Raw genomic sequence first — 57,671 nt, 5'->3', positions numbered from 1 at the left:
AATATTCAACTTCCTCTTCACTCACACTAAAAAATTTCTGTATCCTTTCCTTGCACGCAGCAATTTCCTCTGGAAGAAATGCTGTGGAACGCAATTCTGTCCTAAATAGATTCCTATCTAATATTTTTTGACAAAGCGTACTGAGTATAAAATCTTCATGATCCACCCAACATTTCAATGCGGATAAGATATCTGTATCATCTAATTTTGTGAACCAAATCAAATGTTGTTCGTCTGCAATAAAATTTTCAGCATTTATTCTATTTTGTAAAAAATGCTGAAGAGCTGGTGTAGAAAACAATTTCACTCCTAGATTACTCAATTCCTTGGCTCTTTTGAGTGCCTTTATAAGCATTTGTTCCGCACCAATAACCGTCTTGTGTAAGTAAACCTGCCAATACATTAGACGTCGTGCAATCAAAAATTTTTCAACTGAATAAATTCCTTTCGCCTCAACTACCAGCTCATCATTTACTACAGTCAGCATCTTTATGATACGATCAAAGGAAATTACTCCTTCAGACACTCCCGTAAAAAAGCTATCTCTATTCAAATAATCCATTCTGTCCGTATCCAATTGACCAGATACTAGTTGATGAAAAAAATGTCTAGAATAATTATCATTAAAAATCGTAATTGCTAAAGATAATCTACCACCAAACTCATCGTTCAGTCGATCCATTAACATCGAAGAAATCACTTCATGAGATACTCCCTCTATTAACGTATGCTCTAAAGAATGGCTGAAAGGGCCATGACCTATATCATGTAAAAGAATAGCAACCAAAACTGCCTCTTCCTCAGCATCAGAAATAATAACATCTTTACTGCGCAATGTATCAATAGCCAATTGCATTAGATGCATAGCACCAATCACATGCTGAAATCTTGTATGCAACGCTCCTGGATAAACCATATGCGTCATACTCACCTGCTTGATATAACGCAGTCTCTGAAAATAGGGATGCTGAATGAGATCGAATATAAAACCAGACGGGATTGAAACAAAACCGTACACAGGGTCATTAATGATTTTTTTCTTATTCAACAGTTTTATACCTTATGAAGTTTGTTATCTTTACTTATGCTACGGTTTTCTTTCGAAAAAACACCTAATCTAAGATAAATGCAAAGATACCAAGATTACCGTTAATTAATGTTAAAAAAAGGCAGTTATTTAGATTGTAGACATTATTCTGACTATAATACATGATAATTTAGATTCAGAATAATCATTTTCATCGAATTTTTGTTCTGATAATATAAAACTTGTAGATTCAAATGGCAAAAACACATATATTGTGGGCGGATGATGAAATTGAATTCCTTAAACCACATATCTTACTTCTAGAAGATAAAGGATATAAAGTTAAAACTGTCAATAATGGAACCGATGCTGTCGAAGCTTTTCGCAACGAACCTTTTGATTTAGTTTTCTTAGATGAAAATATGCCTGGGCTTACAGGTTTAGAAACACTTAGTATTTTAAAATCAATCAATCCTACCATTCCAAACGTATTGGTCACCAAAAATGAAGAAGAGCATCTAATGGAAGAAGCTATTGGTGCCAAAATCGATGATTATCTGATAAAACCTGTTAACCCTCGACAAATACTACTCACCATAAAAAAATTCACCGAGAATAAGCGTATCGTTAATGAAAAAACATCGATGGCTTACCAGCAAGAATTTCAAAATCTAGGTTTACTAATCAATGATGGATTAGATTTTAGAGGTTGGGTAGAAGCTTATAAAAAACTAATTTATTGGGAACTCTCCTTAGAAAAATTAGAGGACGAAAGTATGCATGAAATTTTGCGTACACAGAAGTCGGAAGCCAACAACATTTTCTTCAAATACATTGAAAAGAATTACTTAAGCTGGATGAAAAATCCGGAAAATGGACCTATTCTTTCGCACCAGCTATTCCGAAAGAAAGTATTACCATCATTATCAGATGAAAGACCAACATTTTTTTTCCTTATTGACAATTTACGTTACGACCAATGGAAGCAGATTAATGACGTCATAACTGATTATTATCGCTTAGAAGAAGAAGATAATTACTATAGTATCTTACCTACCGCAACGCAATATGCCCGTAATTCGATTTTTAGTGGTCTCACTCCATTAGAAATGTCAAAAAGATTTCCAGATTTATGGCAAAATGATGAAGATGAAGGCGGCAAAAATTTGAATGAAGACAAATTCCTAGCTGATCAAATAAAAAGATTGTATCGCAAAGAAATCAAGCACAGCTATACCAAGGTTTTGACATTGGATCAAGGTCGTGATGTTGTTGAGAATTTGAGCAATTTAATGAACAACAACCTCAACGTGCTCGTATACAATTTTGTTGATATGTTGTCTCATGCACGTACGGATATGGCAATGATTAGAGAGCTAGCGAATGATGAAGCGGCTTATAGATCGCTTACACTTTCCTGGTTTGAACATTCACCGTTGCTTGATGCACTCAAGTGGCTCTCACAGAGAAATGTTCGCATAGTAATCACCACAGATCACGGAACCATTCGTGTGAAAAAACCAAGTAAAATCGTTGGATATAAAAATACAAATACGAATCTTCGCTACAAGCAAGGCAAAAACTTAAATTTCATAGGTAAAGACGTTTTTACAGTAAAAAATCCATTAGATGCTCAGCTCCCTCTTTTACATATGAGTTCGATTTACGTTTTTGCCAAAGACGATGTATACTTTGTTTATCCTAATAACTACAATCAATTTGTTAATTATTTTCTTGGCACATTCCAACACGGAGGCATTTCTCTCGAAGAAATGATTATTCCTTATGCCACTTACATTCCAAAATGATAATTTTGCACCATGAAAATAGAGGTAAAAGATTTAAGTGAATTAAAAGAAGCTGCGCATCAAGTTATAAGCACATATCCTGAGGAACGAATTTTCTTGTTTTATGGAAATATGGGTGCAGGTAAAACTACTTTTATTAATGCACTTTGCATTGAGCTTGGCGTAACCGAACATACTTCTAGCCCTACATTTTCAATAGTAAATGAATATAGCATTCCGCAAGGCAGTATTTATCATTTTGATTTTTATAGATTAAAAAATGAAATGGAAGCTTTGGATATGGGCTATGAAGAATATTTTTATTCAGGAGATTACTGTTTTGTAGAATGGTCTGAAAAAATCCCTAACCTATTGCCACTTAATTATATAAAAGTAGCTATAGAGGTACTAGAAAATCAAAACCGATTAATTACTATAGAAAAAATATAATTTTTTCTAACCACATGCAACCTTTCTCCAATTCCTTGCGTCTTCCTATTAAACTAACATCAATTGGAGAATTTTAACTTAGATAGAATATGGCAAGGTTGCTGTACGCACGACAAGAAGGCTCAAGCGCAACTCTATAATTATTTCTCCAAAAAGATGTACGTAGTTTGTTTGCGTTATGCGCAGACAACACTTGAAGCTGAAGACATTCTTCAAAATGGTTTCATAAAAGTTTTTTCGAAGCACCATTTATTCGATGGCAAAGGTTCTTTGGAAGGTTGGATAAAACGCATCATGGTCAATACAGCTATTGAATGCTATCGTCAAAGCAAAGATAAAATTACAGACAGTATTAAAGAGCACCATGAGAATACGTTTCACAGCTATTTTCCAAGTGACAACACTTCGTACAAAGACTTATTGAAATTGATTAAAGAATTGCCTCTTGGATACAGAACTGTCTTTAACTTGTATGCTATTGAAGGTTATAGCCACAAAGAAATAGCAGAAATGTTGCATATATCAGAAGGGAATTCGAAATCTCAGCTATCAAGAGCAAGACAGGTATTACAACAAAGATTAATTAAAGAAAACACTATATAAGATGGAGTCAAAAGATTTAGACAAATTATTTCGCGAAGCTTTTGAGCAAGCGGAAGAGACACCAAGTAACCGTGTTTGGGAAGGTATTGAAAAAGAACTTAAGCAAGATAAAAAGGTAATTCCTTTCTACCTTAAATACAGAACACAACTTTCAATTGCCGCAATGTTTTTATTGTGCTTTGGTATCGGATTAACATTTTACAAAAAACCGATTCCTTCAGGAAAAGAAAAAATCGAAAAAGTTTTGAGCTCTATTGAACAAAAAGCGGTACCGAATTCAAACCCACAAGCACCTGTTGATAAAATCCTAGCAGAATCTTCAATGAATACAGTATCTAAACATATTGACGAAGAAATGCTAGCGTTTACTACAGAAGAAATACAAGAAAAGGAAGCAACCACTGGCAGATCGGAATATAACATGAATTATCCTGACGAAATTAATCCAATAAATGAGGTCGTGGACATTGAAGATAGGCTAGCTTATGTGGATGCAAATGTTGAAATTTCAAAACCGCACAAAGATGAAGTTATAACAATAGAGCCATTAGATAATATAAGAAGCAACTATGCATATAGTGTCCCCCAAGAAGAAATAAAATCGTCAATAGTAACTCGCGTACTGAATGGCATTACAAAAAACATTATCACAAAAAGCATTGATATTCAAGATAATAAAGAAATAGAATTCAAAAACGACGAAGAAGGATCTATTTCATTAAACATATTCAATTCATTAGCAAGAAAATAACAATAATTAAATTTAAATAGATATGAAAACTTTTTACAAAATAGTAAGTGCAGTAGGTTTATCCATTTTAATACTTAATAATTCAAATGCACAGGTAAAGACAACCACCACGACCACAAAACTGAATGATTCTACAATAATTACTACCAAAATTACAGATTCTACTGTAGTGAAAAAGAAAACAGAAATTGATTTGTCAATAGGTTCAAAAGACAAAGAAGATTCTAAATACCCCCGTGCATTTGGAGGAATTACATTTTCACGTATAGATTGGGGATTTTCAAGAATAATGGATGATGGTGCTTTTTCACTTTCGGATGAGAATCAATTTTTGAAGTACAAAAAAGCTTCAAACTTCGGATTCGATGTGGCTCAATTTGGTGTCCGTGCGAGTGATAATTTCAAAACATACATTTCAGCTGGCTTCGAATGGAACTACCTCCGTTTAGAAAATAACATTTTGCTAAATGAGAATACTTCGCCAATTTCTTACGAAGATGGGGATATAGAATATAAGAAGAATGTTTTTACAACTACTTACCTGCGTATGCCGTTGACATTCGAATGGAGAAGTGATAAAAACAGAAAGGGAGAACGTGTCAAAGTAGCTTTCGGTGCTATGACGGGGGTTTTATTAAAAGGTACACAGCGTTTGAAAAGTAAAGAAAATGGCAAGCAAAAATTTAAAGACAATTACAGTTTAGCCTCATTTCAATATGGTCCATTCATTAGATTTGGCTACGATGATTTTGGAATATTTGCTAAATATTATGTGAATGATTTCTTCGAGAAGAGTCCAGCGCAGAAAAACCTTAACAACTTAGCTTTTGGTCTTACATTAGGATTTTAATCCAAATAATTCATTTTTAAACCCTATTTTTATGCCGAAAGAAAATTTCGGCATTTTTATTATATGGCTACTACTTCATCTTGCAAATATATTCCTACAGACACTCAAAAATTGGACGTTGCTGCTATTCACGGCGAAAATTTAACTTCTATTTTTACAGGTAAAAAAGAAGTTATTGCGGTAGACAATATCTCTTTTGATATAGAAGAAAAAAAAATAACAGCCATAATCGGCGAATCAGGAAGTGGTAAAAGCACATTATTGAAGCTTATTTATGGTTTGTTAGAACCTAATGATGGTGAAGTGCGCTATAAAGGTTGGTTAGTCCCAACACGCAAGGACAAACTCATTCCAGGACATGATGCCATGAAAATGGTTTCGCAAGGCTTTGATGACCTCAATTTGTACGCTAAAGTATGGGATAATATAGCTTCTCAATTGCCTAACACCAATATAGAATATAAAAAGGAACGCACTGAAAAAACTTTAAAGAAGTTAAAAATTGACCATCTTACTCAGCAGCGGGTAGCCGATTTGAGCGGAGGTGAGCGTCAACGTGTGGCTATAGCGCGTGCTTTAATCAATGATCCTGAGGTATTGTTGATGGACGAACCCTTCAATCAGGTAGATGCTGCTTTTCGTGATGGCTTGCAACAAGATATAAAGCAGATCGTAGTAGAAACTGGATTGACAGTAGTGTTAATTTCTCACGATCCAGCAGAAGTTTTAGCTATGGCGGATACTTTGATAGTAATGCGAAATGGAAAAATTGTTGATGCCGGGAATCCAAAAAATCTGTATTACAAACCTAAACATCCTTATACAGCGATTTTATTAGCAAAAAGCAACATTCTAACTCCACCCCAAGCTAGTAAATTAAATATTCATCAAAACAATACTATTGCCATTCATCAAGAATGGATAGATGTAATCGCAAATCAAAACTCAAATTTTAGTATTCTTGATATTAAGTTTCGCGGTTTTTATAGTGAATATGTAGTTGGTAATAAAGAAATAGCTTTGCATGCTATTGTTAAAACAGAAACTCCTATTCCAATAGGAACAGGAGTTGATATTAAGATTTTGAATTTTATTTCTTTTGAAGCTCAGCTTTTATAAGTTTAACCATTTTTGAGAATTCTTCATTTTCAAATCCAATAGATTGGTAAATGATCTTTCCTGTTCTATCTAAAATTACATTACGAGGAATAGACTGATCAGCAAACAATCCGAAAACTTCTCTTTTCAAATCTGGGAAAATTGGAAAAGTATAATTATGCTTTTCCATAAATGGGTCCAATTTATCCCAACCTTCTTCTCTTCCTAATACAAAGACGGCTAAATCTTTCTCAGTTTTTAATTCATCCCAAATTTCCCTTTGCAACCTTGGAAGCTCTTCTCTACAAGGAGGACACCAAGTTGCAAAAAAATTTAAAAGGACCACTTTCCCTTTCAGGCTTTCTGATGAAAAAACTTTATCCTTTTTGCCTTTAACTACAAATTTTGGAGTTTGTTCCCCAACTTCGACTTTCCATTCTTGGGCGTAACTAGGCAATGTAATACTCAACAATAACACTAGCATCCAAAAAATATTCTTCATACTTACAATTTAATACTTTCTAACCATTCTAACATAGACTCGAACCATTCACGTGGTTCTTGCTTGTTGTTCATACCAAAACCGTGCCCCCCCAATTCATATGTAAATAAATAATTAGGGATATTATATTTTATTAGCTCTCGCTGATAGCGAAGACTATTTTCAATCGGTACAACTTTGTCATCTTTGGCATGTATTAGATATGCAGGAGGTGTCTTCTTATTAATATTCTTCTCATTCGAGAATCTAATTAAATCTTCTTCACTGACATCTGGACCTAATAAATTATTTTTAGAACCATTATGCGTAACCCCATCTTCCATTGAAATTACTGGATATATTAACACAGAAAAATCTGGTCTTAAAATCTTTGCACTAATATTTTTATTGTGATAATCCATATCGTAGTGAGTAGACAATGTAGAAGCCAAATGTCCTCCAGCCGATGATCCCATTACGCCTACCTTAGGATTTTTCAATTTCAGATCTTTCACCTTTTCTCTAACTAAATATAAAGCCCTTTGTGCATCTTGTATTGGTGCTATCTTTTTTTCCAATTGCTGTTTTGAAGTTGGTAATCGATATTTCAATACAAACGCATAATAGCCTAGATCGGATAATCTTTTAGCCATGGCATGCCCTTCATGATCCATTGCCAAATGGTGATAACCTCCGCCAGGCAATATCAAAAAAACTTTATTTTTGGATACAACTTCTGGAGAATAAAAATAAAGCTCTGGAGTATTCTTATCTAATTTTGCTGTGTCCTTAGTATTGGGTAACACATTATACATAGATATTTGTTCTTGGGCTGATAATGCCCCGACAATAAGTGTCATAAGTAATGTTAAATAAAATTTCATAGGTTTATTGATTTGCGACTATCATCAAAGATAAATCTTTGTATGGAATATCAAATCTATCCGCCATATCTTTATTTGTTAGGCTTCCTTGGTAAAGATACACTGCATTACGAATACCAGCATGACTCCATATAAGATTACTGAAGCTGCCGCATTCGCCTATTTGCAAAAGTATAGGCGTAAAAATATTCGTTAAAGCATAGGTTGCTGTACGAGCCACACGTGATGCAATATTTGGCACACAATAATGTATTACATCATATTTACGAAATATAGGCTTATCATGGGTAGTTATTTTTGAAGTTTCGAAGCACCCTCCTTGATCTATAGAAACATCGATAATTACAGAATTGGGCTTCATATCAGCGACTGTATCTTCCGAAATAAGACAGGCAGAACGTCCATTTTTAGCGCGCAAAGCACCAATTACTACATCAGAAGACTTGATAGCTTTATTTAGAATAATTGGTTGAATAACGGATGTATATACTCTAGAACCTACGTTATTTTGCAACCTTCGAAGTCTATATACAGAACTATCAAAGACTTTAACTTGGGCACCTAAAGCAATTGCTGTGCGTGCTGCAAATTCACCGACAGTACCAGCACCAATTATCACAATCTCAGTAGGAGGAACACCTGTGATACCTCCTAACATCAATCCTTTTCCATCAAATACATTAGAAAGATATTCTGCAGCTATAAGAATAGAAGTAGCTCCTACTATTTCACTCATTGCACGTACTACAGTCAAATGTCCCCCTTCATCTTGAAGGTATTCATAAGATAAGGCTGTAATCTGCTTTTTCATTAGGGCACTCAAGACCTCTTTATCCAACAAGCTAGGCTGTTGTGAGGACATTAGTAGTTGCTTATTGCGCATTAAACGAACTTCTTCTAATGTTGGACCTGCAATCTTGATAATTACATCTGCATTATATACACGCTCCTTCTCGTAGACAATTTGCGCTCCTTGTTCGCTGTAATGGTGATCCAGAAAGTTAGAACTAGCCCCTGCATTCGACTCAATGACTACCTGATGTCCGTACTCTATCAATAGCGCGACAGAAAGGGGAGTTAAAGCTATTCGCTTTTCTTGAAAAACTGTCTCTTTAGGTATGCCAATAACTAATTCTCGCTTACTCTGACCTTTTGATTTTAATAATTCTTTCGTTTGCCCGAATACATTCTCACTAATTTTAGTCATATTTTGAATATTTAGCCAATATATACATCGATTATAAAAAAGAATATTCAGTTATATTCCAATTTTTAATAGCTTTGCATATACGAAGGCTCAAATTATAAATGAAATTCTTAAAAGTTATTAACCACGTTAAAATATTACCGAGATGGGTTATATTTTTTCTTGACCTGACAGCTGCAATCATTGCTTTTCTGATTGCATATTATCTGTATCAAGATACTAAAAATTTACCTTTTAGTCCAAATGATTTTGCTACAGCATTTCTATTATGTATAGGTGCGACTATTTTTTCTTTTGGGGTTTTTAGACTTTACTCAGGAATTGTTAGGTACACAAGTTCGACAGATTCTATTCGAATATTATCAAGTAATTTATTAACTGTTATCCTTCTCTTAGGTGCTAAATTATTCGTATTAGCACTTCGCCTACCAATCGTTATTGATAGCTCATTAATAATAATTTATTCTTTATTACTGTTTGTAGGTCTTGTAATATACCGTACATCAATAAAAGTGTTTTTCCAATACTCAAGGACGGCTAAAAAGATTAAGAAAAGTGTCCTAATTTTTGGTGCTGGAGAATTAGGTATTGCGGTAAAAAGGACATTTGACCATGACCTTACAACTAATAAAGTCATTGTAGGATTTTTAGACGATAATCCGACTAAAGTAGGAAAGTCTATTGATGGTGTTCGTATTTTCAAATCAGAATATTTAGTCAATGTCATTAACAGATTGGCTGTGGATGAATTAATAATTGCTACCCCATCATTAGTTTCTGATAAAAAAGCACAAATAATTGAAATTTGTTTAGAACATAACATCTCTGTTCTTACTATTCCTCCCGCAAAACAAATTATGAACGGTGATTTTTCAGTAAATCACATCAAAAATGTTAAAATTGAGGATTTATTAGAACGTGCACCAATTCAAATAAACAATGAGTCAATTTCTGATCAATTGAGAGGCAAACGCGTTTTGGTAACTGGTGCCGCAGGTTCAATAGGTAGCGAAATTGCCACGCAAATAAGCAAATTTGGCCCTCAAGTTATCATACTTTGTGATCAGGCCGAATCCCCTCTTCATAATTTACATCTTGATCTTCAAGAAAAATTCAAAGATCAAATATACCATACATTTATTGCTGACGTGAAGAATTATGATCGTATGCATTATTTATTTGAAGAATTTAAACCTCAAATAGTTTATCACGCAGCAGCATATAAACACGTTCCTATGGTCGAAAATCACCCAATTGAAGGGGTGAATACCAATGTATTGGGAACAATGAACATCGCAAATCTAGCCGTTGAATTCAAAACTAAAAAGTTTGTATTTGTCTCTACAGATAAAGCCGTGAACCCAACAAATGTCATGGGAGCGACAAAACGTATTGCCGAGATATATGTACAAGCATTGAATAACAAACTGGAACAAGATAATACAGAAGGTAGAACAAGATTTATTACCACTCGCTTTGGAAACGTTTTAGGTTCTAACGGATCAGTAATTCCACGTTTCAGAGAACAAATCGAAAAGGGTGGCCCTGTTACAGTAACACATCCTGATATCACACGCTATTTCATGACTATTCCAGAAGCTTGTCAGCTTGTAATTGAAGCTGGAAGTATGGGTACTGGTGGAGAAATTTTTGTTTTTGATATGGGTAAATCTGTCAAGATCGTTGATTTAGCAAAGAAAATGATTAAGCTTTCAGGTTTTGAGCCTAATAAGGATATTGAGATAAAATTCACTGGACTTAGACCTGGTGAAAAACTTTACGAAGAATTGCTTAATGACCTAGAGAACACGTTACCTACTCATCACGAGAAAATTATGATTGCTAAGGTGAGAGAAAATTGTTTTGAGGAGGTAAAATCTCAATTAGATATTTTATTCGAAATGGTTAACACACAACAAAGCACGAATATAGTACGTCAGATGAAGGCTATTGTACCAGAATTTAAAAGCCAGAATTCTGTATACGAGTCATTAGACCACCCTACTATACCAATTAGTTAATTTGCATCAATTTAGCTTTTTATAGTTTTTAGTGTTGTAAGTTTTCAATAAAAGTGTATTTTTGCGTTCCATAGTATATTTAATATAAACTAATGTCAACAAATATTAATTCTACAGATCAAAAAGGATCTTTTTTCCAAGACAATCAAAAAAGTCTATTATTCATTTTAGGCGCTGTTGTCGTATTAATTCTTTTATATATAGGCTACCAAAAATTATACTTAGCGCCTCGAGCCGAAACAGCTGCAGATGCTATGTATCAAGCTGAAGAATACGTTTTAATTGATTCATTACAAAAGAAAGCAATCGAAGGTGACGGAAGTTTCACTGGATTGAAAGAAATAGCTGATGAATATTCTAATACTCCTTCGGCAAACATTGCTAATGCTTACTTAGGTGGATTATATTTACGTGAAGGCAACTTCCAAGAAGCAATTAACTATTTGAAAAAATACTCTGACACAGGTAGTGAAATCTTAGACCCGCTTGTAGTAGGTTTAATTGGTGACGCATATTCTGATAGTCACGATTATAAAAATGCAGCAGATTATTATCAAAAAGCTGTAGGCAAATCCAAAAACTCATATACTACACCTTTATTTTTGAAAAAATTAGGTTTAGTATACGAGCAATTAAATGAATACAAAAAAGCTGAGGAAGCTTACCAAAGAATCAAGACAGACTTTCCTCAAAGTGCAGAAGCTTCGACTATTGATGGTCCATTAGCTCGTGTACAAGCTAAACAATAATTGAATTAACAAATCATTACATATAAAAGGCTGCTATCAAGCAGCCTTTTTAAGTTAAAACAAAAAATATCATGGCAAGTTCGCTTAAAAATTTATCGGATTTCTCACATATCCAAGTTCAAAATGCTGAAAAATTCAAATTTGCAATCGTAGTCTCCCAATGGAATGCACAAGTAACAGGCGCTTTATTAAATGGAGCTATTGAAGGTATTTTGAAAAACGGAGGACAAGAAGAGAATATTGATATTATCGAAGTACCTGGAAGTTATGAACTGATATCTGGTGCAGATATTGCCCTTCGCAATAAAGATTTTGATGCAGTAATATGTTTAGGTTGCGTTATTCAAGGTGAAACAAGACATTTTGATTTTATCTGTGACGCTGTCGCTAATGGAATTAGTAACGTAGCGATAAAACACAATAAACCTGTTATTTTTGGGGTTTTGACAACAGATAACTTAGAGCAAGCCATGGATCGTGCTGGCGGCAAGCATGGCAACAAAGGAGAAGAAGCTGCAATCACTGCTATTCAGATGTCGCATATAAGCAAAAAATATTAACATAAAACAGAAAGGATAGCCTTTGCTATCCTTTCTGTTTTATGTTAATAAATATTTAATGTTGATACTACCCCCGTTCTTCCCCACTCATCTACAACAGCAATAGAAATTACCTGTCCCTCGTTTACGATAATGCCATTTTTGGTATTAAACAAATTACTCTTTAAACTAGGAGTTGTCCCATCTGTCGTATAATAGACACTAAATCCAGGATACTCCAAATTTGCGCTTAAAACGTTTTTATCCAATTTCAACCCTACACGTGGTAAACGGAACTTCACTCTATTAGCAATCGAAGGTAACTCCACTTTTGCTATTCTATTTAAAAAAGAAATATATTCTACATCAAACTTCTTTTTGTCATAGCTATTTTCGTTTTCATAAACTCTTCTAGGCGACCAAGCTCTCTCCGCTAGCACATAGAATCTTGGAAATGCCAAATAATCTAAATTTTCATCCTTTAATAAAGTTTCGGCAAAAACCCCACCTTTAATACCTAAGAAATTCGACCTACCTTTCTCATTGATACGCACAAGTTTATTTATATAAGATTTATTTAGCTTTGCTCCACTATAGTATGTATGAATATTCGCAAAATAATCCTCTGGAAATAAAGAGTAAGAATGATATAAATCGGCATAAGTTGCCCACTTCAGACCTGGCTCTTCAAATGACGTGTCCCACATCATATCAAAGTAGGTATTAGAAGCACTAATTAACACCGTCGGATAGCCTGCATTTGCCAGTCTATAGACAAGATCATCTTGTCCTCCTCCGATAATATTATTCCAAACATCGAGTTGCATATTTTGCTTGTTTGGCATATCGTGATTTACGACCATTCCAGTACCATTATTCACCATCCCTATTTCTTCCCAGCCTGCCATTTGTAGACCTTTTGAAGTACATAATTCATTGATTTTGGAGATGTAATATGTCCAGATTTGATATACATTTGCCAAACCTTCCCTTTTCATTAATTCTTGAATTCTCGGAGATTTTTCCCATACTCCAGGCGGTACTTCATCGCCTCCCAAAGAAACCTTTTCGAACGGAACTCCAGCTTCCACATACATGGATTTGAACTCAGTTAATACTTTATCAAGAAATTTATAAACAGAAGGCAATGCCGGATTTAAGACATTATCACCAAAGTTTTGAGCTGTATTATATTCAGATGCGTCGTCTAAATCATGGAGCAAATATTCCTCTGCAGCTTGCTTATTGCCCGCTTGCATATATTTATGATAGCGATATTCCATTGCCTTAATAGAAGCACGTGCGTGCCCTGGCGTCTCAATTTCAGGAACAACCCGAATATGTCTTTCCTTTGCATATTTTAAAATTTCAATAAAGTCTTCACGAGTTAGATATTGTTTCGCTTCATTCACTCCAGAACCATAGGCTGGTTTTAAAGCATTTCCAAAATGATGTAATGGTGAACGCCACGATCCTACTTCTGTCAACTCAGGCAATCCAAGTATTTCTATACGCCACGCTTCATCTTCTATGAAATGAAAATGAAAAACATTGAGTTTGTTTTCAGCCATCAAATCTAGATACTTCAAAATAACAGATTTGTCTCTAAAGTTTCTAGCAATATCCAACATAAATCCGCGATAAGTATATCTTGGTTCATCTTTTACTTCCATGCATGGAAAATGGCTCTTATCTATTAATCCCTTATGCAATGATTTAATACTTTGCAATGCATAAAATAAACCTGACATTGTTGAATATTCAAGAGTAATAGATTCTTTCGAAATGAGCATATTATAAGCTTCTTTCGATAGCGATTCTTTATGAATCAATCTTATGTCAGCATTTGAAGAATTAGCTCTCTCAAACACTAATATTCTATTAAGCTCGTGCTCGAATAATGAAACTTCTTTATCATCACCACTTACTTTTAAAATTCTATTGATCGAAAATTGACCCGATAATTCCTTCAGATACTTAGGTGATGGAAAAATATGAATTTGTGGCGCAGACTTTTTAAACGATTCATTTTTAGCATACAATTTTTCTAAAAATGTCTTATTGTCTGCATGAGTAATTTTTAAAGGCTCATAAGTAACATCTTCGATCCCGACAAAAGTTTTTTGATCCGATTTATTCAATAAATAGAACCCATTAGGAACTGTAGAAATTCCTGATATTGCATATTTTGTAGTGTAGGTGATTTCAATCGAATCATTTGGCATCAAATTTTGGTTAAAAAATTCAATTTTGAAATGATTCCCTCGCAGATCTACCAGCTTATATGAATCATTTGAAAGCTCTACTGCTGGATACATAGAATTAAAAAACAAATTCCATTCATCCAAATGGATATTTACGTTACTTTTATTTTTAAGAGTTAAAATCAATTCTAAGTTTTCTTTTCCATCATAAGAAGATGATGGTTTCCAATGCAAAGCTAAATCCACACTTTTATTTTGACTATAGCTTACCCCAGAAAATAGTGATATCATAAATATTAATATAAACAGATGTATACTTTGGCGTTTAATCATAACTAGAAATGTTTGTTCTATACATAAATACTAATTTTTTTTCACTTTTTTTTGTTCAACAAAAAATTAAAACTATATTTGCACACCGAAACAGATAACGGCCCGTTCGTCTAGGGGTTAGGACGCCAGATTTTCATTCTGGAAACAGGGGTTCGATTCCCCTACGGGCTACAGATCTTGAGATCAAAACATTCAAAAGCTTGCAAATCAAATGATTGCAAGCTTTTTTGTTTTTCAGTATCTACAATAACTTTCGATTATTCCCAATAAAAAAGTGAGTCATTCGGTGAGTCGCTTTTTCAAAATACATGACTCACTGGAAAGGGGTTAATTTTTTGATTGACAACTTGTTCAGATATTGAACATCTTGATTTCGTTAAGCTGCAAGGCTAAGTTTGTTACACTTAAATGGTTAAAATCATGAGTACGAATTATTCCTTACTCTTCTATCTGAAGAAACCAAAACGAGTTTATAGACTTTCAAAAGGAAATGGTTGTCGTCACTGCCTCTTTTCAGACCGGTCAATACCCCCAGATCATAAGGATGTACCTTAAGTTGGAATGCTGTGCGGTATTTAAAGTATTTTGACGACATAGACCAAATTTACTAAAAAGATACAGAACAGACGTCGTTAAAAACATGGTATATACATCTATATGTATATCGGCATCATGACATATCGGCATCATGACATATCGGTATATCTGGGAATGTCTGTCCGGTATACCCAAGAGTATACCGAAACCGACCTCTACCATGCCGTTAGGCCATAAGGGTATCAACGGAGGATACCCAAAACCCCGTTTGCAGCGGATACGGCAAGCAAAGTAGGGCTCTGCCCAACTTCCGCTTGCTCTGAAACGTTTACAAAGCAAACCTCCCTCGACACTTCTTTTTTCGAGATTAAAAAAATCGACTATCTTTGTTTGAATAGAATTTCGATATTTATGACCAATACGACCGCTCGCACTTATGATGAATATGAGAATACCATGCTTATGGAATTCCTAAAGGGAAGTAACGAGGCTTTTTCATACTTTTATACCGTTTTTATAAATGATCTGTATGCATACGGGATAAGTCTTGGCGGTGATAAGGATGTCGTGAGAGATGCTGTCCAGGATGTATTTGTCAATATTCATGCTGGTGCAAAGAATTTTTCTTCTATTGATCATTTAAAATTTTTTCTGCTCAAATCCCTTAAAAATAAACTATACAATATCTACGCCTCCAAAAGAGTTAGTACCGCAGCACCATTCACTGCCGACGTCTTAAATTTTTCTATTTCGACGACCGTCTTGGATTCGATTATTAATGAAGAAGATCGCATTATCATACAGCAAAAGATAGATAACCTTCTTACTAAATTGACCGCTCGCCAAAAGGAAGCGATCTATCTACGTTTCATACAAGAACTGGAGTATGCAGAAATTGCAGATATATTGGGGACAACACAGCATGGTGCACGAAAACTAATTTCGCGGTCATTAAAAAGATTGAGGAGCGAGGAGCAATTGCTGTTGATATACCTATTGAAACATTTCTGTTCTTGATGTATCAAACATACACATCCCTTAGGGATGTCATGTTTATAGCTAAAAAAATATTTTTCCCAAAAAGTGGGTATAAAAGAATAACTCGTTTGTATATACGGAAAGCAAACAAGATAAATGCGCGATAACCAATTTCGAGGATATACAGTTATAGACCTTCTTAAGGACGAAGATTTTCTGCGTTGGCAGCTTCTAAAGAGCGAAGAGGATGCCCTTTTCTGGAAGAATGTTATCAATCGGCATCCGGATCTAGCGCCTATCATAGAGGAAGCCATCTCGCTATATAAAACCAGTGTTCGATTTAACAAATTTAGCATGACACCGGCTGAAATTTCTGAAGGTAGAGAACAGCTACAGTATGTGATTGGCCAAAAGAAAAAGAAAAATGCAAGGTATATCATGTTGCGAGCGATTGCCGTTGCTGCTTGTATTATGGTGGCTATATTGCCTTTTTTGTGGAAAAAAAGTGAAGATGTTCAGCAGAGGGATATTACAACGTATGCACAAGCATTACCGGAAGTGGATTTTAATGCTGTAGATACACGGCTTGTTCTAGGAGAGGATCAGGTTGTTACATTGCACAATACAGAATCGTCTGTTCAATATGGAGTCGATGATATCGTGGCGGATGATAATATCATTCTTCAAGAGAAAGTGATGACTTCTTATAATCAATTAATCACACCCCATGGCAAGCGTTCGACTATTATCTTCTCGGATGGTACAAAAGCATGGGTCAATGCGGGCACTAAGCTAGTCTACCCGAACCAATTCAGTAAAGAAAACCGGGAGATTTATGTCAATGGTGAAATTTATATTGAAGTTGCTGAAGATAAGAACCGTCCATTTATTGTCAAAACGAAGCGGATGGATATATCGGTGTTAGGGACAAAGTTTAATGTTTCTGCATACGAAGTCGATCACATAAACAATGTCGCACTACTATCGGGTTCCGTTAATATTGCTTCTGCCACACATAAGAAGGATGTCGTATTGAAACCAAACCAATTGTATTCCAATACAGAAGGTACGCCGTCTATTAAGACGGTGGATGCGAGCATGTACGCATTATGGAAGCAAGGGCTATACCGTTTTGAAAGCGAAGCCCTAGGCGATATCATTAAACGGCTGGAACGTTATTATGGTGCGAAAATCGTATGTGATGATCAAGCTGCTCATCTAAAATGTTCTGGTAAACTGGATCTTAAAGACAATTTAGATATCTTGCTGACCGACTTGACCCGTGCGTTACCGATCAATTATCTGAAAAATGCGGATGGTGATTATACCATTTATTACTAAACCACTATGAACTGAAAGTCCATAGGTTTGCTTGATGAAAGAATGAAATTCTTTCTCTATGTATAAAAATGTAAATTTTAATATTTGGAGAATAGAGCACCTGATAACGAAGATCAAGATACAATTATTCTTGAGTGATATTTATAGAAACTGAAAGTCTTGCAATGAAAGTACATAGTTTTAACTAACGAATGAGACCAAATAAACGAAAAACCTAATTCAAAAAGAAGTGCCTATGAGATAAATGTAAACCTACAAAACAAGAAACCGGACAACAGGCCAATGTCATCCGGTTAAGAATTTAGTTATAGTTATAAACGTATAAACCATTACAAATGTATGATAATTTTGAGAAACTTAGCTCTTTTCGGCTAGGTATTAGAAGAACATGTCGAATTATGAAGTTGTTTGTTTTATGTTTTGCTTTGGGGATTGGTATATGCTATTCCAATGACAATTACTCTCAGACGGCAAGAGTATCCCTACATCTAAAGAACAAAACGGTACAGCAGGTCCTTTCGGAAATAGAGAAAAAAACGGAATATGTTTTTTTCTATCAGGACAATGTTCTTGATGGTAACCGAAAGGTAACGGTGAATACCGATAACCGGAAGGTGGCTGATGTTTTAGACGAAATCCTGACGCCTATAGGGAACACCTATTTTGTCTCCGATAGGCAGATTTATGTTGTGAAGCGGAGTGAATCTAGTGTTGCGGCAGAAATTAAGAAGCAACTGCGACAAGTCAAGGGAAAAGTGACAGATGAAAGCGGAGAGGCCATCGCCGGTGCAAGCGTTGTGGAAAAAGGGACAACAAATGGTACAACCACGGATGAACAAGGATTATTCACGTTGGAGGATTGTGATAACCGCTCAGTTTTGCAGGTATCTTTTATCGGGTATAAAACTTGGGAGATAGCTGTCGGGAAACTAGACTTTATCGATATCAAACTTGAACCGGAAAGTACTTTGGACGAGGTTGTGGTGGTAGGGATGAACATCCGCCAGACCAAAAGATCGGTTACGGGAGCGATGTCACGTATAGAGACAAAGGAATTGAAGCAAAGCCCGGTAGCTAACCTCAACAATGCGCTTGCCGGTCGCTTGCCTGGACTGATCAGTGTGCAAAGTACCGGCGAACCGGGGGCCGATGCAGCGAACCTGTATATCCGAGGTATAGGGAGTTACAGTTCCAATACAGCACCGCTCATTGTGGTAGACGGTTTGCCGAGAGGGATGGGGAGTTTTAGCCAGATCGACCCTAACGAAGTCGAATCGGTAGCGATACTCAAAGACGCATCATCGTCTGCTTTGTATGGTATACAGGGCGCCAACGGTGTCATCGTTGTTACAACCAAACGTGGGGCGGCAAACCAAAAGAATGTGATTGACTTTACAGGCCAGGTTTCAGCAATGCAGCCTATTAGGCTTCCCGAAATGATAAACCTATACGATGCGGCGTTATTTTACAATGAGAATGATAAAAATATGGGGCTGACCCCACGGTTTACGGAAGCTGCGTTGCAGAGTATTCGTGATGGTTCTGAACCTTTTCTTTATCCCGATGTGAACTGGTTGGATGAAATATTGCGAGATCAAGCATATCAAAATCAGTATAATGTGAATATATCGGGATCGTCCAACAAGGTGCGATATTTTGCATCGGGAAGTTATCTGAAACAAAGTACGTTGTTGAATCATGGTGATGTATTTAAAGAAAATTACCGGCAGACACCTAAATTTGATCGTTATAATTTCCGTTCCAATATTGATATCGATGCTACAAAAAGGCTAGCCGTGCAAATTGACCTTGCTGGACGGCTCGAAGAACGTGTAGGACCAGCCCAAGGTTTTGCCAATACCTTTGGCACCATATCAACGCTGCCACGTTTTGCCATGCCTATATATAATCCGGATGGAAGTTTTGGGAATGGTAGCGAAGTGCTACACCCATATACGCCTAATCCATTGGGAATGATAACCCGAGCGGGTTATTACCAAGGGTTTACAAATGTATTGTATGGTACGTTGTCGGCGAAGCATGATCTCGATTTCATCACAGATGGGCTTACCATCCAATCGTATTTTAGCTTTGAGAATAATAACTACAAGCATACCGGGCGGACGCAGAACTTCGATTCCTATTGGTACCGTGGGTTGGATATACATAAAAATCCCCTTTATCAGCAATATCAAGTATATTCCAGGTTGTCCACGTGGGGCTCGAGCAGCATAGAGCGATCCAATTACTTTGATGTAAGGCTGAACTACGATAAACAAGTAGGCAGAAATGCCATTACGGCACAGTTGTTGGCTAATCGAACCCTCCGTGTATTGAATGATGAATTGCCTTATGCGTATCAAGGAGTGAGCGGTCGGTTTGTATATGGATATAACCAGAAACTGTTTCTCGAAACTAACCTTGGATTTAACGGGTCCGAAAATTTTATGCCCGATAAGCGCTACGGTTTTTTCCCTAGTTTTTCGTTAGCTTGGCTCATGAGTAACGAGCGTTTCATGGCAGGCCAGGATGTGGTGAAATACCTAAAATGGCGCGGATCGTACGGTGTAGTAGGAAATGATAATATTGGCGGTCAGCGCTGGTTGTATATTTCAGATTTTGGCCCAAGCGACGGCTACCCGTTCGGCAATGCATTCCGCTGGGCACCGGGATACCATGAAAACAGGGTTGGCAATAGCTACATTACCTGGGAACGAGCGAAAAAATCGAACATCGGTTTTGAAGCAGGACTGTTTGATGGAGAGACATTATTCCTATCGTTGGATGTTTTCCACGAACGGCGTACCAATATCCTCACAACACCGGGGACTGTACCGGATTATATTGGTATAGTGAATTTAGCACCGCGGAACAGTGGGGAAGTGGTGAATAGAGGAATAGACGGTGAAATACGCTTAAAGCAGCAATGGGGCGATGTGGGCTTTTTTACAAACTTAAACCTCACGTACACCAAGAATAAGATCATCCGAAACGATCAGCCCACTCCGATGTTCCCCTATCAGGGTTTGAGAGGATACCCGATCGGGTATGAGCTGGGATACGAGGCTATAGGCTTTTTTTCAAGCGAGGAGGACATCGCCAATAGTCCTGTGCAGCGTTTTTCGTCCACTGTATTGCCGGGTTATCTGAAATATGCTGACACAAACGGCGATGGGGAAGTTAATACCTATGATCGGGTGCCCATCCGCGTTTTTAATATCCCGAACCTAATGGGGGGAATCTCCTTAGGAATGAATTATAAAAATTTGGATATCAGTATGTTGTTTAACGGTGCCGCAGGTGGTACAATTTTTAGGCAACCGAGGGATCTCGACCCGATACAATTGAAACGCTGGACAGACGAAAATCGAGAGAATGCCGAAGCCGTTGTGGCATCGAATGCAGAAAACAACAAAGTAAGCTCCACATTCTACTTGGAAAACACGGATTACCTGAAACTGCGAAACATGGAAATCGGTTTTACGATCCCCAACAGATGGACAGCGCTTGCCAACCTTACATCCGGACGATTATTCTTGAACGGGCAAAACTTGCTGGTTTTCGATCGTTTGAAGATTAAAGACCGGGATCCTGAAACATGGGGCGGCACGGCTATACCCTACCCGATACAAAGGGTATTCAATATCGGATTGAATGTAAAATTTTAAGCTAGTAACCATGATACGAAATACAATAATATATTTGCCCATATGGATGCTTTTCCTTTTTACCTCGTGCAGCAAGGATTTCTTAGAGCGGGCTCCAAGTGATTTTATCGGAAAAGAAGAAGTTTTCAGCAGTCTTGCAAATGCGGAAGCCTTCTTAACCAATGCTTACCGTGATGTCCCGTCAATTTATATCGAATCTCCAGGTAACACTTTATTCAATCTGGGTGCAGGTACAGACGAAGGTGTGAGCATGCTCTATGAGGCAGTGTTGGGAACAACAAAGTTTAATTATAACGACTGGAACCCGTCGGCATTCCCAATGCAATCACGCTGGGCGCAGTACTATCGTTCCATCCGCCGAATCAATATGTTTATTGAAAATAATCACCTGATTCCAAACGAAGCGCAGGAAGGGAGCACCACCGTGCGTATAAAAGAACGGCTCCTGGGCGAGGCGTATGCGCTCCGTGCTCTTTTTTATTTCCAGCTCTTCAAGATGTGGGGGGAGGTACCTATCATCACCCATGTAATAGATCCTGGTGGGGAAGAGACTTTTTATCCACGGGAACCTATTGGGAACGTTATTGATCTCATTAAAGAAGATTTGGCTAAAGCAGTGGCAATTCTGCCTGCAAGGCTGGATGCAGCCAACAATGGACGGATGAATGCCACCTTCTGCCATGCGTTGCTGTCGCGTGTATTGCTTTACTATGCTTCGCCACTGTTCAACCCCAACAATGATGTTGCCCGTTGGCAGGCCGCGTTACAAGCTACAGAAACTGCCATGCAGTTCGCGGAAAACAATAATTTCACACTTTCCAGAGGTGAAAGCAATGGTTTGCAGGCTTACGAGCGTATCTTCTTGCAGTTGGATAATCCCGAAGTGATTATGCATAGTGTGGATTTTTCTTTCGAAGATAACTTCTGGGGCTGGGAACATTATACACATTCTCTGGGTTACGGAGGGTGGCACGTGGAGGCCCCTATCCAGGAGTTTGTAGATGCATATGAAACAGATAAGGGCGTATCGCCGGTTTTAGGATATGATGCAAATAATAAGCAGTTGGTGAATCCGGAATCGGACTATAACCCGCAAGAACCGTACGCCCATCGCGATCCCCGGTTTTATCAAACGATACTGTACCATGGTGCGCAATGGAAAGGAAGGGCAGTGGATATCAGACGTGGAGGAAGAGATTTTAATGAGGATAGACCCCGTATACTCTACTACTGGCGAAAGTACTGTACCGAATCCTATAACTTGACAACCAACTCTGGTTTTGTACCTAAAAAATTTGTGTTGTTCCGGTTGGGAGAATTGTATCTGAATTACGCAGAAGCACTTAATGAGTCGCTATCTGCACCGGATAACCGTGTGTATGATGCGGTAAACGAAATCCGTAGCCGTTCGGACATGCCGGGTTTGCCAACCGGATTGGACAAAAATCAGATGCGTGAGCGGATAAGGCATGAACGGCGGATAGAGTTTGCGGTGGAAAACCAACGTTTTTGGGACGTAAGACGGTGGAAGATTGCAGAAATTACGGACAATGGCCCGGTAAGGAAAGTGGAAGTATCAGCAAATGGTGAGTTTACCTACCCGATATATCACCAGCGGAGATTTGACCCTGCACGAAACTATTTATTCCCTATACCACAACTGGAAATTGACAAAACAGATGGTGTCTTGTCACAAAATCCAGGATGGAATTAATTCGAGGTCAAGAACCTAAAATTAACAGAAGATTAAAATATAATGAATAGATAACATGTCGACAAAGTTAGCCTATATATTTGTGATTATCCTTTTTCTGGGGTGTAAAAAGGAAAATGTGATGGGAAATAATTACGAAACTACCGAAGATTTTGTATCGGTGATTGAACATGGTGTGAAAAATGATGGTTCGCCTATCGGATCGGAACTAAATGCATTGGTGCGTAGATCGTACGGTAAAACATTATACTTTCCAGCGGGTGTGTATAACCTCACAGAGCCCATGGTTTTACCCTTGGATTACACCAAAAGTGTCAACCTGAAATTAGACCCTAGCGCTTATGTTAAAAGTGATGGGCAATTGGAAGCATTGTTGAAAATCGGATTTTCCGACGTATCAATCGTAGACCGCAGTCACCGGCGATTTTCGTATGTGGAAGGTGGCGTTTTTGATTGCTATAACTCAGATAATGGTATTGTCGTAAATGGACTGAAGCAGCTTGTTTCATTAAAAAATATGAGTTTGGTGAGAGGACGGGATACGCATCTGCGTATTTACGTAACCGATGATTTTTTGGGAACGGGTAGTTGTGATACAAAGATTGATAATATAACAATCCAGGGAATGTCTTCTAATGAGGATATCTACGGTATCTATATCGATGAATCGTGTGCAGATGTAAAAATTTCAAATACATTCATTTATTCTACAAAATGGGCTATTGTTACCAAATCGCCAGGTCATGTTATCAACAATGTACATATTCTTTCAAAAAATACGACGGGAGGTACGGATATAGGAGGAGACAATTACCGGCAAACAGAAGGGATACGTATCGATTGTGGTGGTTTCTTTGTATTTAACCAGATTTACTACGATACGGTCGATAAAGGTATTATGATCGTAGGTAATCATGGACCGACGTTGGTATTGGACCAGAATATCTATTATTCTTATTTGGATAATTTCGGTACTGCATTTATATACCGGGATAATGCTTTTACTACACCACTGCAGCTAAAAATATCAAATGCGATGATTACGGCGCGGAATACCGGATTTAAAGTGTTTGATATAAACACGGCGATAGTTGGATATGATGTGAGCAACTTTTATACATTTGTTAACAGTACGGTACACAATCCACATCTGGTAAGTCCTTATGATCTGTCTCTGCTGCAAAAAGTAAGAAATATGTCGTCTGATGCGTTGATTTTTACCAACTTTAACCATTTCGACACTGATTGGCATGTGGTTGGAGCGCTGGTCGTATCACCCTATAGAAGCAAGTTGCGGATCGATCTATCAGATAATGAGGCCATCGAATTGGATATGAAGTTTGAAGGAGGTGCGTTGAAGGTTATAGATCGCAAGCTCATCGGCTCTTTGAATAATGCCACGCTTGAAATGGGCTATGTAGTTAGGGGAGACTATTGTGTATTAGTATTCCGCCCGAAAACGGCTACTAATTATTATCCGGTTATCAATGATCTGTTGGGTAATGGATCATTTATGATAACACCATCCAAAGACCGCCATTACCGACTCGCTGATTATGGGATAACAACGGAACCAACCGTTTTCTTGGATTAATGGATCAACCTATATGGTGTAGCCCGATAAGGGTAGCACCATATAGTATAAAATAAAACAAATATTTTTAACAAAAACAAAACGAAGAGTATCATGGCGAAACAAATAATATCAGCAAGTAGCTTGTTATTGATTTTGGCGGTTTTGGTGCTTTCTTGCTCCACAGAGCAGAAGCCCCGCGATCGCTGGACGGAGAAGCAATCCAACGAATGGTATGACCAACAAGGCTGGTTGAGTGGTGCCAATTATATACCTAGCAATGCCATCAATCAGTTGGAGATGTGGCAAGCAGATACCTTTGACCCCGTCACCATAGATCGTGAATTAGGGTGGGCTGCAGCTATCGGTATGAATACCATGCGCGTCTTTTTACATCATGCATTATGGGAATCTGACAAAGATGGCTTTAAGAAACGTATCAATCAATATCTAGATATATCCCACAAGCACAAGATATCCTCCATGTTCGTATTCTTTGACGATTGTTGGAACCCGGATTTCAAAGTTGGTAAGCAACCCAGTCCTAAACCAGGAGTACACAATTCGGGTTGGTTAAGAGATCCTGGAGACCTGTACTACAAAGGCGATACCACCGCTGTTCTACCAAAATTAGAGGAATATGTAAAAGATATACTCATCACCTTCAAAAACGATGAAAGAATTCTAATGTGGGATCTGTACAATGAGCCAGGCGGATCAGGTCCTTATCGTTACAACGAGAAAAGTCTTTTTTTACTGCAAAAGATTTTTAGCTGGGCAAGATCCATAAATCCATCGCAGCCTATCACAGCAGGTATCTGGGATCTAAACCTACATGAATTGAACATTTTTCAATTAGAAAATTCAGATATCATCACCTATCATACTTATGAACCTTTAAACGAACACAAGAAATTGATTGATTCTCTCAAGCAATATGGACGGCCGCTAATATGTACAGAATATATGGCCAGAACACAGAAAAGTACATTTCAAGACATCATGCCTCTGCTTATGCAAGAAAATATAGGTGCTATAAATTGGGGACTCGTATCTGGTAAAACAAATACTATATTTGCGTGGGACACACCACTTCCTCATATGTCCGAACCTACATTATGGTTTCATGATATTTTCCGAAAAGATGGAACAGCCTATCAGGAAGCTGAATTGCAGGTTATTCGGTCGCTCACAAGATCCGCTAATCCGTAAAAATAAACTTGTTAAAACCCTGTCGGATTCGATGGGGTTTTAGATTTTCTTATACAGTGATTCACTTAGTAACTTCTATCACCAAATTCCATATTATTAAAAAATCCTGTTTTCTAGAAGTCGATTAATTTGCAGGGCCAATCTATTCGATTTATGTTATCTTTGCTCAATAAGCAATTGCAGCTAAAATGTATGTCAAACCAGTGAGTAATTCGGTGAGTTGGAAAAAGGCAAGTTTGTAAAAATCTGATAAAGAGATTAATGTTTAGTAGGTGTTATTCCCCTACGGGCTACGAAAAAGCGACTTCAAAAGAGTCGCTTTTATTTTTAAAATAAAAAAAGGTGGCAACATTTCTGCTACCACCTACTCCTCATATTTAAGCTATCTAAACTCATTTCTGTATAATACTAATGGCATAACCACCACCAGAAGCTACTTGTTGCTTGAATTTTGTCTTGCTAGTAATCTGTATCTTTTTGATTGTATATGCTTGCGGATTGGTTTTATAATGTTCATCAGGAGCATCTGCATATACAGTAGCTATATATTTTTTCCCAACGGGGAGAAAACTAAAATCTATTACTGAAATATGTCCATTCTCGCCGCTGACATTCCCTACAAACCACTTATTTTCTCCCTTAGCTTTACGCGCTATTGTAACATATTCTCCTGGGTTGGCTTCTAAATACTTGCTGTAATCCCAATCGAACGCTACATCCTTAATAAACTGAAAAGCATCCATAAAACGCTCATAATTCTCTGGCAAATCTGCAGCCATTTGCAATGGACTATATATCACTACATATAACCCTAACTGATTCGCAATAGTTGAATTTACATAAGAGCCATTTCCTGGATTTACTTTTCTAAGGTCCATCTCAAAAATGCCCGAAGTAAAATCCATGGGACCACCAATCATTCGAGTAAACGGCAAAATAGTTACATGTGGAGTTTTTGTTCCTCCAAAAGCTTGATATTCTGTCCCTCGAGCAGATTCATTCGCAATAAGATTAGGCCAAGTGCGACCAACACCTGTAGGTCTTACTGCCTCATGTGCATTGACCATTATTTTATGTTCTGCTGCCTTTTCAATAGCATATTGGTAATGGTTATTTACAAACTGACTATAATGGTAATTTCCAATGGGAACAATATCACCTACATAGCCACTTTTTACAGCCTCATACCCAAACTGATTCATAAAACGATAAGCTTGTGTCCAAATACCTCTCATAATTGCGTACAGAACCAGAAGTCTCATGATGCATGATCATCTTAACTCCTTTTGATTTAGCGTACTCTTGAACTCCAATTACATCAAAATCCGGGTAAGGTGTCACAAAATCATATACGTGGTCTTTTGCATTGCCAATCCAATCTTCCCATCCAATATTCCAACCTTCGACCAATACCGCATCAAATCCATGCTGCGATGCAAAATCAATGTAACGTTTTACATTTTCTGTTCTTGCACCATGTCTGCCGTGTGGTTTTAGTTTACTATAGTCTGTTTTTCCAATTTGAATAACAGGTAAATCATAGGTATAAGACCAATCACTTTTACCAGTAATCATCTCCCACCAAACTCCTACATATTTAGTTGGCTTAATCCACGAGATATCGTCTATTTTTGAAGGCTCATTCAAATTCAAAGTTATACGTGAAGCCAAAATATCTGTTGCCTTTTCTCCTACGATGATAGTACGCCAAGGCGTTGTGCAAGGTGCTTGTAGAGAACCCTTGGTTCCATTAGCCTCTGGTGTCAACCACGAATGTAGAACAAAGTTCTTATCATCCAAATCCAAATGCATACACGAATAATTAATTAATGCAGCCTCATGAATATTAATAAAAAGACCATCATCTGATTTCATCAGTAACGCCGTCTGTACACCTGTTGGGGAGAAAGGTGTTTGAGAGAGATTATTCGTTATCGCACCTTTCATCTTTCCACGTATTTCAGAGAGTTTTGACTGTGTATATTCATACTCCTGCGTATCATAGTCACCTGGAATCCACCACGCTTTATGATCCCCCGTTAGCGCAAATTCGGTCTTCTCTTCTTTGATGACCAAATATTTCATTTCAATTTGTAAGGGGAATTCATACCGAAAACCTAAACCATCATCAAACAGTCGGAATCTTATGTTTACCTTTCTATTTGAGCCATCTTGCTGCATAGGAATCAGCAGCTCATTATAATTATTAAGAATTTCACTTTCCTCGCCCCAAACAGTTTTCCATATTTCATTAAAACTGCTTCTTTCTTCGTTGATAACTTTAAAACCGTCATACAACGAGTGCGAAGCAAATTTTGCTGAAGCATAATCACCTTCATCCATCACATTCTTCTTCGGATGATTGGTCAATTCTAAACCTAATTTGCTGGACTTAATAACGACTTTATTCTTATAAGTCAATTGATATATTGGTGTGCCCTTTGGGTCTAAACTAAATTCGAGTTTGAATTTTTCAGAAGGAGATAATAATACTTGTGCATTTGAAATAACTGAAAGCAACAGTATGCTCACTAGGAGTGAGATTCTTTTCATGAGCTAAATAATTTAGTGAATTTTAAATAACATCCGAACAAAACAAGAAACAATAATAACTTTAAATTACAATTATTTCAAAATTTATAGAGCATAATTAAGTATTTAATAACGTCATATTTGGTTACTAAAAATATAACTAAGCGATATTAAAGTGTAGCCTAAACTTTCCAAACGAATAATTCAGTACATTAGCTATTGTATAAAGGTTAAGTATGAGTTTAAAAAGAGTTTTTATAGGATTTAGCATACTATTAATGACAGGCATTGTAGGACTAATTTACAAGCTATACAACCCAATGTTGTATAATTTTTTCCCTGCTTGTCCTATAAAACATGTCACAGGATTAGATTGTCCAACGTGTGGTACACAACGTGCAGCTCATCTGTTTTTGAATGGAGAATTCAAAGCAGCGTTTAATCAAAATCCATTAATATTTATATTCACTCCTTATATTTTGCTCTGGATATACCTCAGATTAATTAAAAATCCCTCAAAAACAGAATTGAATATATATAATAAGCTATATGGTAAGAATGCACTAATAATCGTAGTTAGCATCATATTGATTTTTACGATTTGGCGTAATATAAGTTACATTTTATAATATTCGACAGAATGATTCATAAGTGCATGATGTAACATTAAATTATCATCATCCGATGAAAACAACTTATTTCGCCAATACCGCTTTGGTGATTTTTTTTTGAGATGAAATACGTACAAATTACCCCCAGACCGGGTAAGACTTTTGATATGATCAATATCGCTAATAAGATATTTGTCTGATCTATCCGGAAAATGAATGAGCACCTCCTCATCTGATAGCTCCCAAATAGATTTATTTTTACTCCATTTGACGGACAAAAATAGTATAATAGGAATCGTAAATAATATTATAATAACCTTTGCCATTTCTGAAGTAGGTATCTGTGATGAAATAATCCCAGCTAATAGCAATAAAGAGAAAAAACTGAGCATATATTTCCCCCTATGAAGAGTATTTATTTCAAAAGATTGATTCATTTGCCAAAAATACAAAATTTACTCTTGTACAATTTCTCCTCTCGTATTAATTGTTATTGTTTGTTCTGATCCTTCTTGTAATACTGTTGCAAGTCCATTAGTAAATGCGGAGGCGTATTCATAAATTATAGGTATGATTACTTTTCCCGCTGAATTGATATAGCCATATTTTTCATCTTTCATTACCACAAAAAGATTTTCTGCATACGCGTTAGAAATATATGGGTAGGTTGCTCTCTTTTCGCCCTTAAATGAATAAAGTACACACACATCATCATTTTCAAAGGAAATAAAATAATCACCTACTACGTCCATTATGTAATCATACTTTAGCGGAACCACGATTTGATTCTTACTGTCAATTATTCCGTATGCATCCTCTTTACTTACAATTGCTCGTTCATTAACGATGAATGAGATATAATCGTATTCATTAGGAATAACAATTTGATTAGTCGAACTAATTATGCCATATTTAGCATCTTTTAAAAAAATAAATGTATCGTCCACACTATTGTAAGTAAGTGCATCGTACATAAGAGGAATTACAATTTTGCCTTTTAAGTCTATAGCACCATAATTATATCCATCATTCGACACTATTGCCAGTCCATTATCATATTGATAGATATCTAAAAACTGTGGATTTACAACAATATCACCATCATAAGTTTTGATACCATATTGATTGATTTCTTTATCCAAAAAAGCAACTAATGAATCATTTAGATAATATTCATCTAACTTTTCTGATTCATAATCCTCCGTGTTGAAAGAAAAATCTAATGCCAAAGGGCTATCGATTTGCACATAATTTGCAGGAATTTCGAAAATACTCGCATCTCCCTCAGTCACAACACTTGACGCTTGAATTCCAAGTCCAGATGTCGAAATCTCCAAAGCAGCACCAGGTATATTCTTTAGATATGCATATTCACCCCAAAAAGTAGAAGGAAGCATTTCTGTATACCAAACATTAATACTTGCAGAATTGTCATCAACCCCAACCACTTTTAATATAGCCAATTTACATGTGTAGCCTGCGATTGATTTTTCTTGACCCTCAATGTACGAGATTGGGAGCTCTGAAGCTAGCTGAAATGAATCTTCCAAATCTAACAACTTGTCCTGTAAAACACTGTTTATATAATACTGCTGACTTTCTGGATAAATAGCTATATGCCTATTATTTTCTTTATCATTAATCTCATAGCTATCACCATAGAGACTAGTTTTTGCACGCACAAATTTGTTGCTTGTCCAAACTTGAGCAATTGGTTTGTCTTCATCCTGAAATGCTAATGCTAAGGCTGCTGTTGCCATCAGTATTTTCTGTTCATCATCCAACTCATCTTCATCCATTTGTAACAGAGATTCGTCGACAATAAATTTATAGTCAATCTTAAATGTTGGATATTGTGAAAAAACAGGCAATATCAAAAATAACAATAAATTAAGCGTTAAAATACTTTTCATTTGAGTTTATGTTTACGACAAATATGTAGAAAATAAACCAAATCAAAAGGATAAAATTTTAACAAAAAAAAGGCAGCCATTGGGCTGCCTAATCTTATAATTCGAAATATTTTTCAGGATTAATCTTTTTGTTATCTTTTAAAATTTCATAGTGAAGATGTGGCCCTGTACTGCGTCCAGTATTTCCTAACAACCCTACAACAGTCCCCGCTTCCACACGTTGTCCCTTTTTCACCTGCGTACGTACCAAATGTGCATAGCGTGTTTCATAACCATGTTTATGCTTTACTTTTACGACATAACCATATTGACCTTCATATCCTGCAAAAGTAATTACACCATCTGCTGTAGCGCGAATAGGATCCCCCATTCTACCTTTGAAATCAATACCTGAATGCATTTCTCTACCTCTACGCGTAAAAGGATTGACTCTATAACCGAATCTAGAAGTGATAGATCCATTATGAGGTTTACCAAGCGGAATACTAGACATTTTTTTCTCTACATTCGCCAATAGATTTTCATAATATTCGCTTAACATTACAATATTCTCTTCATCAATTTCTACAGGACCTCCAGTATTAGCAATTGCCAATTTGGTATTAATACCACGCTTTTTCATCTTCCCATTTATACTTTGAATGGTAGAATCAATTTTCATGAAAGATTTCTTGGCTTCTAATATATCTTGCTGAGTTTCTAACTGTGTAGAATTAAGTTTTTCATTTTTTTGATTAATCTTGTCTAGTGCAGCTTGATATTTAGCACTGACATCTTCCGCTTTTTTAATAGCCGCAAAATAAGCAATAGAACCTATTAGGGTGATTACTAATGCCACAGCAGAAATAGAAATTTGCTTCCAATACTTTAATAGTACTGTAGGTATTTCTAAACTCTTGTCATGATTTCCTTCTATACGAATTTGTATAGCAGATTTTTTCTTAAACATACTCCTCCCTTTGTAGTTTAGTTGTTTTCGTTTTTCGATAGGATGCTTGCAAAGTTACAATTTATTTGACTAACAGTCAACTTGTTGTTATTGACTATCAGCATGTTGTTGTTAAAAACTGTTAAATTATCTTCATATTTGTGTTATGATTATAGCAGATGAGCTAATTAGCTGGTATAAAAAAAACGGTCGAGACCTACCTTGGCGACACACCAAAGACCCGTATATCATTTGGTTGTCGGAGATCATATTACAGCAAACTCGTGTAGAACAAGGCCTGCCATATTTTTACAGATTTGCAGAAAACTACCCTACTGTTAAGGATTTTGCGAACGCTGACGAAGACGATCTTCTGCGCCTTTGGCAAGGATTAGGTTATTATTCCAGAGTACGTAATATGCATAGAGCTGCCAAAATTGTAATGGCTGACTACGATGGGATTTTCCCCAATACCTATGATGATGTTATTAAATTATCGGGTGTCGGTGAGTATACCGCAGCAGCAATTGCTTCATTTTCTAAAAATGAGAAAAAAGCTGTATTAGATGGAAATGTATTCCGGGTATTATCACGCTATTTTGGTATTGACACTCCCATCAATTCCTCAGTTGGTAAAAAACAATTTCAAGCATTGGCAAATGAGGTAGTGTCAGACACTCAGCCCGGATTATTTAATCAAGCTATAATGGATTTTGGAGCAACAATTTGTAAACCTAAAAATCCAGCCTGTGAAAATTGTATTTTAAGATTAGGATGTACAGCCTCAAAAAATGGATTGGTCAATTTGCTCCCAGTCAAAACAAAAGGTAAAGCCAGCAGAAATCGTTATTTTAACTATTTTATAATAGAGAAAAATGATGCATATGTCTTTACAAAAAGAGGTGTTAATGATGTGTGGGCAAATATGTATGAATTTCCACTTATAGAGACAGAATCTGATCTTAGTACCGAGGAGTTACAACTGCATGGGAAGTTCAAACAAGAATTTGAAGATGTCAAAATATTATCTATTGGAGAACCTATAAAGCATATTCTGAGTCATCAAAATATCTATGCAAAATTTTATCGTGTTGTAGATGAGCAAAATAATATCAAAAAAAAACCATCATGGAATTATTATAATTCAGATAATTTAGATAAATTAGCTAAGCACAAGCTTATTTTTTCTTTCATTAATAAGTATTTGGTGTAACTAATCAATTAAAACTCTAAATTATTATGTCGAGCGTTAACAAAGTTATTTTAGTGGGTCACTTGGGAAAAGATCCAGAATTACGTTATTTAGAAGGGAATGTAAGCGTTGCCAGTTTTCCGTTAGCTACTTCAGAAACATTTAACAAAGATGGAAGGAAAGTCGAACAAACCGAATGGCACAATATTGTCATGTGGAGAGGTTTGGCAGATGTTGCAGCCAAATATTTGACTAAAGGAAGACTAGTGTATATTGAAGGGAAACTTCGTACACGATCATACGAAGACAAAGAAGGTGTAAGACGATATACAACGGAGATCGTAGCAGAAAGCTTTAATATTTTAGGGCGTAAATCAGATTTTGAAAACACCTCTAATAGTAATAACTCAACTAGCAACGCAAATTCTGCTACTGCGACGAATAATGCGACACAAGAGCAAAGTGTAGATTTTACAGAAAATGAAACTGACGACGGTTTACCGTTCTAAATAGCAAGAATATTTTTGAGTAACCATTCACTAAAAGTTTAATTTTTGCCGTATCTTTGGCAATTATGTTGCAAGATAAAATAGCGCAGTATACCAAAGAGATTGAGCAATTTACGCCGGCATCTGCTGCGGATGTAGAGAATTTTAGATTAAAATTTTTAGTTTCTAAAGGAATCGTTAAAGAATTGTTTGAAGAATTCAAAACCGTTTCAGCAGATGAAAAACGTGTTTTGGGTAAAGTATTGAATGAGTTCAAACAATTAGCGGAGACTAAATTTCAAGATTCTCAAGCTCAGTTTGCGAATACTGCTAAAAGTCATAAACGCGAAGAAGAAGATTTAACTCTACCAGGTGAAGGTTTTCAATTAGGATCTCGTCATCCTCTATCGCTCGTGCGCAAAGAGATTGTGGAGATTTTCAAAAAATTAGGATTTATCGTTGCAGAAGGTCCAGAGATTGAAGATGATTGGCATAATTTTTCAGCCTTAAACTTCCCTCCTGAACATCCTGCTCGTGATATGCAAGATACTTTCTTCATCAAGAAACAAGAAGGAAATGATATTGCTTTGCGTACACACACATCGTCTGTACAAGTTCGTTTGATGGAGGCTGGAAAGCCGCCATTTAGAGCGATTATGCCAGGGCGCGTATACCGCAATGAGGCAATTTCGGCTAGAGCGCACTGTTTCTTCCATCAAGTAGAAGGCTTGTATGTTGATGAAAATGTTTCTTTTGCAGATTTAAAACAAACTCTTTTTCACTTCGTGCAAGAATTGTATGGGGAAGGTACAAAAGTTCGCTTCCGCCCATCATATTTCCCATTTACGGAGCCTTCGGCAGAAATGGATATTTCGTGTACAATCTGTAAAGGTGCTGGATGCAACTTATGTAAAGGTTCGGGTTGGGTGGAAATCTTAGGATGCGGGATGGTCGATCCGAATGTATTAGAAAACTGTGGTATTGACAGCAAGAAATATTCAGGTTTCGCGTTCGGTATGGGTATTGAACGTATCACAAACTTAAAATATGAGATCAAAGATTTACGTTTGTTCTCAGAAAACGACACTCGTTTCTTATCTCAATTTGAAACTGAAATCATCTAGATGATTAAATATATAAATGGTATTGCATTCTTATTCTTCACTCTCCTAGCGAGCAGTTGCAAAGATGGAGGATGCAATATTGTTTTAAATAGTGTTAGTTTTAAAACCACACTAAACCCTGATCAAGCCACACCTGTTAGGGTAACGAATGGCTGGTCTTATGCTGATGGGGGAAAGTGTGGTATAATAGTTTATAACACAGGAAAGCAGTTAGTTGCCTATGATCGTTGCGTTCCAATATCCAACACCAAACTTTTAGTAGAAGGTTTCGAGATTGTCGACAAAGAATCAGGAGCAAAGTGGCTATTAATGGATGGAACCCCCACCCAATCTTCAGAATGTTCACTTAAAAAATATGGTGTACAGACCTCTGGAGAATTAATCATTATAAGCAATTGATATGAGTCAGGAAGATATTGTTCATGTGATAAAAAAAGCTGCCCGTGATTTGTTTCGCAAATACGGCTACAATAAAACTAGTGTCAATGAATTGGCTAAACAATCTCAAATTTCAAAAGCAACTTTTTACAAAATATTTCCCTCCAAAGAATTAATTCTACATGAAGTTTTAATGGATTATATCCGCGAAAATCTAGAAGGTATATTGTCATCTGACTTTCGTGATCAAGAATTAGAAAATTACTTATTTAAGACTATTGCAAAGGTGAGCCGTGTCACATATACCGTGTGCAATGAATTCATCGGTTGGGAATTTATTCGCGAATCAACCAATGCGCAGGAATATTTAAAAACGCTTTCTGATGATTTAGAGTTTTTATTATTGAGTTCATTTATCAAAAATGAATTGATAGGTGCTACTATACCTGAAGAAAAACTTACATTTCTGATAAAATCAAGCAAAAATATTGTTTTCTCCTTTGCTTTTACGGCAGTAACAGAAGCTGATGTTCGCAAAAATTTTATTTCTTTTCAAAAAGAAATTCTTCCCTATTTAGTTCAGGCAACTATAGCTTAAACAGACTATTTCTTGCATTCCAAAATGCAATTAAAAAGTGTATTTTTGTATCCTATGGGCAGAAGAATACCGCAAGACAAAAAACAATTACAAAATATTGAGATTTTCGACATCGCTGAAGAAGGAAAAGGTGTAGGAAGACATGAGGATATGGTGCTTTTTATTGAAAAGGCTATTCCTGGGGATGTGGTGGATGTAGAGTTGCAACGTAAGAAAAAAAACTTTGCAGAAGGACGTGTTACCAAACTTAATGAAGCATCACCTTATCGTATCGAACCATTCTGTCCGCATTTTGGCGTTTGTGGTGGTTGCAAGTGGCAACACATGAGTTATGATGCGCAATTGAAATTTAAACAGCAATCAGTAGATAATGCATTGACACGCATCGGAAAAGTAGATACTTCTACGATGGAAGAAATCTTAGGTTCTGCTGAAACGACTTACTACCGTAATAAATTAGAATATACTTTTTCGAATAAAAGGTGGTTGACTAATCGTGATGAAGTAGTGGAGCCAGACAATTTGAACGCTTTAGGTTTTCATGTTCCTGGTCGCTTTGACAAGATTTTGGATATTGACCATTGTTATTTACAACAAGATCCATCAAATAGCTTACGTAATTCTATTCGTGATTTTGCTATTGAGCAAGGTATTACCTTTTATGATTTACGTGAGCATGAAGGGGCTTTACGTAATTTAATCATCCGTACGTCTTCTACAGGTGAAGTGATGGTTGTTGTCGTATTTGCTTATCCAGAAGAAGGTCAAGTGGATTTGGTGATGAATTTTGTGAATGAAAAATTCCCTGATATCACATCACTTCTTTATATCATTAATCAAAAACGTAACGATACGATTTTCGATCAAGAAATAATTACTTTCAAAGGTCGTGATTACATCTATGAAGAGATGGAAGGGCTTAAATTCAAAGTAGGTCCAAAGTCTTTTTACCAAACAAACTCTGCACAAGCGTATGAATTGTACAAAATCACACGTGATTTTGCAGAACTAAAAGGGGACGAGTTGGTTTATGACTTGTATACAGGTGCAGGTACCATTGCTAATTTTGTTGCTCGCCAAGCCAAAGAAGTCGTGGGTGTAGAGTATGTTCCGACAGCGATTGAAGATGCCAAAATCAATTCACAAATCAATGGCATTAATAACACCAAGTTTTACGCGGGTGATATGAAAGATGTGTTGACAGCTCAGTTTGTAGCTGAACACGGAAAACCAGATGTTGTAATTACCGACCCTCCTCGTGCAGGAATGCATGCAGATGTGGTGAACAGAATTCTTGAAATGGAATCGCCAAAAGTTGTATATGTTAGTTGTAATGCCGCTACACAAGCTAGAGATTTAGAAATGTTAGCTGCAAAATATGACGTAGTACGTATTAAACCAGTGGATATGTTTCCGCAAACGCAGCACGTAGAAAATGTGGTTTTACTAAAATTAAAGTAATATGGATTTTTCAGATTTATTAGCAGGCACATCCGCGGGTGGTGAGTCTCCAGGTAAGGAGCAGAAAAAATCAAGTCCATTACAAAGTTTGAAAGTTGATTTGGACTTCTATAGTGAGTCTATCAAGGAAATTTCAACAGAGATGGTTACAGAAGGGTATACGTTATATCCTATATTTGTGGCTACACAACACGAGGTTTCTTTGGGTGAAATCATATTAGACAAAACAGAATTAGGGACTAATTGGTCAGTATATGCATCGTCTTTAGAAGAATTTGTCGAAAGAGGTGTAGTGCAAGAGTCCAAAAAGGCAAATTTTGAAAAGGCATATAAAAAGTCTGAAGACTATATGTGCTTATTTGTAGTGGTGCCTGAGGGCGCAAATTTTGTTTTTTATCCTTATAAATAAATATTACGTACTCTTAAAACTTTTTAACAAAACCTAGTCCAATATTTGTTTACTTTAGATGCCTATGACTATAATATTTAAAAATATAGCCTTAATGATACCTTTGTTGCTTCTAATACAATTTGCAGAAGCGCAGGTGTCAGATATGCCTAAAGTATCGGGTATAGTATTGGAAAAAGGCAATGGGAAGCGATTATCAGATGTAAATGTGATAAATATTCGTACGAAAAGAACAGTTACTACCAATAATTTTGGCGTATTCTACATTGAGGCAGCAATTGGAGATAGTTTATCTTTTACAAAAGTTGGATATGGCCCGTTAAAAACTGTGTTATACACAATGGAAGACATTGTTCTTGAAATGCAGCCTGGTCTATCTATTGAAGAAGTAGTAGTCGCACGTCGTACGCGACAACAAGAAATGGAAGATATTCTAAACGATTATTCTAAAAAAGGGATTTACAATGGAGGCAAAAATTCAGTAGGCACTTATTTAGGAAGTCCAGCTACTGCATTATACAATCTATTTGGCCGCGAAGCTAAAAACATGAAGCGATTCGAAAAATTTATGGATAGAGAGTTAGATGCCATTGCTGTAGATCGAATTTTTAATAAATCAGTAGTTTCTAATACTACAGGTTTGGAAGGACAAGATTTAGAACATTTTATGGAAATATACAGACCCTCTCATGCAGTAGTCACCAAATGGGGTCAGTATGATTTGTTAAATTATATTACAAAGTCATTCAAAGAATGGGATTCAAAAGGTCGTCCTGTTCCAGAAAAATTACCTAAATTAGATATACCGCCACAAAATTAGCTTTTAAATCAACTTTATGTGGTAGTCATAAAATTTGGCATTAGCTTTGATTACCTCTTAACTAAATACAATATTGAAGAATATAATATATGATTATGAAAGTGAATAAAAAGTTAGCAGTATATGGTCTATCGTTGGCTACATCTGCAATGTTATTAGCTAGTTGTGAAACTATCCAAAATACAAATAGTACAACTAAAGGTGCTGTAATCGGTACTTCAGCTGGTGCTGGTATTGGTGCATTGATTGGTAACAAAGCTGGGAATACAGCTATTGGTGCTATTGCTGGTGCTGTTATTGGTGGTGCTGCTGGTACATTAATCGGTAAAAAAATGGATAAACAAGCTAAAGAGATTGAAAACTCTGTAGCGGGTGCACAAGTTGAGCAAGTAGGTGAAGGTATCTTAGTAAAATTTGATTCAGGTATTTTGTTTGATTTTAATAGCTCTGCTCTTAAAGGTGATGCAAAATCTAACATTGCTAAATTGGTAGAAACATTAAATAAAGAGCCAGATACTGAAATTTTAGTTTTAGGTCACACGGACAATGTAGGTACATTAGCTGCAAATCAAAAAGTTTCTGAAGCTCGCGCTAAAGCAGTAAGAGATTACGCAGTATCTCAAGGATTAGCTGGTGCTCGTGTAAAAACTGAAGGTAAAAACTTCGCAGAACCAATCGCTTCAAATGATACTGACGCAGGTCGTGCAGAAAATCGTCGTGTTGAGGTAGTAATCGTTGCAAGTAAAAAAATGCAAGAGGCAGCTAAAGCTCAAGCAGGTCAATAATTAAAATTATTGAACTAAAAATATAGAATGCGTTGGATGAATAATCCAACGCTTTTTTCGTTAAGATATAAGACTGTTAAGGACTCCATATTTTAAGTCATATGTCGTCATTCTCAATTCTTGAATGTTAAGATTTTGGATGATAAAATCTGTGAGTACACTAGCCATTACAATCATATCCACACGTAGTGGTATTAGATTTGGCATTTGTGCACGTTGGTTATGAGTGGATTGAACTAATGTGTCGCTAAGAGTACGATATTGGTTAATATCAAGAGGGGCGCTTTTTAAATTATCTAAATTTGTTGCGGGATTAATCATTTCAATAAATGTTTCAAACGCGCCAGCAGAACCAATAAGACAAGTAGCTCCAAAACTTTGATTAAACGTTATCAGCTCCAACAAAGTATCTTCTAGATAATTGTTTATTTCTTTTATTTCATTATTTGAAATGGGGTCATTCATCCAAAATTTCTGCATTAATCTTGCTGCGCCAATATCAAAACTTTTTTTCCAGTAGGATTTATTCTCATCACAGAAGATAAATTCAGTGCTTCCTCCACCAATATCCATGATGAGTGATTTTCCTTGTATAGCTCCACTCGCTTTGACGCTTTCATATATAAGTGAGGCTTCTTCTTCGCCAGAAATTATTTGGATATCTATACCTGTTAAATCTCGAGCGGTAACTATGAAATCTTGGCCATTCTGTGCGCTACGAATAGCAGAAGTAGCTACCGCTTTCACTTTAACAACATTATAGTCGTTTAGAATGTCCTTGTACTCTTTCAAACAGTTAATTCCTCTTTCAAATGCGACTGGAATAATTTCATTACTTTTAGTAATATCTTCACTTAATTTAATTGGTCTATTTGTTTTATATATTACCTTCAAATCATGTGAATTACTATCAGCGATTATTAAATGAAAAGTATTCGAACCTAAGTCAATTGCAGCTAATCTCATATTCTTCGTTATTCGTAAGCTAAGGTAAATGGTTTTCTTTACAACTTCACTAATTTTACAGATAAGTGTGATTCTAGGTGACAAACTGTCATCCATTCTGAAATATTATTTATAACTTTGTAGTCTTTTATATTAAGCTATGTTAGATTTATTGCATACTACTAAAACGCATGATGAGGCTCGCCAAGGTGAGGCGGTGGAGTTGGCTCCAACTGGGAAAGCTGATGGTAGAAAATTATATATTGAGAGCTATGGTTGTCAGATGAATTTCTCTGATAGTGAGATTGTAGCCTCTATTTTGATAGACCAAGGATTCGAAACGACTAAAGATTACAAAGAAGCGGATGTTGTATTCATCAACACATGTTCTATCCGTGAAAACGCAGAACAACGTGTACGTAATCGTCTGAAAGAATTCGAAGCTGCCAAAGCAAAAAATCCAGGATTAGTTGTGGGTGTTTTAGGCTGTATGGCTGAGCGTTTGAAATCTAAATTTTTGGAAGAAGAAAAATTGGTGGATGTGGTTGTAGGACCAGATGCTTACCGTGACCTTCCAAACTTAATTAATAAAGTCGAAGATGGTAATAAAGCAGTAAATGTATTATTATCAAGAGAAGAAACTTACGCAGATATTAGCCCAATTCGTTTGAATTCAAACGGCGTATCGGCATTTATATCTATTATGCGTGGCTGTGACAATATGTGTTCATTCTGTGTTGTGCCTTTTACACGTGGTCGTGAACGTAGTCGTGATGCGGTTTCTATTGTTAAAGAAGCACAAGATTTATTTAATGCTGGATATAGAGAAGTAACTTTATTGGGTCAAAATGTTGACTCGTATAAATACACACCAAAAGTAGAAGAAGGTCAAGAGCCGGAAGCTACTATCAATTTTGCCAACTTATTGGAACTAGTAGCTCAAGTAAGTCCAGAGTTACGTATTCGTTTTTCAACTTCGCATCCAAAAGATATTACGGATGAAGTGTTGTATACGATGGCTAAATACGAAAATATTTGTAAATACATTCACTTACCAGTTCAGTCGGGCAACTCGCGTGTATTGGAATTGATGAATCGTACTTATGATAGAGAGTGGTACATGGAGCGTGTGGACGCTATTCGTCGCATCATGCCAGATTGTGCTATTTCTACAGATGTCATTACTGGTTTCTGTACAGAGACAGAGGAAGAACATGCTGAGACATTGTCTATGATGGATTATGTGAAATATGATTTCGCATATATGTTTGCATACTCGGAGCGTCCGGGAACTTTAGCGGCTAAACGTTATGAAGATGATATTCCGGAAGATGTGAAAAAACGTCGTCTTACTGAAGTTGTTAATAAACAACAGATTCACAGTTTAGAGCGCATTTCGCAATATGTTGGAAAAGTACACAAAGTTTTGATTGAAGGTTTTTCAAAGCGTTCGGATCAGGATTATTGTGGCCGTAATGACCAAAATACCATGGTTGTTTTCCCTGTAGACCCACGTTACAAAGTTGGTGACTACGTAAATGTATTGGGCGAGAGCTGTACATCAGCAACATTAATTGGTAAAATCGTTGACTAACTATAAAAGTTAAAGTAACTGTGGATATTCAAGACATCAAAAATAGATTTGGTATTATTGGTAACTCACCGTTGCTGAATCGTGCCATCGATATTGCTCGACAAGTAGCCCCTACAGATATTTCTGTATTAATTCAAGGTGAAAGTGGTGCAGGTAAAGAGGTTTTTTCACATATCATTCATCAACTGAGTGCGCGTAAACATGGGCCATTCATTGCGGTGAACTGTGGAGCTATTCCTGAAGGAACCATTGATTCTGAGCTTTTTGGTCACGAAAAAGGTTCGTTTACAGGAGCGCATGAGGCACGTAAAGGATATTTTGAAGTCGTAGATGGCGGAACTATCTTTTTGGATGAAGTAGGTGAAATGCCATTGAATACACAAGCACGTTTGTTGCGTATTTTGGAATCTGGCGAATATATTCGTGTTGGTTCTTCAAAGGTGCAAAAAACAAATGTTCGTGTAGTCGCTGCTACGAATGTAGATGTTTTCAATGCCGTACAAAAAGGGAAATTCAGAGAGGATTTGTATTATCGTCTGAATACTGTTCCGTTGCGTATTCCATCATTGCGTGAGCGCAAAGAAGATATTTTCTTGTTGTTTCGCAAGTTCGTGGTGGATTTCGCTGACAAATATAGAACACCTGGGGTTCAGCTAACTCCAGATGCTCAAGAGCTTTTGGCAAATTATTCATGGCCGGGAAATGTTCGTCAATTGAAAAATGTTGCCGAGCAAATTGCTATTTTGGAGAAAGAAAGAACGATTGACGCTGCAATATTAAGCAGATATATTCCTACTGAAGCCACAAAATCGTCTTTGCCTGTTTTTGTCAAAGATCAGTCGAAAGAAGATTTTTCTGAAAGAGATATCCTATATAAAGTCCTTTTTGATATGAAAAAGGATATGGTGGATTTAAAAAAGTTGGTAGTTGAGTTAATACAAAATGGTGTGAATCCTTCATCATTTGACGAAAACTCACAGTATATCAACCAACTGTATAATGAAGTAAAACCAGTGGCTACACAATTATATTCCCATGAGGAAATAGGTGTTACCCCTACAATAATTCATAATCCATCCTCAAATAATACTTCAAGTGGGTCGAATTACGTTTCTTTAGATACACAAGATGTAGAAGAAGTAGAAGAATCCTTATCTTTAGTGGATAAAGAATCTGATCTTATAAAAAAGGCACTAAAAAAACACAAAGGTAAGCGTAAAGCTGCAGCACAAGAATTGGGCATTTCTGAGCGAACTTTGTACAGAAAAATTAAAGACTTAAACTTAGAATAGAACTATCATTTATGTATCGTATTCGATTAAAATTGCAAGTAGCAATATGTGCGTTTTTGAGTCTATTGACAGTGAGCTGTGGTGTAAAATACAGTTTTACAGGAGGTTCAATTCCTAAGGATATGAAGACATACAGTGTGTTGTATTTTGAAAATCTTGCTCCATTAGTATATACTACATTAAGTCAAAATTTTACGGAAGGTTTAAAAGAACGAATTCGTACACAATCAACCTTGAGTCAAGTTAATGCCGATGGAGATGCTATTTTTGAAGGCGTCATTACCGGATATAATATTACGCCTGCATCAGTCGGTGCAGGAAATAATGATCGAGCGCAGAACAGTAGGTTGACTATAACTGTTAAAGTAAAATACACAAACAAGCTTGATCAAACTGGAGAAAGTGATTTTGAAGAAAGTTTTACACAATTCAAAGAGTTTCCGGGTTCTGACGTCACATCTTATGAGGCTAGATTGAACGAAGAAATCATAAAAATGTTAACAGAGGATATTTACAATCGCGCATTTGCTAATTGGTAATCATGGATACACTTTCTACCTTGAATAAGACTTATCACACGCAATTCAAGCAAGCTCTACAAGATCCTACACGCTTAAGTGAAGAAGAATTGTTAGAGCTGCTCCTCAAATATCCATATTCTCAGCCCTTGGTTTTTGCATATGAACGTCGTAAAAATCTACTCAATCAGCAATCTCCAAACAAGGAATTGGCATTATTATATGCGCATAGTGAGAGTTGGCTGATGAATTATGTGAATAAACCAGTACGTCAAGATGCTCAGCCTGCTGAAAGGTACTTTGTTGAAAAAGACTCTCCTAACATTCAGCATGGGGAAGCCCATTCATTTGAGAATAATATACCGCAAGAGGAAATTACAGAAGAGAAAGCTCAGCCAATTGTGCAAGAGAGAACACTCACTAGTGAAATTGTAAATTTAGACTGTCCTATTGAATCATCAGATGAATCTTCAAATAATACATACGTAGACGAAGATTTTGAAAACTATCAAGAATTAATAGAGAAGGATAGTCATCTCGTAGAAGAGGAAACAAGAACTGAAGAAGAAACTTCTACTCCCGATCTTGAAGAAGATTCAAAAGAAAATGAAGACCTAGAACTTGACCGATTGGTTCATGAAGGTAGTGTAATGGGCAATTACTTCGTTTTTGATTCTTTTGAAAACAAAGACATTCAAGAAATAGTTGATGCAAAAGAAGAATCACCTGCAATTACAGCTTTAGAAGAAAAAGATGATGTCAGTCTTTATAATGACGATTTGATGCCATATAGTTTCCGTTGGTGGCTGCACAAGACTCGTTTGGAATATGCGGACACTTATCAACCTTATGCTGTTTCCAACTTGGGAATTGTAACCGCAAAACCAACTATCGATGTAACAAAAATTGAAGACTCTATTTTAGATCAACAGATTAAGGAAAATATTATTCATTTTCAGGATCCCGAAGAAAAGTTAAGCGAGGAAGTTAAAAAAAAACCTATAGTGCCAGTTCCTCCGAAGAAAGGTTCTGATATTATTGAAAAGTTTATACAAAAAGACCCTATTATTCAGCCTCCTTCCCCAGAAAACATTAACAATGAAAATATGGCAAGACAGAGTGCTGAGGACAATTATTTGTTAGTGACTGAAACTCTAGCAAACATTTATATAGATCAGGGGCTAAATCAAAAAGCCATTGAGGTATTCAGAAAATTAATTTTGAAATATCCAGAAAAAAAATCGTATTTTGCGACCCGAATTGAAGAATTAGAAAAGAACATATAATTAAAAGCATATAAAGAAATGACTACATTATTCATCGTCTTAATTATTATCGTTAGTATTTTGCTTTCACTAATCGTGTTAATCCAAAATCCAAAAGGTGGAGGTTTATCATCAGGTTTTGCAGGTGGCAGCAATTTAATGGGGGTACAACGTACAGGCGATTTTTTAGAAAAAGGAACATGGACATTAGTAATTTTATTAATGGTATTTAGTTTAGCTATTAATATTCTAGGTCCTTCAGGCAGTGCATCAAGAGGTAGCTTATCAGATCAAATCGAAGCTCCTGCTACTGCTCCAAGATTAAATTTAAATTCAGCTCCAGTTCAAGAATCGTCACCTGCTACATCAGCACCTGACTCAAGTAAATAATAATTGGACAAAAAGTATATTAAGCTTCGCAAACCGCGAGGCTTTTTTGTTTTACAATATACTGTCATCGTGACACCGTGTCAGTGGGTTCATCTGTCAATTTATAGCTTCAAAATGAAAAAATGACAAGGAATATGAACAAAATTGATTTGGCATAGTTGATGTTGTACTATAAGCAAACAAATAATAAAACTAAAAAACTATATAAGATTATGGCGTTAAATATTAAACCTATCGGAGACAGAGTAGTAGTAGAAGCTGCTCCTGCAGAAGAAAAAACGGCTTCTGGATTATACATTCCAGATACAGCTAAAGAAAAACCATCTCAAGGAACTGTAGTAGCTGTTGGTTCAGGTAAACCTGATGAACCTTTGACTGTAGCAGTAGGTGACAAAGTGTTGTACGGTAAATATGCTGGTACAGAAATCACTTACGAAGGAAAAGAATATTTAATTATGCGTGAATCTGATATCTACGCAGTTCTTTAATCAATTAATCAATCTACTTTAAAAAGGATGAGATCGTAATTTTTATTATCAAATTCTTAAAAAACAATTAATCAAAAATGGCAAAACAAGTAAAATATAATGTAGAGGCTCGTGAAGCACTTAAAAAAGGTGTAGACACATTAGCTAATGCGGTAAAAGTAACTTTAGGTCCTAAAGGTCGTAACGTAATTATCGAGAAAAAATTTGGTTCACCTGCTATCACTAAAGATGGTGTATCTGTTGCTAAAGAAATCGAATTAAAAGATGCTTTAGAAAACATGGGTGCTCAAATGGTAAAAGAAGTTGCATCTAAAACTGCTGACCAAGCAGGTGATGGTACTACTACAGCTACTGTATTAGCGCAAGCAATCGTTGCTCCAGGTATCAAATCTGTAGCTGCTGGAGCTAACCCTATGGACTTAAAACGTGGTATTGACAAAGCTGTTGCTGCGGTTGTAGCTAACTTGAAAGCTCAATCTCAAACTGTAGGTCAAGACAACAATAAAATCAAACAAGTAGCTTCAATATCTGCTAATAATGACGAAGTAATCGGTTCATTGATCGCTGAAGCTATGGAAAAAGTAGGTAACGATGGTGTTATCACTGTAGAAGAAGCAAAAGGTACGGAGACAGAAGTAAAAACTGTAGAAGGTATGCAATTCGACCGTGGTTATTTATCTCCATATTTCGTTACAAACTCAGACAAAATGGAAGCGGAATTAGAAAGTCCTTACATTTTGATCTACGATAAGAAAATCAGTAACATGAAAGAATTGTTACCGATTTTAGAAAAACAAGTTCAAACTGGTAAACCATTGTTGATCATCGCTGAAGACTTAGACGGCGAAGCGTTAGCTACATTAGTAGTAAACAAAATCCGTGGTTCATTGAAAGTTGCTGCTGTAAAAGCTCCAGGTTTCGGTGACCGTCGTAAAGCTATGTTAGAAGATATCGCAATCTTAACTGGTGGTACTGTTATCTCTGAAGAAAGAGGTTACAAATTAGAAAACGCAACTTTAGAAGACTTAGGTCAAGCTGAAAAAGTAGTTGTAGACAAAGATAACACAACAGTAATCAACGGTTCTGGTAATGCTGAAGACATCAAAGCTCGTGTTGCGCAAATCCGTTCTCAAATCGAAACTACTACTTCTGATTATGATCGTGAGAAATTGCAAGAACGTTTAGCAAAATTATCAGGTGGTGTTGCTGTTCTTTATGTAGGTGCTACTACTGAGGTAGAGATGAAAGAGAAAAAAGACCGTGTTGATGATGCCTTACACGCTACTCGTGCAGCAGTTGAAGAAGGTATTGTAGCTGGTGGTGGTGTTGCTTTCATCCGTGCTACTGAAGCATTGAAAGACTTACGTGGCGATAACGAAGATGAAAACATCGGTATCGACATCATCAAACGCGCTATCGAAGAACCTTTACGTCAAATCTGTTTCAATGCAGGTATTGAAGGTGCAGTAATCGTTCAAAAAGTAAAAGAAGGTACTGCTGACTTTGGTTACAACGCTCGTACTGACGTATTCGAAAACTTAATTGGTGCTGGTGTTATCGACCCAACTAAAGTTTCTCGTGTAGCGTTAGAAAATGCAGCTTCTGTAGCTTCAATGTTATTAACTACAGAATGTGTATTAGCTGACGAACCAGAAGAAAATGCTGGTGCTGGTGCTCCTCCAATGGGTGGTGGCATGGGCGGAATGATGTAATATTATTCTAATCCTATATATAAACGGGCTTCAATTAATTAAATTGAAGCCCGTTTTAGTTTAAGGGATATTGTTAAATCGAATAACGTATCCATTTAAAGTTACCAAATAAAAAATAAGGTAATAATCCCTCATTTTTTTATTTTAATCACTGAAAATCTGTATCGTATTTTCAGGACTAGTCATCTATTTCTTAAAAGTCCATTGGACATAGTTGATATTTTTATCTACAGCCAAATATTTCCGCTCGTAATAAGTCTTAATAGAAAGCACATTATCCACCAAATCTGATTTATATAAATCTGTAGTCTCTTTGAATTTCGTCAGATCCATTGCCTCTATCTGCTCCAAAGTGTATGCATAGAAACCATCATTATCAGTTTTCAGATGCATAATACCATTATCTTTCAAAATAAATTTATAACGCTCTAAGAAGTTAGGATTTGTCAAACGCTTCTTCTCACGACTATCCTGTGGTTGCGGATCAGGGAAAGTAATCCAAATCTCCGTAACTTCATTCTCGTCAAAATGTTCTAGAATTGTTTCAATCTGAATACGTAAGAAACCAACATTTTTGATTCCTTCTTCTAAGGCAGTTTTAGCACCACGCCAGATTCGATTACCCTTATAATCAACCCCAATGAAATTATACTCAGGAAACATCTTCGCAAGATTCACCGTATATTCCCCTTTTCCACATGCTAATTCCAAGATAATTGGTTTATCATTATCAAAGAACTTGGAAGCCCATTTTCCCTTATATTCAAATCCTGCATCGAGTTGCACCACATTTTGAAATGTCGCTACCTCAGCAAACTTTCTTAATTTATCCTTACCCATAACATATATTAAGTCGCAAAAATAACCTTATGTTGGCAGTTATTCAACTATTTACTACGGAAATTGAAAAGAGTTAATGCTATATCTAAAATAAAAAATCTCTTTAACAGAGATTCAGTATTTATGGTTCATATTTTAAAATGCAAGAACTAATATGTCTCACTATCGGGAGGAATACCAAAGTTTAAATTATCCTGCTCTTCAATGGGTTTTATATTTTTATGTTTCTTCTTTGATTTTTTTGGACGAATATAGTCCGCAATTTTTCCAACAAAAGAATTTACTTTATCCTTGTTAAGTTGCCCTACAGCGCCTTCCGATGCCAATAAAACTAAAGATTTTTTGAGCCATCCGCTATTCTTCAAAAGTGTTCTATTTAACACTAAAGGAAGTGCAAGCTGTGTTATTTTAGTCAACCAATCAGATTTACCATCCGAAAAATCTGAATGACCCTTGTCCTTTCCAAAAGATGAGAACAATCCTTTTATTAAACTCACACCAGGAAGATTAGAAGCTACGGCACCTACAATTCGTGATGGGGTTTGAACCTTGTTTTTGAGAAGTTTGTATTGATCACCCAAATATAGTTCCTGTTCTAGGCGCAATCGACTAAGACGTACAAGCTCATTTTTGAGCTCTTCAGAATTATTAATATTTACTTTCATGATCAATCTCTTTTTCAAAAATATCCTTTACAGTAGTACTAGCACCTTCAGGAGCCTTGTATTCTTGTTTTCTTTGCGATTCTTCACGTTCCATTTCTGCAATAAAATCTTCTTCTTCGTTCCATTTGCCAAGAATCTTCTTTATAGTTAAATCCATAAATTTAGCTTCTAACTTTGGCTCAATTGCTCTGACAATTAATAGAATTATCAAAAATATCCCGCCTGTTGCTAAAAAGCCTAGTGAATAACTACCTAACAACTCCCCCAACCAAAATCCTAATGCCAAAGACCAAAAGAAAATAATTGCTAAGGCAAGCATTAGTTTTGAAACATCAAGCACTATCGCTCCTATGATACGTGAAGATTTCGAAATCGCTTTTAACTTCAAAATCTCCAACTGTGTATCTACATACTCTTTGGTCTTCTGAAAACTACCCGAAAAGGAAAATTTTTGTTCTTCCATTCATTAATTTTTTAAAAGCTAGAAGCCAGTTATTACTTCCAGCTTGTATAATTACCATTACAGAATTGCTAGTTACGCGTGTTCTACGATCTCATCGTCAATAATTTCTTCTGCCTTTGCTGCTTTATTTTTAACAGAAGCCATTACTTTATCTTTTAAATCATTCAATGAATCGATTTGCTGCTCCGCACGTTCTTTGATTGCATCTGCCAAATCTGCTAATGAATCATTAATTTTATCACGTGTCTCTGAACCTTTCTCTGGTGCAAATAATAATCCCAAAACTGCACCTGCCGCCAAACCAGCTAATAATGCTGTAACTACTTTTCCGCTGTCTTTCATTATTTCGTTGTATTAATTTTTTAAATAAATCACTTACTATATAAACACTAAAACTTCCAAAACGTTTAAAAATAAAAATATTTTTTCTGCTCTATGTCAAAATAAGGTTTTTATTACAAATCATCAAAAACAAGACCAAAACCATTTTGAAATATCATTTCAATGCAAATAATTTTCCTTAAATTTAACAAACCAATTAATCACACTATGCTTGTAAAGACTTTTGGAAGTGCCGTATATGGTATTGAAGCAACAACAATAACTGTTGAAGTAAATGTGTCCACTGGAACAAAGTACTATATTGTAGGATTGCCAGATAATGCTGTCAAAGAAAGTTTACAACGCATTGAAAGTGCCATTATGTCTATAGGTTACCGTATGCCAAGGCAAAAAATAGTTGTTAATCTTGCTCCAGCGGATATTCGCAAGGAAGGATCCTCTTACGATTTGTCTATCGCGATTGGGATTTTAGCCGCTTCTAATCAGATCAATGCAGAAGAAATAGAAAAGTATATCATATTAGGTGAATTATCCTTAGATGGAGCTATTCAGCCCATAAAAGGAGCTTTACCTATCGCTGTACAAGCAAAGAAAGATGGATTTAGCGGTATTATTCTCCCATCGGTGAATGCTAAATAAGCAGCAATCGTAGCGGATTTAAATATTTATGGCATTGACAATCTATACGATGTAGTCGATTTTTTTGAAAATAAAATTACTGTTGAGCCAACCTTGGTCAATATCAACGAAGAATTTGAACGGAATATCAATAGTTATGAAGTAGATTTTGCGGATGTAAAAGGGCAAGAAAATATCAAAAGAGCATTGGAAATTGCTGCCGCAGGTGGTCACAATGTAATTCTAATCGGTCCACCAGGTGCAGGTAAGACAATGCTAGCTAAAAGGTTGCCGACAATTCTTCCACCGTTGACCATAGATGAATCATTAGAAACGACTAAAATTCATTCTGTTGCCGGCACCTTGCCTACGGCAGAATCTCTAATGACTACACGTCCTTTCCGCAACCCACACCACACCATTTCGGACGTCGCTCTAGTCGGTGGCGGAACTCATCCACAGCCTGGTGAAATATCCCTAGCACATAATGGCGTACTGTTTTTGGATGAATTACCTGAATTCAAAAGAACAGTATTAGAAGTTATGCGGCAACCTTTAGAATCCAGAAACATTACTATTTCAAGATCAAAGTTTACTGTAGATTATCCAGCGAGCTTTATGCTCATAGCAGCTATGAATCCTTGCCCTTGCGGATATTATAATCATCCTGAGAAAGAATGTATTTGCGGAATGGCTTTAGTCCAACGTTATCTCAGCAAAATTTCGGGTCCTCTACTTGATAGAATAGATCTACATGTAGAAGTAACTCCAATAGAATTTAATGAATTAGCTTCGACGAGAAAGAGTGAAAACAGTAAACATATACGCGAGCGCGTAATACAAGCAAGATTAATTCAAGCGAGACGGTTTGAAAATAATCCGAATGTGCATTGCAATGCACAAATGAGTTCTAAAGCAGTACGTGAAGTTTGTATAATTTCGGATGCTGGTCAGCAACTTTTAAAAAATGCCATGGAAAGATTGAATCTTTCGGCTAGAGCTTATGATAGAATTTTGAAAGTCGCACATACAATCGCTGACATGGAAAATTCTGAACCTATCGAAAATCAACATCTAGCTGAAGCTATTCAATTCAGAAGTTTGGATCGCGAAAGTTGGGCTGGATAATCTCTTAGAACTGATCAATAAAATGCCTGATAATCCAAGGATGAATAAGTATAGTGATTAATAATCCAGCCAAAGCTCCAAATAAGTGAGCGTCGTGATTAATACGATCGTTTGAATTTTTGGAAGCCCACATGCAGTAGCCAATGTACAATACAGCGAATAGATAAGCTGGCATAGGGATAATCAAAAATATACCCAACATCGCTTTGGGCTCAAATAAAATAAATCCAAATAGCACTGCAGATATAGCCCCCGAAGCGCCTAAACTAAAATAGCCTGGATTATTTTTTTGCTGTATAATAGTCGGAATATCACTCAGTACCAGACTTACAATATACAATAACGCGAAGTACAGATGACCAATTTCTCCATTTACGGCTACAAAATACTTTTCCAAAGAAAATCCAAAGAAATAGAAAGTAATCATATTGAACAATAAATGCCCCCAATCTGCATGCACAAGACCACTAGTAAACACCGTGTATGATTTGCTTTTGTCACGATGAATACTATATGGATGTAGCATCATTCTCCCTAATATTTCAGGATTGGAAAAAGCATAAATACTAGATGCCACTGTAATAGCAAATATAAAACTCGCTACTGGAGTTTGTAGAATATAATCTTGAATCATAAAAAATTAGAATCGATCTTCAATCAGAAATACGTATAAATCTTTTGGGCCATGTGCACCAAGTACCAACATCTTTTCGATATCAGCAGTACGACTCGGTCCTGTAATTGTAGTAAGCATGGAAGGCATATTGTTACCATATTTTTCTTTAACCAAAGAAAGCCCATGGCGAATATCCATCACAAGTTGAGAAGCTTTCGCAAATACAATATGCACTGGTGGATATATACTCAAGCGACGCCCTCCTGCATTCGCATTTGAAATCATTATACTACCATTACGTGCTATAAGTGCTTCACAAGTTGTAATACCAACCTCTGCTGCTTGAAAATCAGTATCTGTACGTAAAAAAGGGAAACCGTAAGTATTTAAAAGCTCTTGAACTGAAGGCTCCCAAGCAAAAATTTTACTTACACCAAGCTCTTCTACCAATGCAATTAAATTTTCAATAACCGCAATTTCGCCATCGCAATAAACAAATTTGCCTGATACATTGGTGAATTCACGCGCAAAAGTGATATCCAACCCATCCTCTTCATCATTATACAAAGGAGAGTCTTCGAAATCTGGATTAGGATTATCACGCTTATCCAACAGCGCTTGTCTGATGCCTTTAAGCATGCGTTCTTTTGCAGTAGTATTACGGATATTCATTTCAACAATAAAATAGGTGTGCCATAGACACACCTTATTAATTACTTTTCTTCGTCGCTTAATGTTGACGAATTAACTTCTGGCTGTGTGGTTTGCTCTGGTAATGGAGGTAAGGGCAATTCCGTTTGAGGAACACCACCGCCGTCCGCACCACCATTCACAAACTCATCGTAAGTGGTTCTATTCGCAAAAGGACGCTTGCCAAGAATTTCTTCTAAATCTGCTTGAAATAGGATTTCCTTTTCCAAAAGCTTCTCCGCAATCTTAATAAGTCCATCTTGATTTTCCAACAACAATTCTTTTGTACGATCGTACACTGCTGTGATTAAATTGCGAACTTCTTCGTCAATCAATTGCGCAGTTTGATCAGAATATGGCTTTTGGAATTGAGACTCACCCGAACTATCATTGAATGAAACATTACCAACTTTATCGTTCATACCGTAGACCGCAGTCATAGCATAAGCTAATTTAGTAATACGCTCTAAGTCATTTTGAGCACCCGTACTGATACGACCAAATGTAATATCTTCCGCTACACGTCCACCCATCGTCATACACATGCTATCAATCAACTGCTCGGTAGTATACAAAAACTGCTCTTTGGGCAAATATTGCGCATATCCTAATGCAGCAACACCACGTGGAACAATAGAAACTTTTACCAAAGGATCTGCATGCTCCAAGAACCAACCTGCAATAGCATGCCCTGCCTCATGATAAGCTACAATCTTTTTCTCTTCTGGTGAGATAATTTTATTTTTCTTCTCGAGACCTCCAATTACTCTATCAATGGCATCTTGAAAATCTTGCATTTCTACAGCTGGCTTTCCTTTTCGAGCAGCGATTAAAGCCGCTTCATTACATACATTGGCAATCTCGGCTCCCGCAAATCCAGGTGTTTGTGCAGAAAGCTTCTTCGCGTCAACTTCTTCTGCCAACTTAATAGGTTTCAAATGCACATTAAATATATGCTCACGACCAATCAAATCAGGTTTATCAATAGAAATTTGTCTATCAAAACGACCTGGACGCAATAACGCTTGATCCAATACATCAAGTCGGTTGGTAGCAGCCAAGATGATAACACCAAGATTAGTTCCGAAACCATCCATTTCTACCAATAATTGGTTTAATGTATTTTCACGTTCGTCATTTCCTCCCATTACAGAGTTTTTGCCGCGTGCTCTTCCTATTGCATCAATCTCATCAATAAAGATAATACATGGTGCCTTCTCTTTTGCTTGTTTAAATAAGTCACGTACACGAGATGCACCTACCCCCACAAACATTTCTACGAAATCAGAACCTGATAAAGAGAAAAATGGAACTTGCGCTTCTCCTGCTACGGCCTTAGCCAATAAGGTTTTACCTGTTCCTGGAGGACCTACTAACAATGCCCCTTTCGGAATTTTACCGCCTAAATCTGTATACTTTTTAGGATTTTTCAAAAAATCCACGATCTCCATCACCTCTGTCTTTGCTTCTTCAAGCCCAGCCACATCGTTGAAAGTAATGTTGATTTGCGATTCTTTATCAAATAACTGTGCTTTCGATTTGCCAATATTGAAGATCTGGCCGCCACCACCTGCACCACCGCCGCCCATGCGACGCATCAAAAACATCCAGATAGCAATAATAATTATTAATGGAAGAATAAATGAAATTATACTTCCCCATGGATTAGTCTTTTCACCCCATTCAATCGAAACTTTTGAAGCCCCCTCAGGTAATAATTTTTGAGATTCACTTAATTTTTGACTCAAAATATCAGCAGACCCTTCTGTAAAATAGTACTGTGGGGCTGTAGAGGTACTCAAAGCAATTTTATTTTCATCTGGAGCGACATCTTTATACTTTGGATCATCTTTTAACTTATCTGGTTTTATATAAACCTCAACCTCATAGATACTACCATTTTTTAAAGCAACTATTTTCTGAACATCGCCCGTAAGCAACATTTCCTTTTCAAATTTTTCATAGTTAATTTTCTTTGTAGCACTTGAACTATAAATATAATTCAAGGCAAAGAAACCCGCTATAATAGCGACATAAACCCAAATCATATTAAACTTGGGTGGTGTGGGAGTTACCTTTTTACTCGGAATTTTTTTCATTATATATTAAACGTCTCTAATCTAAAAATAATATATTAAGCACTCTTAAAACTTTCTACTTTGGCATCACCCCAAAGGTCTTCAATACGATAACGATCGCGTGTCTCTGTCTTGAAAATATGAACAACTACGTCTACAAAATCTAACAATATCCACTCACCATTTCCCTGTCCTTCTTTATGCCATGGATCTTGTCCTAATGCTTTGTAAACTTCATCTTCAACACTTTTAGCAATTGCATTTACTTGTACATTACTATCTGCATTGCATATAACGAAATAATCAGAAAGAGTCGAATTCACTTCTCGCATATCCATTTTCACTATATCCAAAGCTTTTTTCTCCTGCATCCCGTGCACCACGATATCTGCCAATTTGTTAGACAATTCTGAATTTTTCTTTTTACTCATTAAGAAATATTATAGTTTTACTGCGTATTTTTAATCTTTATCCTTTGCAAAATAACACATTTTTTGAAGATTCTGACCCAAATAGCATAATTGTTTTTGAGGAATTACCGTCTACGAATGATTATTTAAAAGAACTATTGTCAAAATTCAAGCCACTAGAACAATTCACTGTCATAATGGCAAAAAACCAGACAGCAGGCAAAGGACAACGCGGAAATACTTGGAATAGCGAACCAGACTCAAATCTTACCGCTAGCTTTCTAATTTCCCCTGAAAAGTTAGAAATTTCAAACCAATTTTCATTAACCGTCCTAGCAAGTCTTGCTGTTTATGACACTTTAAAGACCTTGGGTTTCCAAAAACTGTCGATTAAGTGGCCTAACGATATCATGATTGAAAACAAAAAGGTAGCTGGCATATTGATAGAAAACAAAATTGCAGGTACTTACATCAATCACAGCATCATAGGTATAGGTATAAATGTATATCAAAAACAATTTCCAAAAGATATTTCCGCTAAAACCTCGTCTTTGATTCTAGAAAAACAAGATTTCAATATAGAAATATTACAAATCGTAAAAATAATTCAAAAAAAATTAGCTGAATATTCCGCATTTTACCTCCAGAATATCGAGGAATCCCTTATAAGATATAACCGAAAATTATTCAGAAAAGATGAATCACACACTTATCTTTTTGAAGGAAATATGGTAGAGGCTACAATATTAGGTGTAGAAGGCGATGGATTGTTGAAAATAGAAATCGATAAAAATCCTTATAAGATTGATTTAAAAGGCATATCTTATATATTATAACAAATAATTTACTTGTAAAGTGTTTTTTATTAACCGTAAATTCGCATTAAACTTTTTGAGAAAAGAGAAGTCTTAAAATTAAATAGTAACTTAGAATTAGTATTTATATGAAAAAATTAGGTTTATTAATCGTTGCCCTAGTAATTACAATGACTGCAGCATTTGCTCAGGTTCAAACTCCAGTTAAATGGCAAGTTGCGTCAAAAAAAATTAACAGTAAAGAAGCCGTTGTATTAATTAAAGCAACTATCCAGAATGGATGGCACATATATGGACAAAATGTTCAAGACGGAGGTCCACTTCCGACGACTTTTGCCTTCAAAAATTCTAAAGACTTCACATTGAACGGAAAGCCTGTCGAAAATGTAAAGGCAAAAACTAAATATGAGGAAGTATTTAAAATGAATGTTCCTTACTTCACAAATGAAGTTGTTTTTCAACAAAAAGTAAAGCTTAATGGAAAACAAGCTTCAGTAAGCGGAACAGTTGAATTTATGGCTTGTGACAAAAACCAATGTTTGCCACCAGATGAATACAACTTCACTGTTGCTATAAAGTAAAATTTAAGACATATCAACTATAAAAGGCAGTTAATAACTGCCTTTTTTTTATTTTTACAACTTATCAAAGTTTATCATTTAAGATGAAAACCTATTTGTTTTCTTTAATCCTCCTAATTTTCATTAGTTTTCAGAATCAAACTATTGCTCAGGACACATTAGTCAATTTTGATGATGTCGAATTCTCCGATGGTAATTCAGCTGATACTAGTTTTGTTGATCTTAACGATGTTGAATTCTCTGACGGTAATGAGGAAGTCGCTTTAGGGCAGGATAGCGCTTCTCAAGATTCAACGCAGAACACGGCATCAACTGACTTGACTACAGATGCTTCCCAAAATGACACCTCCTTATGGGGAATCTTCATTGCGGGACTGTTAGGTGGTTTTGCAGCATTCTTTATGCCTTGTATTTTCCCGATGGTACCTTTGACAGTCAGTTTCTTTACCAAAAAAGCTGGTTCTCGCTCTAAAGCCGTATCACAAGCCTTTATGTATGGTTTGTTTATAATCGTTATTTATGTGGCTTTAGGGATGTTGATTACTATTGCATTTGGACCTGAAGCGCTGAATGAACTTTCTACCAACGGTATTTTCAATTTCTTCTTCTTCTTAATGTTAGTGGTATTTGCGACTTCATTTCTGGGAGCTTTTGAAATTACTTTGCCAAGTTCTTTTGTCAATAAAATAGATGCTAACTCGGACAAAAGTGGTCTTTTAGGTTTATTCTTTATGTCGGCTAGTTTAGCTGTAGTTTCTTTCTCTTGTACGGGACCTATTATCGGAACGCTATTGGTAGAAGCTGCAACACGTGGTGAAAGATTGGGCCCTGCTATCGGTATGTTAGGATTTTCATTAGCATTGGCTGTTCCATTTGTGCTATTCGCGATGTTCCCATCTATGCTGAAATCACTTCCAAAATCTGGAGGTTGGTTGAATAGTGTGAAGGTAGTTTTGGGTTTCTTAGAATTGGCTT

54 protein-coding genes, 1 tRNA gene and 1 pseudogene (1 of these 56 running past the window's edge) are annotated in these 57,671 nt (G+C 36.3%); 37 read left to right on the top strand and 19 right to left on the bottom strand.

The features are described 5' to 3' along the window. Nucleotides 1-1,048, bottom strand: the 5' portion of a protein-coding gene (locus GOQ17_RS09165) for an HD domain-containing protein (RefSeq protein WP_159637036.1). It extends 209 nt beyond the left edge of the window; only the first 1,048 of its 1,257 coding nucleotides appear in the window; the start codon lies at nt 1,046-1,048; its stop codon lies off the left edge, out of view. A 233-nt stretch (nt 1,049-1,281) separates the two neighbouring features. Here GOQ17_RS09165 and porX point away from each other — a divergent pair, with 233 nt between their 5' ends. From porX to GOQ17_RS09135, 6 genes are all read left to right on the top strand, one after another. Then, nucleotides 1,282-2,835: a T9SS response regulator signal transducer PorX gene (gene porX, locus GOQ17_RS09160; RefSeq protein WP_159637035.1), complete on the top strand. Its 1,554-nt coding sequence runs from the start codon at nt 1,282-1,284 to the stop codon at nt 2,833-2,835. A 12-nt stretch (nt 2,836-2,847) separates the two neighbouring features. Next, nucleotides 2,848-3,264, top strand: coding sequence for a tRNA (adenosine(37)-N6)-threonylcarbamoyltransferase complex ATPase subunit type 1 TsaE (gene tsaE / locus GOQ17_RS09155; RefSeq protein ID WP_159637034.1), 417 nt, complete (start codon nt 2,848-2,850; stop codon nt 3,262-3,264). Between the two features lie 63 nt (nt 3,265-3,327). Beyond that, complete coding sequence (locus GOQ17_RS09150) at nt 3,328-3,867, top strand: RNA polymerase sigma factor (RefSeq protein ID WP_159637033.1); 540 nt, start codon at nt 3,328-3,330, stop codon at nt 3,865-3,867. A 1-nt stretch (nt 3,868) separates the two neighbouring features. Continuing rightward, entirely contained in the window at nt 3,869-4,618 is a 750-nt protein-coding gene (locus tag GOQ17_RS09145; RefSeq protein WP_159637032.1) for a hypothetical protein, read from the top strand. A 22-nt stretch (nt 4,619-4,640) separates the two neighbouring features. Next, complete coding sequence (locus GOQ17_RS09140) at nt 4,641-5,468, top strand: outer membrane beta-barrel protein (protein WP_159637031.1); 828 nt, start codon at nt 4,641-4,643, stop codon at nt 5,466-5,468. Between the two features lie 63 nt (nt 5,469-5,531). Next, nucleotides 5,532-6,587, top strand: coding sequence for an ABC transporter ATP-binding protein (locus GOQ17_RS09135; protein WP_159637030.1), 1,056 nt, complete (start codon nt 5,532-5,534; stop codon nt 6,585-6,587). Here GOQ17_RS09135 and GOQ17_RS09130 read toward each other — a convergent pair. The 3 genes from GOQ17_RS09130 to GOQ17_RS09120 are packed head-to-tail and all read right to left on the bottom strand — an operon-like array spanning nt 6,559 to nt 9,138. After that, entirely contained in the window at nt 6,559-7,068 is a 510-nt protein-coding gene (locus tag GOQ17_RS09130; RefSeq protein ID WP_159637029.1) for a TlpA family protein disulfide reductase, read from the bottom strand. The genes GOQ17_RS09135 and GOQ17_RS09130 overlap by 29 nt on opposite strands. A gap of 2 nt (nt 7,069-7,070) precedes the next feature. Further along, nucleotides 7,071-7,931: an alpha/beta hydrolase gene (locus GOQ17_RS09125; RefSeq protein ID WP_159637028.1), complete on the bottom strand. Its 861-nt coding sequence runs from the start codon at nt 7,929-7,931 to the stop codon at nt 7,071-7,073. 4 nt (nt 7,932-7,935) lie between these two features. Further along, on the bottom strand, nt 7,936-9,138 hold the full coding sequence (locus tag GOQ17_RS09120) for an alanine dehydrogenase (RefSeq protein WP_201288593.1): 1,203 nt from the start codon (nt 9,136-9,138) through the stop codon (nt 7,936-7,938). A 101-nt stretch (nt 9,139-9,239) separates the two neighbouring features. Between GOQ17_RS09120 and GOQ17_RS09115 the strand changes: the two genes are divergently transcribed. From GOQ17_RS09115 to ribH, 3 genes are all read left to right on the top strand, one after another. Further along, nucleotides 9,240-11,159 carry a polysaccharide biosynthesis protein gene (locus GOQ17_RS09115; protein WP_159637026.1) on the top strand — a complete coding sequence of 640 codons (1,920 nt, stop codon included), beginning with the start codon at nt 9,240-9,242 and terminating at the stop codon, nt 11,157-11,159. A gap of 92 nt (nt 11,160-11,251) precedes the next feature. Then, the gene (locus GOQ17_RS09110) at nt 11,252-11,908 is read left to right on the top strand and encodes a tetratricopeptide repeat protein (protein ID WP_159637025.1); all 657 of its coding nucleotides are present in this window, start codon (nt 11,252-11,254) and stop codon (nt 11,906-11,908) included. A gap of 71 nt (nt 11,909-11,979) precedes the next feature. Then, on the top strand, nt 11,980-12,468 hold the full coding sequence (gene ribH, locus GOQ17_RS09105; RefSeq protein ID WP_159637024.1) for a 6,7-dimethyl-8-ribityllumazine synthase: 489 nt from the start codon (nt 11,980-11,982) through the stop codon (nt 12,466-12,468). A gap of 44 nt (nt 12,469-12,512) precedes the next feature. Here the strand turns inward: ribH and GOQ17_RS09100 are convergent, their stop codons facing one another. Beyond that, a complete protein-coding gene (locus GOQ17_RS09100; protein ID WP_159637023.1) occupies nt 12,513-14,942 on the bottom strand; it encodes a family 20 glycosylhydrolase in 2,430 nt (809 codons plus the stop codon). Nucleotides 14,943-15,083: 141 nt separating this feature from the next. Here GOQ17_RS09100 and GOQ17_RS09095 point away from each other — a divergent pair. The 7 genes from GOQ17_RS09095 (at nt 15,084) to GOQ17_RS09065 (ending at nt 26,007) form a co-directional block, all read left to right on the top strand. After that, nucleotides 15,084-15,155, top strand: a tRNA-Glu gene (locus tag GOQ17_RS09095). A gap of 777 nt (nt 15,156-15,932) precedes the next feature. Then, a complete protein-coding gene (locus tag GOQ17_RS09090) occupies nt 15,933-16,538 on the top strand; it encodes an RNA polymerase sigma factor (protein ID WP_159637022.1) in 606 nt (201 codons plus the stop codon). Between the two features lie 117 nt (nt 16,539-16,655). Continuing rightward, nucleotides 16,656-17,840: a FecR family protein gene (locus GOQ17_RS09085; RefSeq protein WP_159637021.1), complete on the top strand. Its 1,185-nt coding sequence runs from the start codon at nt 16,656-16,658 to the stop codon at nt 17,838-17,840. Nucleotides 17,841-18,238: 398 nt separating this feature from the next. Further along, nucleotides 18,239-21,508, top strand: a complete 3,270-nt coding sequence (locus GOQ17_RS09080; protein WP_159637020.1) for a TonB-dependent receptor — start codon at nt 18,239-18,241, stop codon at nt 21,506-21,508. A 10-nt stretch (nt 21,509-21,518) separates the two neighbouring features. Then, on the top strand, nt 21,519-23,222 hold the full coding sequence (locus tag GOQ17_RS09075) for a RagB/SusD family nutrient uptake outer membrane protein (RefSeq protein WP_159637019.1): 1,704 nt from the start codon (nt 21,519-21,521) through the stop codon (nt 23,220-23,222). A 55-nt stretch (nt 23,223-23,277) separates the two neighbouring features. Continuing rightward, nucleotides 23,278-24,816 carry a right-handed parallel beta-helix repeat-containing protein gene (locus GOQ17_RS09070; RefSeq protein WP_159637018.1) on the top strand — a complete coding sequence of 513 codons (1,539 nt, stop codon included), beginning with the start codon at nt 23,278-23,280 and terminating at the stop codon, nt 24,814-24,816. A 93-nt stretch (nt 24,817-24,909) separates the two neighbouring features. Beyond that, nucleotides 24,910-26,007: a cellulase family glycosylhydrolase gene (locus GOQ17_RS09065; RefSeq protein WP_159637017.1), complete on the top strand. Its 1,098-nt coding sequence runs from the start codon at nt 24,910-24,912 to the stop codon at nt 26,005-26,007. Nucleotides 26,008-26,399: 392 nt separating this feature from the next. Here GOQ17_RS09065 and GOQ17_RS16495 read toward each other — a convergent pair whose 3' ends face one another. Together GOQ17_RS16495 and GOQ17_RS09060 are read right to left on the bottom strand one after the other, a co-directional pair. Further along, a complete protein-coding gene (locus GOQ17_RS16495; protein ID WP_262885589.1) occupies nt 26,400-27,242 on the bottom strand; it encodes a glycoside hydrolase family 97 C-terminal domain-containing protein in 843 nt (280 codons plus the stop codon). After that, entirely contained in the window at nt 27,190-28,560 is a 1,371-nt protein-coding gene (locus tag GOQ17_RS09060; protein ID WP_262885588.1) for a glycoside hydrolase family 97 N-terminal domain-containing protein, read from the bottom strand. Before GOQ17_RS09060 ends, GOQ17_RS16495 begins: the two co-directional genes overlap by 53 nt. A gap of 215 nt (nt 28,561-28,775) precedes the next feature. Here GOQ17_RS09060 and GOQ17_RS09055 point away from each other — a divergent pair, with 215 nt between their 5' ends. Then, the gene (locus GOQ17_RS09055) at nt 28,776-29,168 is read left to right on the top strand and encodes a DUF2752 domain-containing protein (RefSeq protein WP_159637016.1); all 393 of its coding nucleotides are present in this window, start codon (nt 28,776-28,778) and stop codon (nt 29,166-29,168) included. Here GOQ17_RS09055 and GOQ17_RS09050 read toward each other — a convergent pair. The 3 genes from GOQ17_RS09050 to GOQ17_RS09040 form a co-directional block, all read right to left on the bottom strand. Beyond that, on the bottom strand, nt 29,156-29,542 hold the full coding sequence (locus tag GOQ17_RS09050) for a hypothetical protein (RefSeq protein WP_159637015.1): 387 nt from the start codon (nt 29,540-29,542) through the stop codon (nt 29,156-29,158). The two genes, GOQ17_RS09055 and GOQ17_RS09050, sit on opposite strands and share 13 nt — an antisense overlap. A 63-nt stretch (nt 29,543-29,605) precedes the next feature. Further along, entirely contained in the window at nt 29,606-31,063 is a 1,458-nt protein-coding gene (locus tag GOQ17_RS09045) for a WG repeat-containing protein (protein WP_159637014.1), read from the bottom strand. A 94-nt stretch (nt 31,064-31,157) separates the two neighbouring features. Next, nucleotides 31,158-32,012: a M23 family metallopeptidase gene (locus tag GOQ17_RS09040; protein ID WP_159637012.1), complete on the bottom strand. Its 855-nt coding sequence runs from the start codon at nt 32,010-32,012 to the stop codon at nt 31,158-31,160. Between the two features lie 145 nt (nt 32,013-32,157). Here GOQ17_RS09040 and mutY point away from each other — a divergent pair, with 145 nt between their 5' ends. The 9 genes from mutY (at nt 32,158) to GOQ17_RS08995 (ending at nt 39,246) form a co-directional block, all read left to right on the top strand. Next, the gene (gene mutY / locus GOQ17_RS09035) at nt 32,158-33,204 is read left to right on the top strand and encodes an A/G-specific adenine glycosylase (protein ID WP_159637011.1); all 1,047 of its coding nucleotides are present in this window, start codon (nt 32,158-32,160) and stop codon (nt 33,202-33,204) included. 26 nt (nt 33,205-33,230) lie between these two features. Beyond that, complete coding sequence (locus GOQ17_RS09030; protein ID WP_159637010.1) at nt 33,231-33,692, top strand: single-stranded DNA-binding protein; 462 nt, start codon at nt 33,231-33,233, stop codon at nt 33,690-33,692. A gap of 65 nt (nt 33,693-33,757) precedes the next feature. Then, nucleotides 33,758-34,795 (top strand): phenylalanine--tRNA ligase subunit alpha, encoded by a 1,038-nt coding sequence (gene pheS, locus GOQ17_RS09025; protein ID WP_159637009.1) that lies wholly within the window; start codon nt 33,758-33,760, stop codon nt 34,793-34,795. Further along, nucleotides 34,796-35,194 carry a hypothetical protein gene (locus tag GOQ17_RS09020; protein WP_159637008.1) on the top strand — a complete coding sequence of 133 codons (399 nt, stop codon included), beginning with the start codon at nt 34,796-34,798 and terminating at the stop codon, nt 35,192-35,194. 1 nt (nt 35,195) lies between these two features. Then, nucleotides 35,196-35,771, top strand: a complete 576-nt coding sequence (locus tag GOQ17_RS09015; protein ID WP_159637006.1) for a TetR/AcrR family transcriptional regulator — start codon at nt 35,196-35,198, stop codon at nt 35,769-35,771. Nucleotides 35,772-35,825: 54 nt separating this feature from the next. Then, nucleotides 35,826-37,232 carry a 23S rRNA (uracil(1939)-C(5))-methyltransferase RlmD gene (gene rlmD, locus GOQ17_RS09010; RefSeq protein WP_159637005.1) on the top strand — a complete coding sequence of 469 codons (1,407 nt, stop codon included), beginning with the start codon at nt 35,826-35,828 and terminating at the stop codon, nt 37,230-37,232. Between the two features lies 1 nt (nt 37,233). Beyond that, nucleotides 37,234-37,641, top strand: coding sequence for a hypothetical protein (locus tag GOQ17_RS09005; RefSeq protein ID WP_159637004.1), 408 nt, complete (start codon nt 37,234-37,236; stop codon nt 37,639-37,641). A 64-nt stretch (nt 37,642-37,705) separates the two neighbouring features. Then, on the top strand, nt 37,706-38,461 hold the full coding sequence (locus GOQ17_RS09000; protein WP_159637003.1) for a hypothetical protein: 756 nt from the start codon (nt 37,706-37,708) through the stop codon (nt 38,459-38,461). Between the two features lie 89 nt (nt 38,462-38,550). Further along, nucleotides 38,551-39,246, top strand: coding sequence for a YiaD family glycine zipper/OmpA-like lipoprotein (locus GOQ17_RS08995; protein WP_159637002.1), 696 nt, complete (start codon nt 38,551-38,553; stop codon nt 39,244-39,246). Between the two features lie 60 nt (nt 39,247-39,306). Here the strand turns inward: GOQ17_RS08995 and GOQ17_RS08990 are convergent, their stop codons facing one another. Next, nucleotides 39,307-40,212: a Ppx/GppA phosphatase family protein gene (locus GOQ17_RS08990; protein WP_159637000.1), complete on the bottom strand. Its 906-nt coding sequence runs from the start codon at nt 40,210-40,212 to the stop codon at nt 39,307-39,309. 139 nt (nt 40,213-40,351) lie between these two features. Here GOQ17_RS08990 and miaB point away from each other — a divergent pair, with 139 nt between their 5' ends. The 7 genes from miaB (at nt 40,352) to groL (ending at nt 47,450) form a co-directional block, all read left to right on the top strand. Next, nucleotides 40,352-41,785, top strand: coding sequence for a tRNA (N6-isopentenyl adenosine(37)-C2)-methylthiotransferase MiaB (gene miaB, locus GOQ17_RS08985; RefSeq protein WP_159636999.1), 1,434 nt, complete (start codon nt 40,352-40,354; stop codon nt 41,783-41,785). Nucleotides 41,786-41,805: 20 nt separating this feature from the next. Beyond that, entirely contained in the window at nt 41,806-43,077 is a 1,272-nt protein-coding gene (locus tag GOQ17_RS08980; protein ID WP_159636998.1) for a sigma 54-interacting transcriptional regulator, read from the top strand. Between the two features lie 11 nt (nt 43,078-43,088). After that, the gene (locus tag GOQ17_RS08975) at nt 43,089-43,616 is read left to right on the top strand and encodes an LptE family protein (RefSeq protein ID WP_159636997.1); all 528 of its coding nucleotides are present in this window, start codon (nt 43,089-43,091) and stop codon (nt 43,614-43,616) included. Between the two features lie 2 nt (nt 43,617-43,618). Beyond that, the gene (locus tag GOQ17_RS08970; protein ID WP_159636995.1) at nt 43,619-44,881 is read left to right on the top strand and encodes a hypothetical protein; all 1,263 of its coding nucleotides are present in this window, start codon (nt 43,619-43,621) and stop codon (nt 44,879-44,881) included. 18 nt (nt 44,882-44,899) lie between these two features. Next, a complete protein-coding gene (gene secG / locus GOQ17_RS08965) occupies nt 44,900-45,250 on the top strand; it encodes a preprotein translocase subunit SecG (RefSeq protein ID WP_159636994.1) in 351 nt (116 codons plus the stop codon). Between the two features lie 212 nt (nt 45,251-45,462). After that, on the top strand, nt 45,463-45,738 hold the full coding sequence (locus GOQ17_RS08960) for a co-chaperone GroES (protein WP_159636993.1): 276 nt from the start codon (nt 45,463-45,465) through the stop codon (nt 45,736-45,738). A 77-nt stretch (nt 45,739-45,815) separates the two neighbouring features. After that, on the top strand, nt 45,816-47,450 hold the full coding sequence (groL, locus tag GOQ17_RS08955; protein ID WP_159636992.1) for a chaperonin GroEL: 1,635 nt from the start codon (nt 45,816-45,818) through the stop codon (nt 47,448-47,450). A 186-nt stretch (nt 47,451-47,636) separates the two neighbouring features. Here the strand turns inward: groL and trmB are convergent, their stop codons facing one another. The 4 genes from trmB to GOQ17_RS08935 all read right to left on the bottom strand — a co-directional run bounded on the left by trmB (nt 47,637) and on the right by GOQ17_RS08935 (nt 49,760). After that, nucleotides 47,637-48,290 carry a tRNA (guanosine(46)-N7)-methyltransferase TrmB gene (gene trmB / locus GOQ17_RS08950; protein WP_159636990.1) on the bottom strand — a complete coding sequence of 218 codons (654 nt, stop codon included), beginning with the start codon at nt 48,288-48,290 and terminating at the stop codon, nt 47,637-47,639. A gap of 149 nt (nt 48,291-48,439) precedes the next feature. Beyond that, nucleotides 48,440-48,955 (bottom strand): hypothetical protein, encoded by a 516-nt coding sequence (locus tag GOQ17_RS08945; protein WP_236537108.1) that lies wholly within the window; start codon nt 48,953-48,955, stop codon nt 48,440-48,442. Beyond that, nucleotides 48,939-49,418, bottom strand: coding sequence for a phage holin family protein (locus tag GOQ17_RS08940; RefSeq protein WP_201288592.1), 480 nt, complete (start codon nt 49,416-49,418; stop codon nt 48,939-48,941). The genes GOQ17_RS08945 and GOQ17_RS08940 overlap by 17 nt, the downstream gene beginning before the upstream one ends. A 72-nt stretch (nt 49,419-49,490) precedes the next feature. Continuing rightward, the gene (locus GOQ17_RS08935; protein WP_159636989.1) at nt 49,491-49,760 is read right to left on the bottom strand and encodes a YtxH domain-containing protein; all 270 of its coding nucleotides are present in this window, start codon (nt 49,758-49,760) and stop codon (nt 49,491-49,493) included. 207 nt (nt 49,761-49,967) lie between these two features. On the opposite strand from GOQ17_RS08935, the pseudogene GOQ17_RS08930 reads away from it, so the two are divergent. After that, nucleotides 49,968-51,506, top strand: a pseudogene (locus GOQ17_RS08930) (YifB family Mg chelatase-like AAA ATPase). Nucleotides 51,507-51,510: 4 nt separating this feature from the next. On the opposite strand, the gene GOQ17_RS08925 reads toward GOQ17_RS08930, so the two are convergent. The 4 genes from GOQ17_RS08925 to rsfS are packed head-to-tail and all read right to left on the bottom strand — an operon-like array spanning nt 51,511 to nt 55,321. Further along, a complete protein-coding gene (locus tag GOQ17_RS08925; RefSeq protein ID WP_159636988.1) occupies nt 51,511-52,140 on the bottom strand; it encodes a rhomboid family intramembrane serine protease in 630 nt (209 codons plus the stop codon). Nucleotides 52,141-52,146: 6 nt separating this feature from the next. After that, the gene (locus GOQ17_RS08920) at nt 52,147-52,794 is read right to left on the bottom strand and encodes a LutC/YkgG family protein (RefSeq protein WP_159636987.1); all 648 of its coding nucleotides are present in this window, start codon (nt 52,792-52,794) and stop codon (nt 52,147-52,149) included. A gap of 41 nt (nt 52,795-52,835) precedes the next feature. Continuing rightward, the gene (gene ftsH, locus GOQ17_RS08915) at nt 52,836-54,911 is read right to left on the bottom strand and encodes an ATP-dependent zinc metalloprotease FtsH (RefSeq protein ID WP_159636986.1); all 2,076 of its coding nucleotides are present in this window, start codon (nt 54,909-54,911) and stop codon (nt 52,836-52,838) included. Between the two features lie 35 nt (nt 54,912-54,946). Continuing rightward, nucleotides 54,947-55,321, bottom strand: coding sequence for a ribosome silencing factor (rsfS, locus tag GOQ17_RS08910; protein ID WP_159636984.1), 375 nt, complete (start codon nt 55,319-55,321; stop codon nt 54,947-54,949). Nucleotides 55,322-55,365: 44 nt separating this feature from the next. On the opposite strand from rsfS, the gene GOQ17_RS08905 reads away from it, so the two are divergent. From GOQ17_RS08905 to GOQ17_RS08895, 3 genes are all read left to right on the top strand, one after another. Next, nucleotides 55,366-56,136: a biotin--[acetyl-CoA-carboxylase] ligase gene (locus tag GOQ17_RS08905; RefSeq protein WP_159636983.1), complete on the top strand. Its 771-nt coding sequence runs from the start codon at nt 55,366-55,368 to the stop codon at nt 56,134-56,136. A gap of 107 nt (nt 56,137-56,243) precedes the next feature. Then, nucleotides 56,244-56,696 (top strand): protein-disulfide reductase DsbD domain-containing protein, encoded by a 453-nt coding sequence (locus GOQ17_RS08900; RefSeq protein WP_201288591.1) that lies wholly within the window; start codon nt 56,244-56,246, stop codon nt 56,694-56,696. A gap of 83 nt (nt 56,697-56,779) precedes the next feature. Then, the coding region (locus tag GOQ17_RS08895; RefSeq protein ID WP_317163268.1) for a protein-disulfide reductase DsbD family protein at nt 56,780-57,671 on the top strand (892 nt) is incomplete at its 3' end.

It is taken from the genome of Sphingobacterium composti (assembly GCF_009829075.1).
GTDB classification, from domain to species: Bacteria; Bacteroidota; Bacteroidia; order Sphingobacteriales; family Sphingobacteriaceae; genus Sphingobacterium; species Sphingobacterium composti.
The sequence above is the reverse complement of the archived record's forward strand: the minus strand, read 5'-3'. Positions and strand labels throughout refer to the sequence as shown.

Bases quoted from the DNA above. Each gene is read 5' to 3' on its own strand.
- porX (WP_159637035.1), top strand. From the start codon at position 1,282: ATGGCAAAAACACATATATTGTGGGCGGATGATGAAATTGAATTCCTT.
- tsaE (WP_159637034.1), top strand. From the start codon at position 2,848: ATGAAAATAGAGGTAAAAGATTTAAGTGAATTAAAAGAAGCTGCGCAT.
- GOQ17_RS09145 (WP_159637032.1), top strand. From the start codon at position 3,869: ATGGAGTCAAAAGATTTAGACAAATTATTTCGCGAAGCTTTTGAGCAA.
- GOQ17_RS09140 (WP_159637031.1), top strand. From the start codon at position 4,641: ATGAAAACTTTTTACAAAATAGTAAGTGCAGTAGGTTTATCCATTTTA.
- GOQ17_RS09135 (WP_159637030.1), top strand. From the start codon at position 5,532: ATGGCTACTACTTCATCTTGCAAATATATTCCTACAGACACTCAAAAA.
- GOQ17_RS09130 (WP_159637029.1), bottom strand. From the start codon at position 7,068: ATGAAGAATATTTTTTGGATGCTAGTGTTATTGTTGAGTATTACATTG.
- GOQ17_RS09125 (WP_159637028.1), bottom strand. From the start codon at position 7,931: ATGAAATTTTATTTAACATTACTTATGACACTTATTGTCGGGGCATTA.
- GOQ17_RS09120 (WP_201288593.1), bottom strand. From the start codon at position 9,138: ATGACTAAAATTAGTGAGAATGTATTCGGGCAAACGAAAGAATTATTA.
- GOQ17_RS09115 (WP_159637026.1), top strand. From the start codon at position 9,240: ATGAAATTCTTAAAAGTTATTAACCACGTTAAAATATTACCGAGATGG.
- GOQ17_RS09110 (WP_159637025.1), top strand. From the start codon at position 11,252: ATGTCAACAAATATTAATTCTACAGATCAAAAAGGATCTTTTTTCCAA.
- ribH (WP_159637024.1), top strand. From the start codon at position 11,980: ATGGCAAGTTCGCTTAAAAATTTATCGGATTTCTCACATATCCAAGTT.
- GOQ17_RS09100 (WP_159637023.1), bottom strand. From the start codon at position 14,942: ATGATATCACTATTTTCTGGGGTAAGCTATAGTCAAAATAAAAGTGTG.
- GOQ17_RS09090 (WP_159637022.1), top strand. From the start codon at position 15,933: ATGACCAATACGACCGCTCGCACTTATGATGAATATGAGAATACCATG.
- GOQ17_RS09085 (WP_159637021.1), top strand. From the start codon at position 16,656: ATGCGCGATAACCAATTTCGAGGATATACAGTTATAGACCTTCTTAAG.
- GOQ17_RS09080 (WP_159637020.1), top strand. From the start codon at position 18,239: ATGAAGTTGTTTGTTTTATGTTTTGCTTTGGGGATTGGTATATGCTAT.
- GOQ17_RS09075 (WP_159637019.1), top strand. From the start codon at position 21,519: ATGATACGAAATACAATAATATATTTGCCCATATGGATGCTTTTCCTT.
- GOQ17_RS09070 (WP_159637018.1), top strand. From the start codon at position 23,278: ATGTCGACAAAGTTAGCCTATATATTTGTGATTATCCTTTTTCTGGGG.
- GOQ17_RS09065 (WP_159637017.1), top strand. From the start codon at position 24,910: ATGGCGAAACAAATAATATCAGCAAGTAGCTTGTTATTGATTTTGGCG.
- GOQ17_RS16495 (WP_262885589.1), bottom strand. From the start codon at position 27,242: ATGAGAGGTATTTGGACACAAGCTTATCGTTTTATGAATCAGTTTGGG.
- GOQ17_RS09060 (WP_262885588.1), bottom strand. From the start codon at position 28,560: ATGAAAAGAATCTCACTCCTAGTGAGCATACTGTTGCTTTCAGTTATT.
- GOQ17_RS09055 (WP_159637016.1), top strand. From the start codon at position 28,776: ATGAGTTTAAAAAGAGTTTTTATAGGATTTAGCATACTATTAATGACA.
- GOQ17_RS09050 (WP_159637015.1), bottom strand. From the start codon at position 29,542: ATGCTCAGTTTTTTCTCTTTATTGCTATTAGCTGGGATTATTTCATCA.
- GOQ17_RS09045 (WP_159637014.1), bottom strand. From the start codon at position 31,063: ATGAAAAGTATTTTAACGCTTAATTTATTGTTATTTTTGATATTGCCT.
- GOQ17_RS09040 (WP_159637012.1), bottom strand. From the start codon at position 32,012: ATGTTTAAGAAAAAATCTGCTATACAAATTCGTATAGAAGGAAATCAT.
- mutY (WP_159637011.1), top strand. From the start codon at position 32,158: ATGATTATAGCAGATGAGCTAATTAGCTGGTATAAAAAAAACGGTCGA.
- GOQ17_RS09030 (WP_159637010.1), top strand. From the start codon at position 33,231: ATGTCGAGCGTTAACAAAGTTATTTTAGTGGGTCACTTGGGAAAAGAT.
- pheS (WP_159637009.1), top strand. From the start codon at position 33,758: ATGTTGCAAGATAAAATAGCGCAGTATACCAAAGAGATTGAGCAATTT.
- GOQ17_RS09020 (WP_159637008.1), top strand. From the start codon at position 34,796: ATGATTAAATATATAAATGGTATTGCATTCTTATTCTTCACTCTCCTA.
- GOQ17_RS09015 (WP_159637006.1), top strand. From the start codon at position 35,196: ATGAGTCAGGAAGATATTGTTCATGTGATAAAAAAAGCTGCCCGTGAT.
- rlmD (WP_159637005.1), top strand. From the start codon at position 35,826: ATGGGCAGAAGAATACCGCAAGACAAAAAACAATTACAAAATATTGAG.
- GOQ17_RS09005 (WP_159637004.1), top strand. From the start codon at position 37,234: ATGGATTTTTCAGATTTATTAGCAGGCACATCCGCGGGTGGTGAGTCT.
- GOQ17_RS09000 (WP_159637003.1), top strand. From the start codon at position 37,706: ATGACTATAATATTTAAAAATATAGCCTTAATGATACCTTTGTTGCTT.
- GOQ17_RS08995 (WP_159637002.1), top strand. From the start codon at position 38,551: ATGATTATGAAAGTGAATAAAAAGTTAGCAGTATATGGTCTATCGTTG.
- GOQ17_RS08990 (WP_159637000.1), bottom strand. From the start codon at position 40,212: ATGAGATTAGCTGCAATTGACTTAGGTTCGAATACTTTTCATTTAATA.
- miaB (WP_159636999.1), top strand. From the start codon at position 40,352: ATGTTAGATTTATTGCATACTACTAAAACGCATGATGAGGCTCGCCAA.
- GOQ17_RS08975 (WP_159636997.1), top strand. From the start codon at position 43,089: ATGTATCGTATTCGATTAAAATTGCAAGTAGCAATATGTGCGTTTTTG.
- GOQ17_RS08970 (WP_159636995.1), top strand. From the start codon at position 43,619: ATGGATACACTTTCTACCTTGAATAAGACTTATCACACGCAATTCAAG.
- secG (WP_159636994.1), top strand. From the start codon at position 44,900: ATGACTACATTATTCATCGTCTTAATTATTATCGTTAGTATTTTGCTT.
- GOQ17_RS08960 (WP_159636993.1), top strand. From the start codon at position 45,463: ATGGCGTTAAATATTAAACCTATCGGAGACAGAGTAGTAGTAGAAGCT.
- groL (WP_159636992.1), top strand. From the start codon at position 45,816: ATGGCAAAACAAGTAAAATATAATGTAGAGGCTCGTGAAGCACTTAAA.
- trmB (WP_159636990.1), bottom strand. From the start codon at position 48,290: ATGGGTAAGGATAAATTAAGAAAGTTTGCTGAGGTAGCGACATTTCAA.
- GOQ17_RS08945 (WP_236537108.1), bottom strand. From the start codon at position 48,955: ATGAAAGTAAATATTAATAATTCTGAAGAGCTCAAAAATGAGCTTGTA.
- GOQ17_RS08940 (WP_201288592.1), bottom strand. From the start codon at position 49,418: ATGGAAGAACAAAAATTTTCCTTTTCGGGTAGTTTTCAGAAGACCAAA.
- GOQ17_RS08935 (WP_159636989.1), bottom strand. From the start codon at position 49,760: ATGAAAGACAGCGGAAAAGTAGTTACAGCATTATTAGCTGGTTTGGCG.
- GOQ17_RS08925 (WP_159636988.1), bottom strand. From the start codon at position 52,140: ATGATTCAAGATTATATTCTACAAACTCCAGTAGCGAGTTTTATATTT.
- GOQ17_RS08920 (WP_159636987.1), bottom strand. From the start codon at position 52,794: ATGAATATCCGTAATACTACTGCAAAAGAACGCATGCTTAAAGGCATC.
- ftsH (WP_159636986.1), bottom strand. From the start codon at position 54,911: ATGAAAAAAATTCCGAGTAAAAAGGTAACTCCCACACCACCCAAGTTT.
- rsfS (WP_159636984.1), bottom strand. From the start codon at position 55,321: ATGAGTAAAAAGAAAAATTCAGAATTGTCTAACAAATTGGCAGATATC.
- GOQ17_RS08900 (WP_201288591.1), top strand. From the start codon at position 56,244: ATGAAAAAATTAGGTTTATTAATCGTTGCCCTAGTAATTACAATGACT.